The 57,671-nt window shown below is 61.6% G+C and carries 51 protein-coding genes, 2 pseudogenes and 1 riboswitch (1 of these 54 cut by a window edge); of the genes and pseudogenes, 19 read left to right on the top strand and 34 right to left on the bottom strand.

Features of this window, described 5'->3' with window-relative positions; translation table 11 throughout:
* From NZ740_01375 to NZ740_01335, 9 genes and pseudogenes are all read right to left on the bottom strand, one after another.
* Positions 1 to 443 carry the 5' portion of a hypothetical protein gene (locus NZ740_01375; protein ID MCS6770659.1) on the bottom strand. Its footprint begins 154 nt before the window's first position, so 443 of the gene's 597 nt are visible here — the first part of the coding sequence; it begins with the start codon at positions 441 to 443; the stop codon falls past the left edge of the window.
* 92 nt (positions 444 to 535) lie between these two features.
* Positions 536 to 1,195 (bottom strand): lytic transglycosylase domain-containing protein, encoded by a 660-nt coding sequence (locus NZ740_01370; GenBank protein MCS6770658.1) that lies wholly within the window; start codon positions 1,193 to 1,195, stop codon positions 536 to 538.
* A 166-nt stretch (positions 1,196 to 1,361) separates the two neighbouring features.
* On the bottom strand, positions 1,362 to 3,056 hold the full coding sequence (locus tag NZ740_01365; GenBank protein ID MCS6770657.1) for an alpha/beta hydrolase-fold protein: 1,695 nt from the start codon (positions 3,054 to 3,056) through the stop codon (positions 1,362 to 1,364).
* 133 nt (positions 3,057 to 3,189) lie between these two features.
* Positions 3,190 to 4,659 (bottom strand): glycogen synthase, encoded by a 1,470-nt coding sequence (locus NZ740_01360; GenBank protein ID MCS6770656.1) that lies wholly within the window; start codon positions 4,657 to 4,659, stop codon positions 3,190 to 3,192.
* A 31-nt stretch (positions 4,660 to 4,690) separates the two neighbouring features.
* A complete protein-coding gene (locus NZ740_01355) occupies positions 4,691 to 5,392 on the bottom strand; it encodes a hypothetical protein (protein ID MCS6770655.1) in 702 nt (233 codons plus the stop codon).
* Positions 5,393 to 5,814: 422 nt separating this feature from the next.
* Positions 5,815 to 7,989: pseudogene (glgB, locus tag NZ740_01350) on the bottom strand (1,4-alpha-glucan branching protein GlgB).
* 61 nt (positions 7,990 to 8,050) lie between these two features.
* Entirely contained in the window at positions 8,051 to 9,226 is a 1,176-nt protein-coding gene (locus NZ740_01345; protein MCS6770654.1) for a glycosyltransferase, read from the bottom strand.
* Positions 9,226 to 9,957 (bottom strand): acyltransferase, encoded by a 732-nt coding sequence (locus NZ740_01340; protein ID MCS6770653.1) that lies wholly within the window; start codon positions 9,955 to 9,957, stop codon positions 9,226 to 9,228. The genes NZ740_01345 and NZ740_01340 overlap by 1 nt, the downstream gene beginning before the upstream one ends.
* Positions 9,958 to 9,993: 36 nt before the next feature.
* The gene (locus tag NZ740_01335) at positions 9,994 to 11,058 is read right to left on the bottom strand and encodes an NAD-dependent epimerase/dehydratase family protein (GenBank protein ID MCS6770652.1); all 1,065 of its coding nucleotides are present in this window, start codon (positions 11,056 to 11,058) and stop codon (positions 9,994 to 9,996) included.
* A gap of 126 nt (positions 11,059 to 11,184) precedes the next feature.
* Here NZ740_01335 and NZ740_01330 point away from each other — a divergent pair, with 126 nt between their 5' ends.
* On the top strand, positions 11,185 to 12,738 hold the full coding sequence (locus NZ740_01330; GenBank protein ID MCS6770651.1) for a B12-binding domain-containing radical SAM protein: 1,554 nt from the start codon (positions 11,185 to 11,187) through the stop codon (positions 12,736 to 12,738).
* Between the two features lie 64 nt (positions 12,739 to 12,802).
* Positions 12,803 to 14,125, top strand: a complete 1,323-nt coding sequence (gene xylA, locus NZ740_01325; GenBank protein ID MCS6770650.1) for a xylose isomerase — start codon at positions 12,803 to 12,805, stop codon at positions 14,123 to 14,125.
* Between the two features lie 91 nt (positions 14,126 to 14,216).
* Here the strand turns inward: xylA and NZ740_01320 are convergent, their stop codons facing one another.
* On the bottom strand, positions 14,217 to 15,092 hold the full coding sequence (locus NZ740_01320) for an AraC family transcriptional regulator (protein ID MCS6770649.1): 876 nt from the start codon (positions 15,090 to 15,092) through the stop codon (positions 14,217 to 14,219).
* A gap of 121 nt (positions 15,093 to 15,213) precedes the next feature.
* On the opposite strand from NZ740_01320, the gene NZ740_01315 reads away from it, so the two are divergent.
* From NZ740_01315 to NZ740_01280, 8 genes are all read left to right on the top strand, one after another.
* Positions 15,214 to 16,977 (top strand): L-fucose isomerase, encoded by a 1,764-nt coding sequence (locus tag NZ740_01315; protein ID MCS6770648.1) that lies wholly within the window; start codon positions 15,214 to 15,216, stop codon positions 16,975 to 16,977.
* Positions 16,978 to 17,260: 283 nt separating this feature from the next.
* Positions 17,261 to 17,632 carry a hypothetical protein gene (locus NZ740_01310; GenBank protein ID MCS6770647.1) on the top strand — a complete coding sequence of 124 codons (372 nt, stop codon included), beginning with the start codon at positions 17,261 to 17,263 and terminating at the stop codon, positions 17,630 to 17,632.
* Between the two features lie 17 nt (positions 17,633 to 17,649).
* The gene (locus NZ740_01305) at positions 17,650 to 18,189 is read left to right on the top strand and encodes an STAS domain-containing protein (GenBank protein ID MCS6770646.1); all 540 of its coding nucleotides are present in this window, start codon (positions 17,650 to 17,652) and stop codon (positions 18,187 to 18,189) included.
* A gap of 89 nt (positions 18,190 to 18,278) precedes the next feature.
* Entirely contained in the window at positions 18,279 to 18,626 is a 348-nt protein-coding gene (locus tag NZ740_01300; GenBank protein MCS6770645.1) for an STAS domain-containing protein, read from the top strand.
* 21 nt (positions 18,627 to 18,647) lie between these two features.
* On the top strand, positions 18,648 to 19,109 hold the full coding sequence (locus tag NZ740_01295) for an ATP-binding protein (GenBank protein ID MCS6770644.1): 462 nt from the start codon (positions 18,648 to 18,650) through the stop codon (positions 19,107 to 19,109).
* Between the two features lie 58 nt (positions 19,110 to 19,167).
* Positions 19,168 to 19,803: a nucleotide exchange factor GrpE gene (locus NZ740_01290; protein MCS6770643.1), complete on the top strand. Its 636-nt coding sequence runs from the start codon at positions 19,168 to 19,170 to the stop codon at positions 19,801 to 19,803.
* Positions 19,790 to 20,968, top strand: a complete 1,179-nt coding sequence (dnaJ, locus tag NZ740_01285) for a molecular chaperone DnaJ (GenBank protein ID MCS6770642.1) — start codon at positions 19,790 to 19,792, stop codon at positions 20,966 to 20,968. Before NZ740_01290 ends, dnaJ begins: the two co-directional genes overlap by 14 nt.
* Positions 20,969 to 20,975: 7 nt before the next feature.
* Positions 20,976 to 21,734 carry a 16S rRNA (uracil(1498)-N(3))-methyltransferase gene (locus NZ740_01280; GenBank protein MCS6770641.1) on the top strand — a complete coding sequence of 253 codons (759 nt, stop codon included), beginning with the start codon at positions 20,976 to 20,978 and terminating at the stop codon, positions 21,732 to 21,734.
* On the opposite strand, the gene NZ740_01275 is transcribed toward NZ740_01280, so the two are convergent.
* Positions 21,679 to 22,221, bottom strand: coding sequence for a response regulator transcription factor (locus NZ740_01275; protein MCS6770640.1), 543 nt, complete (start codon positions 22,219 to 22,221; stop codon positions 21,679 to 21,681). The genes NZ740_01280 and NZ740_01275 overlap by 56 nt on opposite strands.
* 128 nt (positions 22,222 to 22,349) lie before the next feature.
* Here NZ740_01275 and NZ740_01270 point away from each other — a divergent pair, with 128 nt between their 5' ends.
* Entirely contained in the window at positions 22,350 to 22,778 is a 429-nt protein-coding gene (locus NZ740_01270) for a SufE family protein (protein MCS6770639.1), read from the top strand.
* Between the two features lie 7 nt (positions 22,779 to 22,785).
* On the opposite strand, the gene NZ740_01265 is transcribed toward NZ740_01270, so the two are convergent.
* Positions 22,786 to 23,760: a glycosyl hydrolase gene (locus NZ740_01265; protein ID MCS6770638.1), complete on the bottom strand. Its 975-nt coding sequence runs from the start codon at positions 23,758 to 23,760 to the stop codon at positions 22,786 to 22,788.
* A gap of 178 nt (positions 23,761 to 23,938) precedes the next feature.
* Between NZ740_01265 and NZ740_01260 the strand changes: the two genes are divergently transcribed.
* Positions 23,939 to 24,532, top strand: coding sequence for a type II secretion system GspH family protein (locus NZ740_01260; protein ID MCS6770637.1), 594 nt, complete (start codon positions 23,939 to 23,941; stop codon positions 24,530 to 24,532).
* On the opposite strand, the gene NZ740_01255 is transcribed toward NZ740_01260, so the two are convergent.
* Positions 24,517 to 25,620 (bottom strand): helix-turn-helix domain-containing protein, encoded by a 1,104-nt coding sequence (locus NZ740_01255; GenBank protein MCS6770636.1) that lies wholly within the window; start codon positions 25,618 to 25,620, stop codon positions 24,517 to 24,519. The genes NZ740_01260 and NZ740_01255 overlap by 16 nt on opposite strands.
* Positions 25,621 to 25,784: 164 nt before the next feature.
* Between NZ740_01255 and rpsO the strand changes: the two genes are divergently transcribed.
* Entirely contained in the window at positions 25,785 to 26,042 is a 258-nt protein-coding gene (gene rpsO, locus NZ740_01250) for a 30S ribosomal protein S15 (GenBank protein ID MCS6770635.1), read from the top strand.
* A gap of 132 nt (positions 26,043 to 26,174) precedes the next feature.
* Positions 26,175 to 28,280: a polyribonucleotide nucleotidyltransferase gene (locus NZ740_01245; protein MCS6770634.1), complete on the top strand. Its 2,106-nt coding sequence runs from the start codon at positions 26,175 to 26,177 to the stop codon at positions 28,278 to 28,280.
* Between the two features lie 79 nt (positions 28,281 to 28,359).
* Here the strand turns inward: NZ740_01245 and rimO are convergent, their stop codons facing one another.
* The 4 genes from rimO to NZ740_01225 form a co-directional block, all read right to left on the bottom strand.
* Positions 28,360 to 29,802: a 30S ribosomal protein S12 methylthiotransferase RimO gene (gene rimO, locus NZ740_01240; GenBank protein MCS6770633.1), complete on the bottom strand. Its 1,443-nt coding sequence runs from the start codon at positions 29,800 to 29,802 to the stop codon at positions 28,360 to 28,362.
* Positions 29,803 to 29,850: 48 nt separating this feature from the next.
* Complete coding sequence (locus tag NZ740_01235; protein ID MCS6770632.1) at positions 29,851 to 30,540, bottom strand: HAD family phosphatase; 690 nt, start codon at positions 30,538 to 30,540, stop codon at positions 29,851 to 29,853.
* 15 nt (positions 30,541 to 30,555) lie between these two features.
* The gene (locus NZ740_01230; GenBank protein ID MCS6770631.1) at positions 30,556 to 32,691 is read right to left on the bottom strand and encodes a tetratricopeptide repeat protein; all 2,136 of its coding nucleotides are present in this window, start codon (positions 32,689 to 32,691) and stop codon (positions 30,556 to 30,558) included.
* Between the two features lie 75 nt (positions 32,692 to 32,766).
* Complete coding sequence (locus NZ740_01225) at positions 32,767 to 33,159, bottom strand: secondary thiamine-phosphate synthase enzyme YjbQ (GenBank protein MCS6770630.1); 393 nt, start codon at positions 33,157 to 33,159, stop codon at positions 32,767 to 32,769.
* A gap of 56 nt (positions 33,160 to 33,215) precedes the next feature.
* Between NZ740_01225 and NZ740_01220 the strand changes: the two genes are divergently transcribed.
* A complete protein-coding gene (locus NZ740_01220) occupies positions 33,216 to 34,463 on the top strand; it encodes a hemolysin family protein (GenBank protein MCS6770629.1) in 1,248 nt (415 codons plus the stop codon).
* Positions 34,460 to 35,425, top strand: a complete 966-nt coding sequence (locus NZ740_01215) for a CNNM domain-containing protein (GenBank protein MCS6770628.1) — start codon at positions 34,460 to 34,462, stop codon at positions 35,423 to 35,425. Before NZ740_01220 ends, NZ740_01215 begins: the two co-directional genes overlap by 4 nt.
* 13 nt (positions 35,426 to 35,438) lie before the next feature.
* Here NZ740_01215 and tilS read toward each other — a convergent pair whose 3' ends face one another.
* Positions 35,439 to 36,854, bottom strand: a complete 1,416-nt coding sequence (gene tilS / locus NZ740_01210; GenBank protein MCS6770627.1) for a tRNA lysidine(34) synthetase TilS — start codon at positions 36,852 to 36,854, stop codon at positions 35,439 to 35,441.
* A 139-nt stretch (positions 36,855 to 36,993) separates the two neighbouring features.
* Here tilS and msrA point away from each other — a divergent pair, with 139 nt between their 5' ends.
* Both msrA and NZ740_01200 read left to right on the top strand, forming a co-directional pair.
* Positions 36,994 to 37,545 carry a peptide-methionine (S)-S-oxide reductase MsrA gene (gene msrA / locus NZ740_01205; protein ID MCS6770626.1) on the top strand — a complete coding sequence of 184 codons (552 nt, stop codon included), beginning with the start codon at positions 36,994 to 36,996 and terminating at the stop codon, positions 37,543 to 37,545.
* Between the two features lie 81 nt (positions 37,546 to 37,626).
* Complete coding sequence (locus NZ740_01200) at positions 37,627 to 38,949, top strand: Mur ligase domain-containing protein (protein ID MCS6770625.1); 1,323 nt, start codon at positions 37,627 to 37,629, stop codon at positions 38,947 to 38,949.
* A gap of 70 nt (positions 38,950 to 39,019) precedes the next feature.
* Here NZ740_01200 and NZ740_01195 read toward each other — a convergent pair whose 3' ends face one another.
* The 16 genes from NZ740_01195 to NZ740_01120 form a co-directional block, all read right to left on the bottom strand.
* A complete protein-coding gene (locus NZ740_01195) occupies positions 39,020 to 39,289 on the bottom strand; it encodes a cysteine-rich CWC family protein (protein MCS6770624.1) in 270 nt (89 codons plus the stop codon).
* Positions 39,286 to 39,822 carry a hypothetical protein gene (locus NZ740_01190; protein MCS6770623.1) on the bottom strand — a complete coding sequence of 179 codons (537 nt, stop codon included), beginning with the start codon at positions 39,820 to 39,822 and terminating at the stop codon, positions 39,286 to 39,288. Before NZ740_01190 ends, NZ740_01195 begins: the two co-directional genes overlap by 4 nt.
* 22 nt (positions 39,823 to 39,844) lie before the next feature.
* On the bottom strand, positions 39,845 to 40,570 hold the full coding sequence (locus tag NZ740_01185) for a prepilin-type N-terminal cleavage/methylation domain-containing protein (GenBank protein ID MCS6770622.1): 726 nt from the start codon (positions 40,568 to 40,570) through the stop codon (positions 39,845 to 39,847).
* Complete coding sequence (locus NZ740_01180) at positions 40,560 to 42,281, bottom strand: hypothetical protein (GenBank protein ID MCS6770621.1); 1,722 nt, start codon at positions 42,279 to 42,281, stop codon at positions 40,560 to 40,562. Before NZ740_01180 ends, NZ740_01185 begins: the two co-directional genes overlap by 11 nt.
* A gap of 52 nt (positions 42,282 to 42,333) precedes the next feature.
* On the bottom strand, positions 42,334 to 42,957 hold the full coding sequence (locus NZ740_01175; protein MCS6770620.1) for a hypothetical protein: 624 nt from the start codon (positions 42,955 to 42,957) through the stop codon (positions 42,334 to 42,336).
* A gap of 154 nt (positions 42,958 to 43,111) precedes the next feature.
* A riboswitch (cobalamin riboswitch) is annotated at positions 43,112 to 43,292 on the bottom strand.
* Between the two features lie 37 nt (positions 43,293 to 43,329).
* Positions 43,330 to 44,016, bottom strand: a complete 687-nt coding sequence (locus tag NZ740_01170) for a hypothetical protein (GenBank protein ID MCS6770619.1) — start codon at positions 44,014 to 44,016, stop codon at positions 43,330 to 43,332.
* A 23-nt stretch (positions 44,017 to 44,039) separates the two neighbouring features.
* Positions 44,040 to 44,954 carry a hypothetical protein gene (locus NZ740_01165; protein ID MCS6770618.1) on the bottom strand — a complete coding sequence of 305 codons (915 nt, stop codon included), beginning with the start codon at positions 44,952 to 44,954 and terminating at the stop codon, positions 44,040 to 44,042.
* Between the two features lie 28 nt (positions 44,955 to 44,982).
* Entirely contained in the window at positions 44,983 to 46,392 is a 1,410-nt protein-coding gene (locus NZ740_01160; GenBank protein ID MCS6770617.1) for a tetratricopeptide repeat protein, read from the bottom strand.
* The gene (locus tag NZ740_01155) at positions 46,389 to 47,063 is read right to left on the bottom strand and encodes an energy transducer TonB (protein MCS6770616.1); all 675 of its coding nucleotides are present in this window, start codon (positions 47,061 to 47,063) and stop codon (positions 46,389 to 46,391) included. The genes NZ740_01160 and NZ740_01155 overlap by 4 nt, the downstream gene beginning before the upstream one ends.
* Positions 47,060 to 47,476: a biopolymer transporter ExbD gene (locus tag NZ740_01150; protein MCS6770615.1), complete on the bottom strand. Its 417-nt coding sequence runs from the start codon at positions 47,474 to 47,476 to the stop codon at positions 47,060 to 47,062. The genes NZ740_01155 and NZ740_01150 overlap by 4 nt, the downstream gene beginning before the upstream one ends.
* Positions 47,473 to 48,105 carry a MotA/TolQ/ExbB proton channel family protein gene (locus tag NZ740_01145; GenBank protein MCS6770614.1) on the bottom strand — a complete coding sequence of 211 codons (633 nt, stop codon included), beginning with the start codon at positions 48,103 to 48,105 and terminating at the stop codon, positions 47,473 to 47,475. The genes NZ740_01150 and NZ740_01145 overlap by 4 nt, the downstream gene beginning before the upstream one ends.
* A complete protein-coding gene (locus NZ740_01140) occupies positions 48,102 to 49,586 on the bottom strand; it encodes a MotA/TolQ/ExbB proton channel family protein (GenBank protein MCS6770613.1) in 1,485 nt (494 codons plus the stop codon). The genes NZ740_01145 and NZ740_01140 overlap by 4 nt, the downstream gene beginning before the upstream one ends.
* Positions 49,583 to 50,374: a DUF3450 domain-containing protein gene (locus tag NZ740_01135; protein ID MCS6770612.1), complete on the bottom strand. Its 792-nt coding sequence runs from the start codon at positions 50,372 to 50,374 to the stop codon at positions 49,583 to 49,585. Before NZ740_01135 ends, NZ740_01140 begins: the two co-directional genes overlap by 4 nt.
* Complete coding sequence (locus NZ740_01130; GenBank protein MCS6770611.1) at positions 50,371 to 53,583, bottom strand: TonB-dependent receptor; 3,213 nt, start codon at positions 53,581 to 53,583, stop codon at positions 50,371 to 50,373. The genes NZ740_01135 and NZ740_01130 overlap by 4 nt, the downstream gene beginning before the upstream one ends.
* A gap of 48 nt (positions 53,584 to 53,631) precedes the next feature.
* Entirely contained in the window at positions 53,632 to 54,723 is a 1,092-nt protein-coding gene (locus tag NZ740_01125; protein ID MCS6770610.1) for a hypothetical protein, read from the bottom strand.
* Positions 54,724 to 54,789: 66 nt separating this feature from the next.
* Complete coding sequence (locus NZ740_01120) at positions 54,790 to 56,679, bottom strand: hypothetical protein (GenBank protein ID MCS6770609.1); 1,890 nt, start codon at positions 56,677 to 56,679, stop codon at positions 54,790 to 54,792.
* Positions 56,680 to 57,594: 915 nt separating this feature from the next.
* Here NZ740_01120 and NZ740_01115 point away from each other — a divergent pair.
* Positions 57,595 to 57,671, top strand: a pseudogene (locus tag NZ740_01115) (hypothetical protein).

The following is a 57,671-nucleotide window of genomic DNA, read 5'->3' as shown; positions in this document are numbered from 1 at the left end:
GCTTTCACCATCTCCACGCTTTGTTGAACTGCGGCGGCGACGTCCGCACCGCGGTCCACGATGTTGAAAATGGCAAACATCACAAAGGTCGATATGACCATGGAGTACAACGTTGACAACAGACCGCCGATCATGGGCATGAGGCCGAGGACAAATGAGCCAACGAACATGACCACCAAGTAGGCGATCACGAATATCAGCGAGGGGACAAAGAACGAAAACCCCTGGAACAGTCTTCCGACATCCGGCGGAGGATCCCGCCGGTCAATCAAACCCAGGGCGATGAGGCTCAGTCCCGCGATCATGGGTCCGGCAAGGATTCCGACGGTAAGAACCGAAAGCACGGTGGCCAAGAGAGTTGAGAGGATCAGGACCAGGAAATGATCGCGGTACAATTCGAAACCGCGTCGTAAAACACTCGAAATATCGATCTGCGAATGCATCGCCGAAAATTACCCTCCTCAATTTCGCTATGATTAGCACTGGACGCTTCAAGCAGCAAGCGTCTGGGCAGCCCTCCGGATTGAAGACCCTCTCACGCGCCGCCGCCGCGCCGCACCGCCTCCATCGCCAGGCGAACCTGCCGGCTCGAAATATTATGGTCCTCCAGCAATGCCTCGTGTAGGGCGACGCCGCGCTGGACGTAGTCGCGGGTTGAGGCGGGGAGCCGCCGGATGTCGAATCCAGCGGCGCGAACCCGCTCCGGTCCCGCATTATAGCAGGCCAGCAGCAGGGCCCGTTCGTCGGCCTTCCAGCGGGACCGATGGCGGGCAAGGAATGCTTGCAGGTCGCTCAGGTAGGCCGCGCCGACCCGCCGGTTGAGTTCGGGGTCAAAAGCGCTAGAAAAAGGGATGCGGCGGCCGAAATGCCGAGCCGTCACCTCCGCCCAGGTTCGGGACATAATCTGCATCAAACCCCGTTCGCCCCGAGAGCCGATTTTACTGGGATCGCCGGATGATTCTAGTTGGATGATCGATTCGACCAAAAGGTCAGCGACCAACCTCGGATCCGGCACTCCCGCATCCGGCCGCCTCTGATGAAACATGGGTTCGCCTGTCTGGGCGGCATCCGCCGGTGCAGGCAAATCCAACCGTTCCGCGATTTCGTAACGGTTCATTGGCGCTTCCGCCCGCGCCAATTCGATCCCGAGCGCCAAACCCACAGCGCTCACCAGCCCAATCAGACCCTTTTTCATCGAGGTTCCTCCCTTCCACCCTGGTGACCTCATGCCGGCCACCCTGTTGGCCGGGGTTCAGTCCAGACGGGCCAAACTAAACACTAAATCGTTTAAGTCAAGTAAGGGGTTTTTGAAAATTTGTTTAGCTGGTAAGCATAGGTTTCGAGGTCGACTACCGCGGAGATCAGGGCGGACCGACAAAAAGGCGGAGGAAACGGGTACCTGCTGTGGGAGAATACGGTAGATCTATCAAGTTCCACGGAACGTGGACCGTCATAGACGTCGACTGCCCGATCCAAGGACCGGTTGGAGAGCCTGCGGTTTCGAGGACGTAGCGGATGCCGCCTAACGCATGGTGTACCAAACCGGTGGGCAAGACACCCGCCCACTCCAGCTTCGGCGGATACATCTGAAGAGCGAGGAAGTTAGGCTCGTCCCATGGGGATAGCAGGAATCGTAATGCGTTGGGCAGTCGGTTCGACCAAGCCGCCTCATTGTGACCCTGTCCACACCCGATGACGGTCAACAGGTCCTTGTACTCGGCGTAGCCGTCAAGGAGAAGGGATCCGCGGACCGGCCAGAAATGGTCCCACATGGAGGGGCCTTCCAAGGTTCCTGCGTCGATGTACACGCGAGCGCCCAAGGTTTCGTTCGAGGCGATCCAGCCACGGAAATTCGGCGCCGCCCACCAGGAAGGGGAAAAAATCCCGGCTTTTCCGAACGAGTTGGTCCGGAAAACGAGATAACTGCTGATGAGCCCGCCCATCGACGAGCCGGCTGTGAGTGTATTGGGCAAGTTTGTCAGCGTTCGGAACGCGGTATCGACCGCGGGTCGAACGTTGTGCACCAGGTAATTCGCGTATAGGTCTCCGATGCCGGACGGCCCCGCCCCGTTGTCGCCGGGCGGGGTGTACTCGGCAAGCCGGCCGGTGGTGTTGTCGACCGCAACCACGATCGCCTCCCGGACGCGACCTTGGCTGACTTCGCGGTTCATCGTGTGCTCAACGCCCCAGCTTCCAAAAGATCCACCCGGATCGAACAGATTCTGCCCATCGTGCATATAAAGCGCCGGGTAACGCTTCCAGACGTTGTTGGAGTAACCGCGCGGCAGGTAGATTCGAACCAGGCGGCCAGGCACCGCAGGCGCCCACGAGGACGGAATGAACTGAGTGACGATGGTCGGGGCGGATGGCGCTGCGGGCGGCCAGTAGTTGTAGATGTGGCCATCCTGCAAGAAGAACACGTCCAAAGGGGTGTAATAGTCCCCTGCCCCAAAGCCGGGGTATGGCGCGTTGTCCCAGTACTGGGTGCCGTTGAGGAATCCGTAACAGACGAATTGAACCGGAAGGCCCGCGCGAGCAAAGCCGGTCGCCACATGGAGATACTCTCCCGGGAACCGGCCGGGCCCGACCCTCTCCATCGGCTGGGAGGAGAAGTTGGTCCCATCCACTGAAAAGAGGACGAATACATTTGTCCATCCGCTGTGATAAAGCAGCGTTTTTCCGGGATACGGAGCCGGCGGAGGGGCTGCGGTGAATTGCGTGGTATTCGGCACTCCAGGCCATAGGACGTTAGTGTTGAGGCAGTGCTGGGAAGCAGAATCGACCCGGCTGATGAACTGGACTTCGACAGTGGAACCCGCCCGGACGGCTACGCGCCCGCTCCAAACATTGCCGAACGACCAGGCCAGGCGGATTGCGCCCGTGGGCTGCCAGCCCCCCAGCTCTGGCTGGTTCCCCACGACATACAGGCTGCGCCCCGGACCAGTGTTGGTGGTTACGGCGAATGAGAGGACCTCACGCCACGCGGCATCGCACCAGGCCGTTTGAACGCAGATGCCGGCGGTTGCCAGCGCCGCAAACGCAAGTTTCCATAACATGGAAACGGCTGACGCCGTTTTTACAGAGCATGGAACGCCATGGCGCACCGGGATCAATTTACACCATGTCCATACGGGGGTTTCGAGGACTGTCCCGATGGCAAGAGTCAGGCCGCCGAATGGTCGGAGCGCGTTATTTTTCCCGGATATATTCGTAGATGTTCAAGTAATGCTGAGCTGGATGGTTCCACGAATGGTCTTGGCGCATGCCGTTGACCATCAGCTCTCGCCAGTATTGCGGGTAGTGGTACCACATGCCGATCGCACGGCGCAGGGCGGATTCCAGCCCTTCGTTGTTGAGGTCATTGAAGACGTAGCCGTTCCGCTCGTGGTAGGGTTTATGCGCGTAATTCGCGTCAAAGACCGTGTCTGCAAGCCCGCCCGTGTTTCGGACAACCGGCACCGTTCCGTATTTCAGGCCGATCATCTGGGTCAGGCCGCAGGGCTCGAAGGCGCTTGGCACGAGGATCATGTCCGCGCCGGCGAAAATCAGGTGGGAGAGATACTCGTCAAAACTCAGCTCGAGGTGGCAGTCGGGGTTGTCATTGAGGTGCCGCTTGAGGTTCCAGAAATCGTGGCTGATGCCGGGATCGGGACTGGTGCCCAGCAGGACGAACTGGCAGCCGTTGGCCAGCGCGTAGAAGATGGCATGTCGGATTAGTCCGACCCCCTTCTGGTGGTCGAGCCGGCTGACGACGGCGATGATGGGCTTGAAATCGTGCCGCAGCCAGAAGCGGTTACGAAGCGCCTCCTTGTTCTTGTATTTGTCGTCGAGGTTGTTGAGCGAGTAACGGTGCGGAATGAACCGGTCGACTTCGGGGTTCCACTCGTTGTAATCGATCCCGTTGAGCACCCCGCCGCACTTGTTGCGATAGTACTGGAGCACGCCCTGCAGCCCGTGCCCCAGTCCTGTCCACATGATTTCGTGCATGTAGGTGGGGGAGACGGTGGTGACAAAGTTCGAAAACACGATGCCGCCCTTCATGATGTTCACCGCGTTGTGGTGCCGCGGGTCCTGAAGTCGGTCCATGGTCATGTAATGGGCGGGGTTCATGCCGATCTGGCGGAGAATGTGCTCGCCGGTAATGCCCTGGTGGTGGATGTTGTGGATGGTGTAGCACACCCGCGGATGGGTCATGCCGAAGTGCTTGTACGTCTCGAAGAGCATGACTGGCACCAGCCCGGTCTGCCAGTCGTGCACATGAATGATGTCGGGGTGCTTGTTGGTCTTGAGCATGAACTCAAGCGCGGCCTTGCTAAAGAAGGCGAATCGCTCGTCGTCGTCGTTGTGACCGTAAATGATTCCCCGATTGAAGAAATTCTTGAAGAAATGCGGCTCGATGAAGAAGCACTTTACGCCGTCCACAAACCCAAAGAAGACGTCACAGTGGACCCAGAAATGATGGAAGGGGACCCACAGGTCGCTATAGCATTTGTGGAAGCCCCAGATCCGATCATACTTCATCACGTCGTATTTCGGCAGAATCACCTCGACATGATGTCCTCGGATCGAGAGTTCGCGGCTAAGCCCCTGAACGACGTCCGCCAGGCCGCCCACCTTCGCAACGGTCGCAAATTCTGAAGCGATTTGGATGATAAACATGGGTCCTCCGAATCTGAAACGCTAAAGCCAATCAAAGACGGATAATTTCTTCAAGCACTTCCGGATACCGTTGCAAAAGAGGGTAGAGTTCAGTCATCACGTGTTCGTAGGCTTCCGGCCAAGGCCGATGCGAATTCCAGCATTCGACATCCGCTAGCAGAGAGGCTGCAAGGCACACGCCGAAGGCCTTCCGGTGAAGCGGCCGCCCGCTCGTGAGCACATCGTGAACCCGTGTCACGATGGGGATTCCGGAGATATTTCCCTCGGCGTCTGCTGGACCGTGGCGGAGGATTGCCTGGAGATGGCGCCAGTGACGGTTGCGCATGGCATATACGGGTTCCGGCAGCCGGGTATACCTGTCGAGCAGCGTCATCTCTTCTCGGATGGCCTCGCCATCTGGCAATTCCGCCAGAATCTTGGCAATCACCGAGCCATAGTTCTGCTCCCAAAGTTCATGCTCTTCCCGCTCGGTCAGCTCGCGTCCCTCCAGGAGCCGGGCGGCTTCCTTTTCAGCGAAGATAATGTGGTCGGTGAGGTAAGACCCGAGATAGGCCACCGTGATCGCTTTTTCGACCAGATGCCGCTCCCGTCGTACGATGGTGTGGATGCGCTGGCGAAGAACCCGGCCGAATCCGCGATTGCCGGGGTTTCCGGTCATTCGGTAGAGACGGGCGAAGGATCGGGCGCGCAGTTGATGCACCAGAGGGGGGGGCAACAACGGCGTCGTGATCATGCAGGGCACCTTGGCAACCTTTAGGTCCCAGATGGTTCCGGAGGGTGGACGGACGGAGGTGGTTTGCTCGGATAGGGATCTCCGGAAGGTCGCGATGCGGGAGGCGAAGGATTCTGGGATTCCGTCGCACTCGCTGACGCGGGATCGGCGCTCTTCTGCTCACCCGGGAGGACGGCAGGCGACGTTTCAAGGCGTAGCGAAGCCGCCGCACTCGGGATCTGAGCTCCTGGCGAGGAGGCAACCACCGGTCCCGTGGCCGCTGCCGGTGCAGCGGGCTTTGGGGTTTCACCCGCGGATTTGGCGGCCTGCGACGCGGGATCTGCCGCTTTCGCGGCCGTCGGCGTGGCCTCGACAGAAACCGGCGCCGGCTTGACAGCCGCTGTGGTCGCCGGGGCTGCCGCAGCGCGGGCGGGTCGAACGCGCCGGAAATACATTGCAGCCAAGGGCGGCAGCGTGAACAGCAAGGAGTAATTTTGGTTGTGCCATTTTCGAGGCTCGGCAACAAACCGCGTCGCCCGCGCCACATCGCTGCCGCCAAATTCCGCGAGGTCGCTGTTCAAAATGACTTCGTACTCGCCGGGCTCCGCAACGCCGAGCCGGTAGCCGTGACGGACCACGGGGGTGAAGTTGAACACGCAGACGACAAACTCCCCGGGCTGCGACCCCTTTCGCTGGAAGGAGAGGATGCTGTTGTCGTGGTCGTGGAGGTCGATCCACTCAAACCCTTCCCAACTGAAGTCGATCTCATGCAGCGCCGGATGGGCCTTGTAGACGCGGTTCAGGAACGCGACGAAGTCCTGTAGTTTCTTGTGAGAATCGTACTGCAACAGATGCCAGTCGAGGCTGGCGGCATAATTCCACTCATTCCACTGGCCAATTTCCGCGCCCATAAAGAGCAATTTCTTGCCCGGATGCGCATACATGTAGGCATACAGCAACCGGAGATTCGCAAATTTCTGCCAAAGGTCCCCCGGCATCTTGCTGAGCATCGCGCCTTTCCCGTGCACGACTTCATCATGGGAGAACGGCAGGATGAAGTTCTCGTTGAAAGCGTAGATCATCGAGAACGTCAGATTGTTGTGGTGCCACCGACGGTAGATGGGATCCTTCTGCATGTATTGCAGCGTGTCGTGCATCCAGCCCATGTTCCATTTCAATCCGAACCCGAGACCCCCGTCATAAACCGGACGCGACACTTTCGGCCACGCGGTGGACTCTTCCGCGAACGTCAAAATACCGGGAAATTCCTTGTGAACGATTTCGTTGAATTTCTTGAGAAAATCGACCGCCTCGAGATTTTCGCGGCCGCCGTATTGGTTGGGGATCCACTCGCCCGGGCCGCGGGAGTAATCGAGGTACAGCATGCTCGCGACAGCGTCCACGCGCAATCCATCAATATGGTAGACGTCGAGCAGGAAGATCGCATTCGAAAGCAAGAATGAGCGCACCTCATTCCGTCCGTAGTTGAAGATCAGCGTGCCCCAATCTCGGTGCTCGCCCTTGCGCGGGTCGGCGTGTTCATAGAGATGCGTTCCATCAAAATAGGCGAGGCCGTGCCCGTCCTTCGGAAAATGCGCGGGGACCCAGTCCAGAATCACGCCGATACCTTCCTGATGGCATCGGTCCACGAAATATTTGAAATCGTCCGGCGTCCCGTAACGGGAGGTGATCGAGTAGTAACCAATGGTTTGGTAACCCCAAGAGCCGTCAAACGGGTGCTCGGAGAGCGGCAAAATCTCGATGTGTGTGAACCCGAGCTTCTTGACATACGGTATGAGCGTATCGGCAAGCTCGCGATACGTGAGCCAACGGTTTCCCTGCTCAGGGACGCGGCGCCAGGAACCGAGATGCACCTCATAGACGCTGAGGGGCTTCTTGTACCAGTCGGTTGTCTTGCGCTTCTCCATCCACTCGGCGTCATTCCATTTGTATTTGTGGTTATCCCACACCACCGACGCCGTCCGCGGCCTCAGCTCGGAACAAAACGCGTACGGATCCGCCTTCTGCGCGAGAAAATCGTTGCGGCCCTTGACCTCAAACTTGTAGAGGTCGCCGGGCCGCAAGCCGGGGATGAAGAGCTCCCACACTCCGGATGATCCGCGGTTTTGCATCGGGTGATGCCGACCGTCCCACCGGTTGAAATTGCCGATTACGCTCACGCGGATCGCGTTCGGCGCCCATACCGCGAAGTGAACGCCCTCGACGCCGTTGAGCGTCATTGGGTGGGCGCCCATCTTTTCGTAGGTGCGGTAATGCGTGCCCTCGCCGAATAGGTACTGATCGAAATCCGTGATGACGAGCGGGAAACTGTATGGGTCGTAAACCTCCCAGACATGCCCGTCAAAACCGGTCATGCGCAGCCGATATTGACCCTTCTCGATGCCGCTGGTGACCAGCTCGAACAGGCCGTCCTTGTGCGTCCTCTCCATCCGCTGCGGCGTTCCGCCTCGAATCAGATCGACGTGCGCGGCGAAGGGCTGAAAGGTCCGAACCACTTGCCGATCCTGAAAGGGATGAACGCCGAGGACATCGAATGGCGCTCCGTGCATGCCGTAAACGATGGCTTTTACCGCCCCATCCGGAAGGGTTGACTTCATAGAAATTCCCTCTCGCAAGCGCTATGCGCCGTCATTTGATAAACCATCCCCGGCCCCCCTGTCACGGCGAATGTTCCTCCGCCGCGCCGCGGCCCCGGCTTTCCCGCCCCTCGAGCAGCTCGAGATAGACCGCCTCCATCCGCCGAATGGTCCGCAACCCGTCGAATTCCCGGATCCGTTCTCGCGCTGCCTCGCCGAGTCGCGCGCGCAACGCAGGATCCTCGAGAAGCCGAATAATGTGTCGCGCCATCATCGCCGAATCGCCGGGCGCGAACAGCAGAGCCGTCTTCTCATGCTCCAGGATTTCGCCCTGCCCGTCGGCGGTCGAGGCGACGGCGGGCACGCCGGCCAGCATTGCCTCATACAACGTGTTCGGCGTGCCCTCGCGGTGGCTCGGAAACACCTGCACGTCGAAACACTGGATCACCTGGCGGACATCCCGTCGAAACCCCAAAAACCGCACGGCCCGCTCAAGGCCCCGCTCTGCCACGCGGCGCCGGACCTCCGCCTCGAACGCTCCATCGCCGACGATCCAGCACTTCACGGCCGGATGGCTCGCCAGCACGGTTTCCAGCGCCTGCAGGGCATCCAAATGCCCTTTGTGCGATTCAATCCGCCCAACGATCCCCAGCAGCGGATCCGATGGCGAAGTCCCGAACTCCGCGCGCAGCGCGGCTCGCCATTCCGGCGTGGTCGGCGGGAGGTCATCCATCAAAATCCCGTTGTAGAGCGTCTCGACGATCTCCGCCTTCAAGTACCGCTTCTCGATGCAAAAGCGGCGGGTGCTCTCCGACACCGCAAAGGCATAATCTGTCCACGGCGCCAACAGCCACTCCACGGGGCGCTGGTACACCGGCACGCGCCCGTAGTTGCACCGCTCATGCACGATCACCGGCAGCCCGAGCAGGCGTCCCGCGATCCGGCCCCACGTGCACGCGCCGTAGCCGTGGCAATGCAGGAGGTCCACGCGCTCCTCCCGGATCAGGCGCAGGAGGGCCGTCAGATTTCGCGGGTCCAGTCGCCCGTGGCCCAGGACCCTTGGGTGAATTCCCGCAGCGACCATCTGCTCCGCCGCCCGATCCCATCCCTTCCGGCTGCACAGAAGGACGCGAAACCGCGTCGAATCGAAATTCGGAATCCACCATTGGAACGCGCGCGCGACGCCGTGCAACGTCGCTTCGCGTCCGCCGAAATGCTCGCACAAATGCAGAATCGTGTACCGCCCGCGCTCGTCCATCAGCTCCGAATCCGGCGCACCTCGGCGGGCACGCCTGTTGCAATCGCATGGTCTGGGATATCTTTCGTCACAACGGCGCCCGCGCCGATGATGGCTCCCGCGCCGATTCGCGTGCCGTCCAGCACTTTCACGCCCGCCCCAAGCCAGGCGCCCTCGCCGATCGTCACACCGATCGCCGTGCGGGGCTGGTCCAGCGGCGCCATGTCCGTGCGGTCGTACGCATGCCCCCCGCCGATCACGTAGGTGTAGGCCGCGAACATCGTTCGCGGTCCCACCTCCACGCGCGCCCCGGAAAAGATCTCACAATTGAATCCGAGGTTCACATAATCTCCCAGAACAATATCGCCATTCTTGCAGCTCAGAATCGTGTTGCGCCCAATGAACACCCCTGAGCCGATGCGGATCCCCTCGTTCGACGTACCTTTCGCGTCCAGCACGCAGTGGTCGTCGATCACCACGTTATCGCCAATCCGGATCTTGTGCGGGTGCCGAAGGACCACCCCCGCGCCAAAAACCACACCCCGTCCGCACTCGCCGAGCAGCAGCGGATACAGCTTGCTCCGCAGGAACAACCCCAGCGCGCCCGGCACGTAACACAGCGAGGTGACCAGCTCATACCGCAGCAAAGCGCCGAGGCCCGGCTGCCCGACCACGAGGTCCCTGTACTTTGCCAACGCGGATTTCCTCTCCGCAAAAAGCTCTTTTTGAATCTCGACCGATTCGCGTTGCATAACCTACTGCATCCGAACCGCCACCCCTCGCAGCGTTCAGAGCCACCCTTTCGCCACATACGCTCGAGCCGTTTCCACAATCCCTCGCTCATTATCGTAGCGCGGCGTGAAACCGAGTCGATTCCGCATCTTCGACACATTGAACGCGCGGTCCTTGGTGTAAAACGCCACGCGCCGCCGGTGCAATGGTGGCTCCTTCCCGAGGACCCGACACACCGCTTCGCAAGCCGCCGCCGCGGCAAAAACCGGCGCGGCCGGGATCCGAAACGGCACAAAGGGACGCCCAAGCGTCCGCGCAATCAGCCGACCCATCTCCTCCAAGCTGATCGGCTCAAGATTCCCAATAATGAACACCTCGCCCTCCGCCGCGGGATGAACCGCCGCGATGAGCATTGCCTCGCACAAATCCTCCACGTGGATCAAGTGGTACAGGCATTTCCCAAAGCCCAGCAGCGGGAAGATGCCCCGCTTCGCCATTTTGAAGAGCTTCAACAGACGTGTATCGTCCGGCCCCATGATCGCCGCGGGTCGAATCACCGTGAACGGCACACCAAATCGCGGCGCATTCTCGCGCAGCCACAGTTCCGCCTCCGCTTTCGTCTTCTGGTACACATCGCCCGGCGCGAACCGATAGGACTCGTCCGCCGGCGGATCGTCGATGTGGCCGTGCACCCCCACGGTGGAAACATGGACGAACCGTTTGAAGCCCGGATTCCGCGACACCGCCTCGACCAACAGCTTCGTGCTCGTCACATGGACAAGTCCATACATCTCGTCCGGGATGCCCGCCGTTCGGTACGCGGCCGCGATGTGGAACACATACTCGGCGCCGTCCGCAGCTTCGCGCACCGTCTGCGGGTCGAATACCTGGCCCCGGATCCATTCCACCGGCAGCTCGCGCAGCGACTCCGGCGGATCCCGCCGGGTGATCGCCCGCACACGCGCGCCGCGCTCGACAAGTTTCCTCGTCAGCACGGAGCCGGTGAAGCCCGTCGCGCCTGTCACGAGCACCTGCACCCCGCCCCACGAATCCGCGCGCCCGCCGGCATCCGCGCCGCCATTCATCGCCCGCTTTTCCATGCCGGTGAAATTACAGAGCATGGAAACCGTTGCGAACAGTTTTTCCAAACAATGGAATTTTTCGGCGCCGTAACTGCTACGAGAACGAAGTCGCTATAAGCGCGTGCGGTGCTGGCGAGGCGTGGGTCGCGGTGTATAGTGGCGGCCATGGCGGACATCGTCCTGAGCACGTTCAATGCGCGGTACAGCCACACGGCTTTCGGCCTGCGCTACCTGATGGCGAACCTCGGCGACCTGCGCCCGCGGGCGCGCATGCTCGAGTTCGACATCAAGACGCCCGTGCACCGCGCCGCAAACACAATCCTCGCCGAACGGCCCCGGATCGTCGGGCTCGGCGTCTACATCTGGAACGCGCTCGAGTCGCTCGAGTTGGTGCGCATCCTCCGCGCCGAGGACCCCGGGCTTCGGATCGTGCTCGGGGGACCCGAGGTGAGCCACGAGATCGAAAAACAGGAACTGTGCGCGCTCGCCGACCATATCGTGACCGACGAGGGGGACCTGGTCTTCCCCGCCCTCTGCCGGGACCTGCTGGCCGGCTGCCCGCCAGCCGAGCGCGTCATCCGCGGAGGGTTCGTCGACGTTCGCAAGCTTGTGCTTCCCTACTCGCTCTACACGGACGAAGACATCCGCCACCGCGTGGTCTACGTGGAAGCCTCGCGGGGCTGCCCGTTCACCTGCGAATTTTGCCTTTCCTCGCTGGACGTGCCCGTTCGACGGTTTCCGCTGGAGACCCTGCTGCCCGCATTCGAAGACTTGCTGGCGCGCGGTGTGCGGCATTTCAAGTTTGTCGACCGCACCTTCAACCTCAGCATCAAATACAGCCTTGAGCTTTTGGCGTTTTTTCTCGACCGCTACGAGCCGGGGCTTTATTTGCACTTCGAAATGATTCCGGACCGGCTGCCGGAGGACCTGCGCGACATCCTGACCTGTTTCCCGCCTGGATCACTGCAATTCGAGGTCGGCATCCAAACGTTCAACGAGGAAGTCGCGGCGCGAATCCGCCGCCGGCAGAATTACGCCAAGACGGAGGAGAATCTGCGCTGGCTCCGCGCGCACACCGGCGCCCATTTGCATGCCGATCTGATCGCCGGCCTTCCGGGCGAATCGTGGGACAGTTTCGCGCGCGGGTTCGACCGCCTGCTTGCCCTAGAACCGCACGAAATTCAGGTCAACATCCTGAAGCGATTGCGCGGCACGCCAATCGTGCGCCACGATGAGGAATTTGCGATGCTCTATAACCCCGCGCCGCCTTATGATCTGTTGTCAAACCGCGATTTGACGGCAGAGCAGGTCGCTTCGCTGCGGCGGTTCGGCCGCTTCTGGGACCTCTTTGTGAACCGCGGCAATTTCGTCGAAACGGCTCCCAAAATCTGGCGCGGCCAGCCTTCGGCCTTCGAGGCCTTTCATGACTTTTCAGAATGGCTCCACACGCGATGGGGCCGCGACCACTCGATCCCCTTGGACGAGGCCGCGGAGGCGCTGTTTGACTGGCTCGTTCGGCACGGAGAGGAGCCCGCATCGCTGGCACAGGCCATCTGGAGGGACCTCTGCCGTGCCGCGCCGAGGAACCGACCCCGCTTCCTCGCCCCCTATCTTGGCGACGCCCCGCGGCCAGCCGCGCGCGGGACCGTGCTGAACCGAGGTCTCATCCGGCAGGCCCGCCACACTGCGGCCCCTGCGCCGGCGCCCGTCGACCAGTAGCAATTCCGGCTGTAGCCAGCCGGGCCGCCGAATGCTACAACAGCGCAGCTGAAGGAGATTGCGCATGAACGAATATTTCCCGGACGTTCCTCCGATCCGCTACGAAGGCCCAGAATCGAAAAATCCACTCGCCTTCAAAGTGTATGACCCCGCCGCCAAGGTGGGGGGGCGCACCATGGCGGACCATCTGAAATTCGCCGTCTGCTACTGGCACACCTTCAAGGGCACAGGCAGCGATCCGTTCGGCGGCCCGGTTTACGACCGTCCATGGAACGTCGGATCGGACCCGATGGAAGTCGCGCGGCGCACGCTGGACGCCTGCTTTGAGTTCATTTCGAAGCTCGGCGTCAAATACTGGTGTTTCCACGACCGCGACATCGCGCCCGAGGGCGACACGATTGCGGAGACCAACAAACGGCTGGAGGAAATCGTCGCGCGGGCCAAGTCGCTTCAAAAGGCAACCGGCATCAAGCTGCTGTGGGGCACCGCAAACCTCTTCAGCCATCCGCGGTACAGTCACGGCGCGGCCACAAATCCAGACCCTCGCGTCTTCGCGCATGCGGCCGCGCAGATTCGCCGTGCGCTCGACGCGACCGTCGAACTTGGCGGCACGGGCTATGTCTTCTGGGGCGGCCGGGAAGGCTACGTCTCGCTGATCAACACCGATATGAAACGCGAGCGCGAGCAACTCGCCCGCATGATGCACATGGCAGTCGACTACGCCAAATCAATCGGCTTCAAGGGCATGTTCTTCATCGAGCCGAAACCCAAGGAGCCCTCGACGCACCAATATGATTTTGACGCGGCGACCGCGCTCGGCTTCCTCAAGGAATTCGAGCTCGAGCCCTACTTCCAGCTCAACATCGAGGCGAACCATGCCACGCTGGCGACGCATTCCTTCGAGCATGAGCTGCGCGTCGCGTCCGATGCGGGCAAGCTCGGCAGCCTCGACATCAACCGGGGCGACCAGACCGTCGGCTGGGATACCGACCAATTCCCGACCAATTTGTATGACGCGGTCGCCGTGATGCGCGTCCTCCTAAAACAGGGCGGCCTCAAGTACGGCGGCCTGAATTTCGACGCCAAGGTTCGCCGCGGCTCCTTCGACACGGTGGACCTGTTCCACGCCCACATCGGCGGCATGGACACATTCGCGAAGGGACTGCTGATCGCACACCGCATGAAAGAGGACGGCGTCTTTGAGAAATTCATCGAGGAGCGTTACGCCGGCTGGAAGACCGCCATGGGCAAAAAGATCCTGGCCGGCAAGGCGACGCTGCCGGAGCTGGAAGAATGGGCGGCCAAAGTGGGGGAGCCGCCCCGCACGAGCGGACGCCAGGAAATGCTTGAGAACATCTTCAACGAGTACCTGTTCGGTTTACGCTGACACGCCGTTTCGGCGCGTGCGGCTAATCACCGACGGAGAGGAAACCTAATCGCTGATGATCCCGCCCCGCCCGCGAGGCGAAGGGAGGATTCTACGATCCGCGTCGAACCGCTGCGGGCGGCGTACCAAACCATGAGCGAAAGGCTCGCGTGAAATTGGCGGGATCCTCGAAACCCAGAATCTCCGCAATTTCCTTGACCAGCAGGTCCGTGGTCTGCAGCAGCGTCATCGCGCGGTTCATCCGGATGTGCTGAAGGTAATGGGACGGGCGCTCACCGCCGAACCGCTGGAAGAGCCGACACATATAGGCCGGGTCCACATGACAGGCGGCTGCCGCCTCGCGGAGCGACCGGATCGCCCCGCCCTTTTCCTCTAGAAAACGGCGGCACCGCATATAGCTGAAAAACGCCCGCTCGCGGCCCCCTGACCCATTCACCAGCAAATCCGGCAATTTCATCAGCGCATATCGGAGCGCCTCGGCGCAGCAGGCGTCGCGATCGCGCCGGTTCGAGAGCGCGAAGTCAATCAGGTCGTCGAGGATCTGGCGGATCCGTTCCGGGCGCCCGACTGCGGCAGCCGTTCCGGGCGGCAGCCGAGCCGCGCGTAGCGCCGCCGCAGCGCCGCGCCCGCCGAGCACAATGAAATACTTCCCCATCGGATGGAGAGGATCGCATTCAATGCGGTGCGCGATGCCGGGCCCGTAGGCAAAAACCGAGCCAGGACCGAGCCGATGGGTCGTCCCGTGGATGACAAGCCGGCCGGAGCCTTCCGCCACGAATTCCAGCACGGGATGCGGAAATCCAGGGCGCTCGATCGCGTAATCCGGCGCACACCGCTCATATCCCCCGCCAACGACGCGCAGCCCGTTCCGGCTGCGAGCGGCCGGCCGAAAATGAAATCGCCTCGCTTCGGACACCTGTGAACTGAAGTAACGGCTGAGCCGGTCCGGCGGGTTGCGGGAATTCATCGCCGCACGATTGTCGCCAAAGAGCTGAAAAAGTCAAAATTTGACAGGCAAAGGACAACTCGGACGCTCGTCGGCTCGCCGGCGAGGCGCTAATGTAAGAAAAATTTTAGGAGGATATCGCATGAACTATCCGCGCATCGGTATTCGGCCCACCATCGACGGCCGCCGCGGCGGCGTCCGCGAATCGCTTGAAGACCAGACGATGAAGCTGGCGCAGGCGGCTGCCAACCTGATCTCGGAACGGCTCCGCTATCCCAACGGATCTCCCGTGGAGTGCGTCATCGCCGACACCTGCATCGGCGGCGCCGCAGAAGCTGCCGCCTGCGCGGCGAAGTTCCGCCGCGAAAACGTCGGGGTCTCGCTGACCGTCACGCCATGCTGGTGCTACGGATCCGAGACGATGGACATGGATCCGCTGACGCCCAAGGCCGTGTGGGGCTTCAATGGGACGGAGCGGCCCGGCGCCGTTTACCTTGCCGCCGTTTTGGCGGGCCACGCCCAGAAGGGCCTGCCGGCCTTCGGGATTTACGGGCGCGACGTCAAGGACGCGGGCGATTACACCGTCCCCGATGACGTCGCTGAAAAAATTCTGCGCTTCGCGAAGGCCGGCCTCGCCGTTGCGATGATGCGCGGGCGCGCCTACGTCGCGATGGGCGGCGTTTCGATGGGCATCGCCGGGTCGATCGTCGACCAGTCCTTCTTTGAGCGGTATCTCGGCATGCGAGTGGAGACGGTCGACATGACCGAATTCATCCGACGTCTCGAGCGCGGGATTTACGACCCGGACGAGTTCGAGAAAGCCAAGGCGTGGGTCAAGCAATACTGCAAGGAGGGCAAGGACTACAACGCGAAGGAAAAGCGCCGCTCGCGCGAACAGCTCGACCGCGAGTGGGAAATTTCGATCAAGATGGCGATGATCGCCCGGGACCTGATGGTCGGCAACCCGAAGCTCGCCGAAATGGGGTATGGCGAAGAGGCGCTGGGCCACGACGGCCTCGCCGGCGGTTTCCAAGGCCAGCGCCAGTGGACCGATCACATGCCCAATGGCGACTTCCTCGAGGCGATCCTGAACAGCTCGTTCGACTGGAACGGAATCCGGGCGCCCTACATCGTGGCCACGGAGAATGACGCCCTGAACGGCGTCTCCATGCTCTTCGGGTATCTGCTCACCAACACCGCGCAAATTTTCGCGGACGTCCGCACCTACTGGAGCCCGGCAGCCGTCAAGCGGGTGGCCGGCTACCAGCTCAAAGGTGACGCGGAGGGCGGAATTCTGCATCTGATCAATTCCGGACCGGCCGCACTCGATGGTACCGGACAGCAGAGCCGCAATGGCAAACCCGCAATGAAGCCGTTCTGGGAAATCACGGAGGCCGAGGTGAAGAAATGCCTCGCCGCGACGACCTGGCACCCCTCGATTACCGAATACTTCCCCGGCGGCGGCTGGTCCACGCGATTCCTCACACGCGGCGGAATGCCGGTGACGATGTGCCGGCTGAACCTTGTCGCCGGGCTTGGACCCGCCCTGCAAATCGCGGAGGGCGTGACGATCGACCTGCCCGCCAAGGTGCACGATGCGCTCGACCAGCGGACGAATCCCACGTGGCCCACGACGTGGTTTGTCCCTCGCATCACGGGCAAAGGGGCATTCGCCGACGTCTACACGGTCATGAACAACTGGGGTGCAAATCATGGCGCAATCAGCTATGGCCACATCGGCGCCGACTTGATCACGCTGGCGTCGATGCTGCGGATCCCCGTGTACATGCACAATGTGGACGAGCAGGCGCTGTTCCGGCCCGCGGCGTGGAACCTGTTCGGCACGGCCGACCGCGAGTCCGCCGACTTCCGCGCTTGCGCCAATTTTGGTCCGCTATACGCCTGAGCTGACCCGGTCGCTCGACGGATCCTCGAGACCCGCCCACGGCGCAACCGCCTCATTAGGGTCGCGCCGGAGGCGGGTTTCTGTCTGGGCGATCTCGAGAGTCCTCCGCCGAAACGATCGCGTTCGCGCCGTCACGTTGACACCCCCGCATTCGCGGTGTTAGCGTTGAAGCGATTCAACCGAGATGATGAGGAGATGGATCAGCGGTGCAGCCGCAGGGATTTTCTTGTGGCTATGTGCCGCGCCCGAAACGTCGTGGTCCCAAGCCAGACAAAGCATCCGGGTGCTGAGCATCCAGCCAACAACCGGCGTGGCGCGCGCGGCGACCGGGTTCCATCCCGCCGCCGGCGAACGCCTGACTCGCTTTTTGGAGGACGGGGTCGAAGTTCCGGCCGCTGTCCTGGAAGTGACCTGGGAGCAGTCCCCCGGGCTGGCTCCCGCCGGAGCGGCTCTCCAACTGGAGTATCGGCTGTCGGGCGACCCGCGGGTGCGCACGATTCGCCGAACGCTACCTGCGCGGGAGCGAGGTCCACGCACGGAGCGCTTCGAAATGCCGCTCACCCCTGCCGGCGGCATGCGGGTGACCGCGTGGCGGCTGCGCGTGGTGGCGGGCGAGCGAGTGCTTGAGGAAATCACGTCGGCGGGGTGGAGATAACGCGGATGGCTGATCACGTGGCTTCACAAGACAAAGTTTGGGTGGCCATCCATGACCGCGTCGCGCTGATCCGCGTCGAGGGCCGGGGCTCCTTCAAATCCAGCACCGCGCTCAAGGAATTCGGCCGGTCGGCGATAGGCGCCGGCTGCACCCGAGCGGTTCTCGACATGGGCGCCTGCGTGGGCATGGACAGCACCTTCATGGGCACGCTGGCCGGACTCGCCACGCGCCTTCGCCAGCACGAAAACGGCGGGATGGTTCTCTACAACCTCAGCCCGCGCGTTCGCGCTCTCGTCTCCACGCTCGGCTTGGACCGGCTCGTCGAAGCCTATGAAGCCGGCGCCACTCCCGACTCCCTCTATGACCTTGCGCAGTTGAGCGACCGAATGCGCGAATTGCAGTCGGCCCCGGAGTCGAGAGACGCCATTACCCGTACGATGATCGAGGCGCATGAACACCTGGTTTCGCTGACGCCGGAAAATCTTCCGCGCTTCAAGGATGTACTGAGCTATCTTCGCGAGGACCTGAACCGAGCGCAGGAGCCGCCGTCGCTTTAAAGGTCCGAGGCTCGTAACTCCGAAGCTCTTGTGGAGGCCATCGTTCTGCCTTGCGTTGGGGGGAGGCGCATGGCTAAATCCCCTCACGTATGCGCGAATGCCACATCAAGCATGAGGAGCGCGGAGATGTTGACATTCTCCACCTCGATGGCGCCCTCGATGCCTACTCGTTTCCACGCCTTGAAAGCGCCCTCAACGGTCTGCGAGACCGGCAGCGGCACCGGATTGTCCTCGACTGCCGGCATCTGGATTACATCAACAGCGCTGCCCTCGGCGCGCTAATCGGTTTCGCCCGCAGGGCTCGCGAAAACGGCGGCGATCTCAAACTGGCCGCGTTGACCCCAAAAATTCAGAGCATCGTCGAGCTGCTCGGCTTCGACAAAATTTTGCAAGTCTTCCCAGATGCCGAACTCGCCATTCACAAGTTCAAGCCCTGAATGCCCACCTCGGAGCGCCGCATGAGTCCCGAGAAAGACCTCAAGATTGAGGGGTTTGTGACCCTTCACCTGCCCTGCCGATACAGCTATTTGCGCATGATTCGCCAGTCGGTGCTCGATATTTGCGCGCGGGCGGGCCTTTCGGAGGTCAAGACTGCCCAGCTCGAAATGGCCGTGGATGAGGCGTGTGCGAATGTCATTGAACACAGCTACGGCGGCGAGGCGAACGCGACCGCCAATCCCAATCACCCCGGCATCCGCATCAATCTCATCCAGTGCAAGGATCGGGTGATTGTGGAGATTTACGACCGCGGAAAGGGGTTTGACTTCGACAACCAGCCTAGCATCGACCCTGAAACATACGTCCTAGAAGGCCGCCAGCGCGGCCTGGGCATGTACATCATCCGCAAGTTTGTCGATGACGCGATCTACGAGCGCGGCACGCCTGCGGGTAACTGCCTCCGGTTGACGAAGTTTTTTTGACCATTATCTTCGTTGAAACGGTCGGGCGACCCAACCGTCGCCCCGTAAATCGTTCCTCATGATGCAAGCACCAGAATCTTCCCCGAGATCTTCGCCGGGCGAAACCGAGGCGCCTCCCGCGGAGACGCCTCTGCCGTCGGCGGATGCGCAGGCATTACCGGCCGAAAATCCCTCTGCGGAGACCGCTTCCGCGGAAGCCCTGCTCGAGCGCGCCCAGGAGGAACTGGAGACGCTGAAAGACCGCCATCTGCGGCTCCAAGCCGATTTTGAGAACTTTCGCCGGCGCACCCAGCGGGAGCGGGCGGAAGCCCAGGTCCGCGCGCTGGAGGAGCTGATGCGCAATCTGCTCCCCGTTCTTGATCATTTCGAGATCGGACTGCGCAGCGCCGCGGACCATGGCGCGGATGATGCAATCCGATCCGGATTCGAGCTGGTGCAGAATGAACTGCTGCGTGTCCTTGAGCGCGCCGGTCTGACCGCGGTTGACGCTCAGCCGGGCAGCGTGTTTGACCCCCACCAGCATGAGGCGGTCTCGCATGCGCCGTCCGATCAATACGGGCCCGACACGATTCTCCAACAAACGAGGCGCGGCTATCGGCTGGGCCCCGCCCTGCTGAGGCCGGCGCAGGTGATCGTCTCTAGTGGACCCGGGCCGGCCGCACCGGCGCCGGAAACCTCCCATGCCGACGAATAAACGGGATTATTACGAGGTTCTCGGCGTCAGCCGCGGGGCCACGACGGAGGAGATCAAGAAGGCCTACCGCAAACTCGCGCTCCAATACCATCCGGATAAAAACCCCGGCAACAAGGAGGCCGAGGAAAAATTCAAGGAGATCTCCGAGGCCTACGAAGTCCTGAGCGACCCTGCTAAGCGCGAACGGTATGATCAGTTCGGCCATGGCGCCTTCGGCCCCTCCGGCGGTGGGGGCGGCTTCCAGGGCGGCGGCTTCGGGGGCATCGACCTGGAAGAGGCGCTCCGCACCTTCATGAGCGCCTTTGGCGGAGGTGGCGGAAGCATCTTCGACGACTTTTTCGGCGGCGCCTCACGCGGCCGGGACCCGGCGCGCGGCATCGATTTGCGCGTCGATCTGGAAATCGACTTTGAAGAGTCGGTGTTCGGCTCCACGCGTGAAATCTCGTTGACAATGATGGATGAATGCGAGGTTTGCCGCGGCACTGGCGCCGAGCCCGGCACCAAGCAGGAAGTCTGCCGGCGTTGCGGCGGGACCGGCATGGTCGTGATGAGCAGCGGCTTTTTCCAGGTGCGTCAATCCTGCCCGGACTGCAACGGCGCCGGCATGCGCATCTCCAGGCCGTGCCGGACCTGCGGCGGGGAGGGGCGGGTAAAAGCTCGGCGAACCATTCAGCTCAAGATCCCGCCCGGCGTCGAAACAGGCTCGCGGCTGCGGTTGGCCGGCAAGGGCGAGGGCGGATCCCGCGGCGCGCCTCCCGGCGACTTGTATGTCGTCATCCACGTGCGACCGCACCCCTTCTTCCAGCGTCGCGGCGACGACATTTACTGCGAGGTTCCGATCCCCTTCACCATAGCGGCGCTCGGCGGGGAAATCGAAGTGCCGACAATCCACGGCTATGCCAAACTGAAAATCCCGCCCGGTACGGAGAGCGGCACGATCATGCGCCTACGCGGCAAGGGCGTTGGCGCGCCGAACGGCTATAGCGCTGGCGATCAGCACGTTCGCCTGAACATCGTTGTGCCGGAGCACGTCAGCCGTTCTGCGCGCGACCTGCTCCAGCGGCTCGATCGTGAAATCCGACCGGAAGACTACAGGGAACTTCGCGAGCTCCGCCGGGTTGCCGACGAATTCTACGCGCGGAAAGCGGCCGTCGAACGCAGTTGAGGCCGCCATGCGCTGCTATGTGCCACCCGGGGATTGGCGGGCGGATCACCTTCAGCTTCCTCCCGACGAGGTGCATCATCTCCACACCGTAATGCGGGCCCGTCGCGGCGAAGAGGTCATGGCGTTCGACGGAGCGGGGCGTTCGGCACTCTGCCGCATCGAGGAGCTTGAGCGGCGGAGCGGACGACTCGAGGTCATCCAGCAGTTCCAACACCCCAAACCGGCGCCCGAGGTCATCCTGCTTCAAGGCATGCCTCGAGAGCAAAAGATGGACTTTCTAATCCAGAAGGCAACGGAGCTTGGAGCGCTCCGGCTGATACCTGTGCAAACCGACCACGCCGTGGTTCGCGTTCGGGAGGATATGGAGGCCGCCAAGTTGGCGCGCTGGCAGCGGATAGCACTAAACGCGGCGAAGCAATGCGGCGCCCACTGGATCCCCGCCATTGATCCCGTCCGGCCGCTCGCGGAAGCGCTGGCAACTCTGCCGTTCGTTGAGCTCCTTTTGCTTTGTTCCCTGGAGCCCGATGCCCAGCCCATCCGCACCGTGTTGGCGTCCGCACGGCGATCGCCTCCGGCGCGAATCGCCGTCCTCATCGGCCCGGAAGGCGATTTCAGCGCGCGCGAACGCGCGGCCGCACGGAACGCGGGCGCTCGGCCTGTAAGGCTCACGACATCGGTGTTGCGCAGCGAAACGGCCGCGCTGTTCGCGCTCAGCGTGCTGAATTATGAGTTCGGCGCGGTTTTGACCGGCGCCGGACCTGCCTAAGGGGCGGCCCGCAAATCGGCACGCCGGTCAACGCCGGTGAGAGCTGCGTTCCACCGGCCGTGCCTTTTCGTTCGCGCAGCAGAGCCCGCATCATGGGGCTGACGTAAAAGCGGCGCTCTAGCACTGCGCGGGCCGCAGCGGCCAGTTCAGCGGGCGCGTTACTTTTCATAATAAACCCGTTCGCCCCCGCTCGAAGCACAGGCTCGGCAAACAGAGACTCGCGATGAAGGCTCGCTACGAGAATTCCGAGGCGCGGAAACGCGCGCCGAACCTCGGCAATGAAGGCAAGCCCGTCCTCCCTCGGGAACACAAGGTCCATGATGAGCAGATCCACAGGCTTGCGTCGAAGGGCGCGCATCGCCTGCTTCAGCGACGAGGTTTCTCCGGTAACCAAAAGGGCCGGGTCTGTTTCAATAAGGCGGCGGATGGCCTTGCGGACTAACGGATGGTCATCGGCGAGCAGTACGCGGTACGGTCCTTCTCTCATGATTTTTAAGTAGGCGCGGCACGTCAATTCGGCAATCGGGCAAATCCCGAATTCCGTATCGGGGATTTCCCGATCGTCGGCGACTCGCGAGGATTGACAGGCGGCCCGAGCGCGCGGACCGTACTGCTATGAGCCTGTTAGTGGAACGCAAACGCGAACTCCTCGAGGAATTGTCCGCCTTTTCCGACCCGTTGTCGAGGCTGGAATACTTGATGGATCTTGCGCGGTCGATGGATGCGCTGCCGCCGGACCAGTGTACGGAGGACAACCGCGTACAGGGCTGCATGTCGAATCTTTGGCTCGTTGCCGAAGCGCGAGAAGGACGCTGCTGGTTCAGGTGCCGAGCCGACTCCTTGGTGGTCCAATCGATTGCAGGGTTGCTCTGCCGATTTTACAGCGGCGCCACGCCGGACGACATCCTGGCCCATGACCCGTCGTTTTTGCGCGCTGCGGGCATTGCCGAGCATCTCTCCGCCAACCGACGAAATGCGCTGACCAAGGTTTGGGACCGAATTCGACTTTGCGCGGAATCCTCGGCGGCAGTCCGCAGGGCCTGACCGGCATTTAGGGCGTTGCGCTGAGCGCCCGGCGTTCCAGGCCGCGCCGAAACGCAGCGAGAGCGGCTGGGCTGGAATCCACCCGCCATTCTCGCTCCTTGTTCACGTGGAACCAGAACAGCCATTCGATCCGCTCGTAGCCGCGCTCGAGCGTCTCGAACATATCCGCGATCCACGCGGCCTTGTTGGGAAGTCGGTGGCCTGACGCATCGTATTCGCCGCACCCGAATTCCGCCACCATCAGGCGCGTACGCCCGGACAGCGCGACACATCGCTCGTAGGTGAGGCGAAAAATGTCTTCGAACGACAGCAATGGTTGGGGACCGTCGAAATAGGGAAAAAAGTTGTACCCATCCATGCCGATCCAATCGACGTAGTTTTCGCCGGGCCAGTAGCGTTCGATCGCGTTGCGGCCATCCGACTCCGGCAGGCCGTTGACAACGTTGGGGCTCCACACAATTTGTGCGTTGGCAGCACCCGCCTCTCGAAGCAACGAAACCACCCGGATCCACGCTTCAATGTAAAGGGCGGCGTCAAACCCATTCCTCGGAGCGCCCCACGAGTACCAACCGCCGTTGAATTCGTGAAAAAAACGGAGGAAGAAGACGCCGCCCCACTCGGCAGCCTGCGCGCCAAAGGCGCGCAAAAAGTCATCGTGCTCACCGCGGGCAACGGCCGCCAGCGAGATGCTGGAGGCGGTGGGTTCCTCGTGCGGCAGACAGGCCTCCCAGACCAGGTGAGGAATGGCGCCGTAACTGCGAACGAGGTCGGCGGCCGCGCGCGGAAACGCCCGTTCTGGCGATCCAACTCGCCACTTCGGATACCACATCACCGACTCGATCGGACGCCCCCACAGAGACTCGAGCTGGAGGACATCGCGCAGGCCGTTGCGCTCGAGAATGAGATCGCCCTTGATATTATCGAGATCGGCATATGCTCCCCAACGCCGACGGGGTCGCAACTCTGCTCGAATCGAACTCATGGCGCAGATAAGCAACAACGCACCTTTAGCCGAAGAGATGCTTCGAAACCACGGTTTAGGTTGCGGAAAGTCCGCTCATTTTTGCTCGGTGCGGGTGACAATTTTGAGCGACAGATTCGCAACTTCGCTCCTATTCGAAATGCAGCCGCTCTGTATGGTGTAGGTGTAAATTTCAATTATGCGCAGACGGCAACTAGCTCAGGGATTTACTCTGATCGAACTCCTCGCGGTGGTCGCGATCATCGCGCTGCTCGCATCGCTTGTGAGTGTGGGTCTTTCGCGCGCGATTGAGCGCGGACGGCGGACAGCGTGCCTCTCCAACACGAGGCAATGGGCCTTCGCCATCCAGATGGCCACCGAGAAAGCCATTTTTCTGCCCCAGCGCTCCCATCCGGAGCGGTGGGGTGAGGCCGCGACCAACCTTTTGCCTTTTGTAGGGAATACGTTGAAGATTCTCGACTGCCCGTCGAACAAGAATCCAATCCGGGATTGGAAAACGGAAATTCCTGGCCGGACAAACGTCTACACCGAGTACGAGTTCAACGGCTTTCTGTGCAGCCTGTCCGGACTGCAGCGGCCCATTAGCGGCATCACGGATCCCTCCTCCTGTGCGTTTGCATACGATTTTCCGCACTGGGATTTGAAGTATTCTCACCGCGAGGGGATGAACGTCGCCTACATGGACGGGCACGCCGCATGGCTCCCAGCCAGTGAATTCGGCCTCGGCAGCGGTCAAACGCCGTTCTATCGACGCGGTCACTCGTTTGAATGACCCGCCGCCCGGTCGCGTGGCGGTCCCGCCTCCAATCCCAATCTGGCGAACTTTCGCCGGTAATCGAGGGGGGCCATACCCGTATGCCGCAGAAACGCCTTGGCGAAGGCGCTCTGGGACTCGTAGCCGCATTTTTCCGCGATGAGGTAGATTGGTTCGTCCGAATGCGCGAGCAGACGGCCCGCGCACTGCATGACGCATTGATTCCGGTAGTGCATGGGCGGCTGACCGTAGCGAGCGCGGAATTCGCGGATGAAGTGGTAGAGCGACATGCCCACTTTCCGGGCGATTTCCGGCATGGGGAGGGACCACGAAGCCGGATCCGCCAGCAGCTCGCGAGCCCGTTCCATTCGAGCGTCACGTTCCTTCAACGGGATCACCAGGCCCTCGCCGGTCGCGCGACCCTCCTGCTTGAGGCTGCGCGAAATCATCGCGATCAACCATAGCCAGAAATTCAGAATCAGCACGGGCGCCAGATCGGGTTCTTCCGCAAGTGAACGCCGCAGCGACTCTGCCGATCGAATCACCTGGCGCCTGAGGCGGTCCCGGAGAGGAAGCCAGAATTCGCGACGGGCAAAAAAATATTCGTAAAATGGAGCAAACTGGAGCGCCAGTGACTGGTCCTGCTGGAAGAAGGATTCCCGATGGCCGATCTCAAGTTCGAACTGCAGTAGAAGGATATCCCAGCTTTCGCCGGTCTCACAGTCCCACCTTGCTCCATGGCGTCCCGTCGCGGGCACGACATACACGTCGCCCGCCCGGCATGCGATTGCTTTTTCCGTTCCCGGTTCTCCGACCAGCAGGTGCCCCTCCCCCCGCAGCGTCAGCACAAGCTCGGCGAAATCGTGCCGGTGGAAGGGAAACGAGTGATGTCCGACCTGGCGATTCAGGCCGAAATAGACCAGCCGCAGATTGACGCCGGCGATGGCCATCTGGGACGAACCAAACCAGCGCCCGTCCAATTTTTCGATGCCAGTCTCCGGAGGAACCGGTTCCTGGCCGGCGTAAAGAACCTCGGAGCGGACCCGGGGCCGGCCGGACCTTGGAACGATTTGACGGGCAGAACCAACGCGCGGAGAAGAACTCATGACCAAAATTTGTTTCAATCCCGAAAAAATGGCAACCGTCGGCCTTCTCCGGAGATCATGATGTTTCCCGCTTGCCAACCGGCGGAGCGCTCCGTATAAGCAGGGCCGGAATCAAGAAAGGAACAAAAACAGAAAGACAAGCCTGCTTCGGGCTTGGATGGGTTATGCAAAATAAAGCGGAAATCAAGCAGGCGTTCCGTCGCCATGAAAACGACACCGGCTCTGTCGAGGTCCAGGTTGCGCTGTTGACGCAGCGAATTAAGCAGTTGACGGAACATCTGCAAAAGCACGTCAAAGATCACAGCTCCCGGCGAGGTTTGATTGGCCTGGTTGGCCAGCGCCGCCGGCTGCTGGATTATCTAAACCGCCACGACCATCAACGCTATCAGGCTTTGATTGGTCGCCTCGGCCTGCGCCGCTAGCGCCCCCCGGCTTGCCCGGGCATCGCTGTCTTTCGGAACAACGCTCAAGAGGGCCTCGAGGCCTCTCACGCGGACGCTGTCTATGCGTTTCGCCGTTCGAGGCTCGGCTCCTTGGAGCAAGAGGAAACATCCATGAGCGCAAAGCAAATCGCCGTCGAACTGGGCGGCAAAACAATCACCTTTGAAGCGGGGCTCCTCGCGCAACAGGCCAACGGCGCCGTCACCGCGCGCATCGGCGATACCATCGTATTTTCCGCCGTCACCGCTACCAAAACCCCGCGCGAAGGGGTCGACTTCTTCCCGTTGCAGGTCGAGTATCGTGAAAAATATTATGCGGCTGGCAAATTTCCAGGCGGCTATTTCAAGCGCGAATCCAAACCGAGCGAGCGGGAGATCATCACCGCGCGCGTCACCGACCGGCCCCTGCGCCCCTTCTTTCCCGACGGCTACCGAAACGACGTCCAGATCAACAACATGCTGCTGAGTGCTGACGGGGAGAACGAATCGGACATTCTCAGCATCCTCGCGGCCAGCGCGGCGCTCGTCATCTCGGACATTCCCTTCTTCGGACCGATCGGCGCCGTTCGAGTCGGACGCATCAACGGGCGCTTCGTCTATAACCCGACGCATTCGGAAATGCAGCACAGCGACCTCAACCTCGTCTATGCGGGGTCGCGCGACCTACCCGTCATGATCGAGGGGAATGCGAACGAAATTTCTGAGGCGGACATGGTTGCCGCGATGCGATTCGCCCACGAGGCGATGATCCCCCTGTGCGATGCCCAGCTCAAGCTTCGCGAGCTGCTCGGACTGCCCCCGAAGCACGTCGAGGACGCCCCGCCGAATGTCGAGCTGCTCCAGCTCGCGCGCGAGATCGCCGCGGCGGACCTGCGTGAAGCGCTGCGCATCGTGGGCAAGCAAGAGCGCGCCGAGCGGATTAATGCGATCAAGGCGCACCTCGCCGAGGAACTCGTCAGGCGACGCCCCCAAACAACCAAGGAGGAGATTTTCCAGATCACCGACGCGCTAGAAATCGACGTGACGCGGCGGCTGGTGCTCGAGGATAAGGTGCGAATTGGGGGCCGCGCCTTTGATGAAATCCGGCCGCTCTACGCGCAGGTGGGCGTGCTGCCCCGCGTGCACGGCTCCGCGCTGTTCAGCCGAGGGGAAACACAGGCCCTCGCGACCGTCACGCTCGGCACGAGCGAGGACGCGCAGGAGTTGGACGCGATTGCAGGCGGACCGGATGAAAAGAATTTCATACTGCACTACAACTTTCCGCCTTATTCGGTCGGCGAAGTGGGCAAAATCGGAGCCACCGGGCGCCGCGAAATCGGGCACGGGAACCTCGCGGAGCGATCCCTTTACCCGGTCGTGCCCAAGGACTTCCCGTATTCGATCCGCGTCGTGTCTGAAATCATGGGGTCGAACGGCTCCAGCTCGATGGCGACCGTCTGCGTTGGCACCCTCGCGCTGATGGACGCGGGGATTCCGATCCGTAAGCCCGTAGCCGGCATTTCGATCGGCCTCTTCACCGGCGAGGACGGCCGGGCAGAATTGGTCACGGATATCATCGGCGCGGAAGACCACTGCGGCGACATGGACTTCAAGGTCTCGGGCACGCGCGACGGCATCACGGGGTTTCAGGTGGATCTGAAAATCCGCGGGCTTCCATGGCCCTGCGTGCAGAAGGCTTTTGAAATGGCGCGCGTGGCACGGCTCAAAATTCTCGACTACATGCAGACGGTCATCGCAAATCCGCGGCCGGATCTCTCGCCGCACGCCCCGCGTATCAAGGTCATCAAAATCAACCCCGAGAAGATCGGCGCGCTGATCGGACCAGGCGGGAAGAACATCCGCCGGATTACCGACACGACTGGCACGCAAATCGACATCGAGGACGATGGCACGGTCAAAATTTTCGCGACCAGCAAGAGCGCGATGGACGCCGCGGAGCGAGAGGTGAACCTCATCGCCGCGGAAGCCGAAGTGGGCAAGATTTACCAGGGTACCGTAACTGGCATCAAAGAATTCGGCGCATTTGTCGAAATTCTTCCCGGCATTGAAGGCTTAGTCCACATCAGCGAAATGGCGGATCGCCGTATCCGGAATGTCGAGGAAATCTGCAAAGTCGGCGACCTAATGTGGGTCAAGTGCATAGAGGTCCAGGAAAATGGCAAGGTCCGGCTGAGTCGCAAGCAGGCACTGGCCGAACTCGACAAGCGCGAAAACGCCTGATTCTTTTCGGCGGCCTGCGCCCTAGCCCCTGCGCCCGCACATCCCCACATAGGTATGCGGCGACTGGGTCCCCCACCGATTAGATCGGTTCCCCCACCACCAGGTCGTAATCGAGCGAATCTTCCACTGGCGCTCGGAAGACCGATCCCGGGGCAGCCTTTTTCCACGAACGTCCTCGCAGGAAGCATACGCCATCGACCTCAGGCGCCTCCAAACGGGTGCGGCCCACGGCGATCGCACCGCGGGGATGTGCGGACCCCGGCGGTACCGGCCCGTCCACCATGACCTCGACCACGGAACCGACGCGCGCGCGGAGGCGTCGGCGCGACACCTCCCGCTGAACGGCCATCAGCGCGTCGCGCCGTTCTTTTTTTACGGCGAGAGGCACATTGTCCGGCCGCTTCGCCGCGGGTGTCTTGGGTTCGCTGGAATATAGGAATACGCCCGCATGGGCAAAACGACCTTCGCGAACGAATTCCAGCAGTTCCTTGAAATCGTCGTCCGTCTCCCCCGGATAGCCGACGATGAAGGTCGTGCGGATCGCGGCACCCGGCATTTTCTCAACAATTCGATCCAATAGCCGCACCGTTTCATCGCGCCCGACCCCTCGGTTCATTTCTAATAGGATTCGGTCGGAAATATGTTGGAGAGGCAGGTCGATATAGGGGCATACCCGGGGATCGCCCGCCATGACGTCCAGGACCTCATCCGTCAGGTAGCGCGGGAAGGCGTACATGAGCCGGAACCACGCATCGGTTGGCAGCGCGAGCAAGGCTCGAAGAAGTTCAGGCAGTTTCAAAGCGCCATAGAGGTCACGACCGTAGGAGGTCGTGTCCTGCGCAATCAGACTGATTTCTCTTGCACCCGAATCGAGAAGCTGGCGCGCCTCGTTCACGATGTCCTCGATCGGACGGCTGACTTGCGTGCCGCGCATGAACGGAATCGCGCAAAACCGGCATCCATTGGAGCATCCCTCCGAAATTTTCAAATGGGCAAGATGCGGCGACCCAATTCGCAATCGAGGAGCCGTCAAAAAATTGTTGTAGCTCTGCGTGAACGGCCGGGCGGGTCCGGCGAGGCTGCTGAATCGTTTGTCGAGAACTTCAACCGCGCCAACCGCGGGCGTGGAACCAGGGCTGCCGGCGGCCCATTCGCGCAGCAACTCCGGTAGGCGGGGATAATCCTGGAAGCCGATCGCTGCATCCGCAGCATCAAGGAACGCCGCCAATTCCGGCGCGCCATGCGCCCGCTCCACAAGGCAGCCAAGCGCGACCACCCTCTTCAGCCGGCCGCGGCGCTTGAGGCGTTGAAGCTCGCGCAGCACGGCCGCGGATTCCTCCCGCGCGTCGTGGATGAAGCCGCAGGTATTCACGAGACAGACATCGGCCTCGGCCGGATCTGATGCGAGCAGATATCCGCTCTCGGCGAGTCGCCCGAGAATACGCTCTGAATCTACTGTGTTTTTTGCGCAACCGAGGTTGACCAAGCTCACCACGGGCCGCGCTGATACTTCGGTCTGCATTCCCAATTCTCCCCGCTCAACAAGGTACGCGGCAGCTTCACTCCGTACTCATTGGCCTCGCACTGATTCTGCCGCCAAGCCCGCGTGGATCAGCTCGCGGAGGTCCTCTGGCCGCAGGCCGCGGTAGTCTTCCACCACTTTGATGATTCCTGGCCGCGGCTCGAGAATTCGGCCTGGCCCGGCCACGCCGATTGCCAACATGCCCGCCCGAGCGGCCGCTTCGAAACCAGTCGCCGAATCCTCGAATACGAGGCAACGCCGTGGCGGAACTCCCATTCGTGCCGCCGCGAGCACAAACATTTCCGGGTCCGGCTTGCCCCGCTGCACATCGTCCCGCGACAACACAACATGAAAGAACGGGCGCAGCGAGAGCCCGTCGATGACGAAATCCACATTGATGCGGTCAGCGTTCGAGGCCGCAGCGCAAGGTATACCGCTGTCGCGCAGACTCCTCAGCAGATCGATCAAGCCAGGCATCGGCGCCATCGCCGGGGCATAAATTTCTCGGTAGATCGCCTCTTTTTCCGCGGCGCGGCGGGCGATCTCATCCGGGTCAATTTGCTCGCCGAAGAGGGTTCGGAGGATCTGGTCGTTGGTGCGGGCATAGAGGCGCTCCCGGTAGTATTCCCGGCTGATCGGCGTATTGTTGAGCTCTCCCCAGCGGAGCCAAGCCTCCTCGTGATAGGCATGGTTGTCGACGAGAGTTCCATCGATATCGAAGATAACGCCTAAATCCATGCGCAAGCCTCTCAATCAGTGGGTAGCCAGCCAGTGTCGAACCACCGCTGCGGCGGGGTGGTTCGGTTCCAGCTCCAGGAAACGTGAATAGGCCTCTCGCGCCTGCGGGATGGTTTCCGGCCGCTCGCTATAAATCTGGCCCAGCAGGTAATGGGCAACGGCATATCGCGGGTTGCGACGCACCAGATCGGTGGCCAGAGCGGCGGCGGAGGGCAGATCGCGGCCCTGGAAGTACAGCAGCGCGAGGTTGTAGCGGGCCTGTACATGTTCCGGCTTGATCACCAGCGTCTGAAGATACGCGTCCTTGGCCAATTCCGAATCGCCCAACTGCGTATAGACCAGCCCAAGGTTGTAGTAGGCGCTGTAGAACTGTGGATTGTTTTCAATCGCGCGCGTGAAGGCCGTGACGGCCTGATCCCAGCGCCGTTGCCGCATACATTCGACCCCATAGTTGAACGAGGCGACGGCGACATTTGGATCTCGATTGGCCGCGGGTCGAATATTGAGGCGCCGGGCAGGCGGAGTCGGCTCGCGTCCGAAATACGGATCGCCAGACATTTGAGTGGCGCGGACCGGTTGCGCTACAGCCGCGGGCGACGGAGATGCGGGCATGGGCGGCGGACGCGCCGGCACGGGGGTGGGAGCGGGCGGCTCCACGCGCGGCGGCAAGGGGACTTCCGGTGCGGAAGCCCGAACCGCCTTAGAAAGGTCGCGGATTCGCTCGCCCGCGCGAGGAATCCGCGGATCGGTCGGGAAAAATTTCTCGAAATCCCTATACGCCTCGATCGCGCGCTCCGCGAATTTCAATTGACGGTCCAGGAGTTGGGCCATCTCCCACAAGGCGTCCGGATTCCGCGGATCAAGCCGGACGGCCTGCTGATAACCGACGAGGGCCGCATCATATTCGCCCGCAGCGGAGGCGGCTCGCGCCAGGCCAAGGTGCGCGGCCACGTTTTGCGGTGCCAGAACGGTCGCCTGCTTGAACGATCGTACCGCCTCGGCGGGCTGCCGGTTGGCAAGCAGGAATTCGGCCAGCGCGAGATGCGCGCGGGGATCGTCGAACGCGATCCGGGCCGCGGCGCGCAGCATCCGCTCCTGGGCCGCAGGCCGCTGTTCGAGAGCGGCTACTTCAGCTCCCTGCAAAAGCATTTCGAGCGCCCCTGACACGTCGCCGCGTTCTGCCCTCTCGGCCGATTGGCGGATGAGCTCGTCATCGCGCTGGTCTAAGGTCCGCGACGGCGCGGGGGCGGCGGGCGGCGCGGTCGGCTGGGGGGTGGGCGTTGCAGGCTGCGGCGGTTGGGCAGCGGGGCCGGCTGCCGCAAGGGCCTTCGCGCCCCCGCCTCCACCCAGGGCGTCCGCCTCACGGACGGGCGTTCCGGCCGCAGGGGCCTGAGCGAGCGAGCGAGATTCCAGGGTCTGAAGAAATGACCGCGCATAGTCCGCCGCAGGCCCGGACGGCTTCTGGGCCAGAAAACGTTTGAAATAGGTTGTCGCCCGCTGCGCATCCCCAAGCCGCGTGTAGTAAATGAGGCCGACATTGAAGAGGGCCGGCGCATAACGGGCATCTTTTTCGAGCGCGATCAGGTGCGATTCGATGCTCTTTTCCGGCCCGAGCGTCTGAAGGTCGAGCACCGCGATCGCGGTCAAGATTCGCGCGGAATTGGGGGCGCGATTCAGCGCAGCGTGGAGCGTTCGCCGCGCTAGCGGCCACTGCCGAGATTGCATGTATAGCAGGGCGAGCATCTCCAGTGGTCGCGGATCCGTCTCATCTAGTTTGGCAGCCTGTTCAAACATCTGGGCCGCCTGGACGAATTCGCCGGCCTGCCTGTGCAACAAGCCGAGGTTATAGACGGGTGCGGCATACGTGGGGTTGAGGCGGCGGCTGTCTTCAAACGCCTCTTGCGCAGCCTTGAACTGTCCTAGTTTCCAGGCGGCGATGCCGAGATAGTTATAGGCAAACGCATTCTCCTCGCTGCCCGGACGCCTCGCGATGGATTTTTCGAGAAGAGCGCGGGCCCGCACCGGATTGTTACGGCGCAACTCATAGAGCCCACGGTCAAACTCGGCCTGGCCCGGCGGTTTTTGGCAGCTTGCCACCGCGAGAACCACACCGAGCGCAAGGACGCCCCAAAATGTTGCCGACTGATGCATGTATGGAACGGCGACCCCAGCCGCCGGCAAGAACCCATGCCGCGGATGCTAGCGGGGCCGATCAGCGAGCGCAACTTATCCCGCCACGACCCACACCTCGCGCGTCCGCGGGCCGTCGAATTCGCAGAAAAAGATGCCCTGCCACGTACCGAGCTGCAAGCGGCCACCCACTACTGGCACGCGGACTGACGACCCCACGAGGATCGACTTCACGTGGGCTGCCGAGTTGCCCTCCGCATGGCGATAGGCGGGGTCGCGCCATGGCACCAAGCGGTCCAGAGCATGGCCCACATCTCGCATAACATCGGGATCCGCGTGCTCGTTGATCGTAATTCCGGCCGTGGTGTGCGGGACAAAGACGGTCACGACGCCATCTCGAACCCCCAGCCCGGCCGCTGCGTCTTGCACCGCGGCTGTGATTTCCCTAAAATCCGTTCGTGCGTTGGTTTGCAGAGACAACCGTTTCATGCGCCGCATGCTAGGCCGCTCCGCCAGCCTGCGCAAGAGCCGCAGCGCCTACAAGGATGAATGCGTTTGAACTGCTCGTGTTTTGCGGATTGCTCGTCTGCTCCGCGTTTTTTTCCAGCAGCGAGACGATGTTCTTTTCGCTTAACCCCTTACAAATACGAAGGTTGTCCCAGCGAAACCCCGAGCTGGGCCGCAAGGTTCACGACCTGCTCGCCAACCCAACGCGGTTGCTGTCGACCATCCTCATCGGCAACACCATCGTGAATGTCGCGATTGCCGCAGTCGGCTACAACATTGCGAAAAGGCTTGTGCCGGGATTTGGAGAGGCGGTGGCCATCCCGGTCGTCACTGTCCTTCTCATCATCTTTGGGGAGGCCGGCCCCAAACGATTCGGGCTCAAATTTGCCGAGCGGTTTGCTCCACTGTATGCCCCTGTCTTGGAGGGACTCGCTATTGCCTTCAGTCCCCTACGCAGCATTCTCGAGGCACTAACCAAGCGGTTTGAGGCGTTGTTCCGACCACGCGGCCGGGGCCTGAGCGAGGACGAATTCAAAACAGTCCTCGAGATTGGCAACGAAGAGGGCATCCTCAATGCGGACGAGCTCGCGATGATCAAATCGATTATCCAGCTCGAGGACATGAAGGTCAGCGACGTGATGACCCCCCGGGTGGACATCATCGGACTGGACCTCGACGGCGATTCGTCCGAGTTCGTGGCGAAGGCACGCGCGGCACGGCGAAATTTTCTGCCTCTATACCGAGGGCAGCTTGAAAATATCGAGGGATTTCTAAACGTCCGGCGATTTTTGCTGGATCCAGACCACAATGTGGAACGGGCGCGCGAACCGCCTTTTTTTGTTCCGGAAACCATGCCGCTCAATCGCCTGCTCCTGCAGTTCCAAAATGAGCACCGTCGGATCGCGATCGTGGTCGATGAATACGGAGGGGTCGCCGGTCTGGTGACCCGCGGCGACATCCTGGAAGAGATCACCGGCGAGATCTACCAAGAACTGAACCGACCGCGCCCGCTGTTCCAGCCCGCGGGACCCAACCGCTGGCTGATGGATGCGAATTTCAGCCTCGAGGAACTCAACCGCAAGCTCGGCCTCCGCCTCGAGGCGGAGGGTGTGGATCGGCTTGCCGGCTGGATCACGCACCATCTCGGACACCTTCCGGAAAAGGACGATGTCGTCGTGGCTCAGGGCGTTCGAGTGACCGTGCTGCAGACGGTGCGGCTCCGCGTGACACTTGCGCAGCTTGAAAAATTGCCGGACGCCACGGATTCCGGGGAGGCGTCCGGATGAGCGCGCTGGAACTCATTTTGATTGTCGCGGGGGCTGCGGGCTCGTGGTTTTTCTCCGGGATGGAAACCGGCCTGATTTCCATGAATCGCCTTCGGCTTCGTCATCTCGTCCGCCGCAAGGTCCGCGGAGCGGATATCCTTCAAAACTTCCTCGAGCATCCGGACCACCTTTTGGGAACGATGCTCGTGGGCAACAACATCGCGAACACGATGCTGTCGGTCGTTGCGGCCAGCGTAGGGGACCGCGCGATGGGCGCGGCGGGCGCATGGTTGGCAAGCGTCATGGTGACGCTTTCCCTGCTGATTTTCTGCGAATATTTCCCGAAAGCGTGGTTCCAAAGTCATCCGACTCGCCGCTGCCTGCCCTTTGCATCCGTCCTCGACGCGGTCGCGCGCGTTCTGAGGCCGCTGAGCTGGTTGCTTATGCGCGTGGTACGCGCCCTCGTGCCGCTTCCGAGCCGCCGCGAGGAAAACAGCCCGCCGGTCATCACGCGCGAGGAATTGATTCACCTCACTCATGAAACACAAAAAGCCGGCGTTCTGACCGCGGAAGAGGTCCGCATGATCACCGGCGTCATGGAGCTCAAATCCATTACAGCCGAACAACTCATGGTGCCGAGGGACCAGATTGTTTACATTCATCACGACACCTCGGCAGAGGACATCAAACTCTTTGCGCGCGCGCGAGCGTTCAATCAATTCCCGGTCTATGACCGGAACGCTCGCAAATTCATCGGCATCGTTTATGTCATGGACGTTCTCTGCGACCCTTCACCGGCGGGGAAAACGGCGAAGGATTACATGCGCCCCCCGCAACTGGTGGATAAGGACGTGCCCGCCGATCACGTGCTCCCGCGCATGCGGGTCACCAGACAGCCCGTCGTCCTCGTTACCGATGGAGAGCGCGGCGTGATCGGAATGCTGACGCTGGAACGAGTGGTCGCCGAGTTCGCGGGCGCCTGATGCGGGCGCTGGTCTATTCATCCTCGTCCGATTCTCCGCGGTCCGCTTTCAGATGGACGCAGATTGCCCCTTCCTCCGGAACGGCCCATCGTTGCGCGACCCGATAACCAGGTACCCACACTACTTCGCTGCCGCACACGACCAGCGGCATTAATTTTCGATCCGTCGACGGCACGCGATGGTTTACAAAAAGGTCTTGCAATTTCACGGATCCAGCCAATCCAACCGGCGCGATACGCGCGCCGGGCCAAGGCGCAGCGACAGAGAGCTGCTCGTCGGCCGCGGGCAAACGGATCGACGCTTCCGCGGGAAACGCGCCCGCGCGGCCGCGAGGTGGCCGAAGAATCCCATGCCCCAGTTCCGCCCTAACCCTGAAGCCCCCCCAACGTACCGAGCCGGGTATGGGCAGGGAGGCCGGCGCAGGAGCCGGCTTGGGCGCGTTCGGGTAACCCATTTCCAGAAGGCCCTGACGGACCCGCGCGACGAGCCCGTCCGCCAGATCCGCCGCTCTTGCCTCGCGCTGCACAAGGTCGTCCAGTCGCTCGATCATGCGAGCGTCGATCCGCGAAGGATCGACCCCGCCCGCCCTCAGCCACCGGGCGAAAACATGCCGCCGCAACGCGGGCGGCAACGAGGCCAACGCTCTCACCGACAGCCCGTCTGCCTCTCGAGCCCGTGAGAACGCGCGTCGGATCTGCGGCTCAAGAAGTTCGGCATCCGCGCGAACCGCCTCCGCGGTCCGGACGAGAATTTCGCGAATCCTCGGCTGGTAGTGGCGTTCCAACAGGGGGATCAGCTCAATCCGCATCCGATTGCGCGGAATCGACAGATCCCTGTTCGTCATATCCTCGCGCCATGGGATTCGGTGCGCGCGAAGGAACGCCTCGACTTCGGCGCGCGTAACGTCAATTAACGGTCGCACCAAGCGAACGCCCCCGATTCGCGATTCCGCAGCCAGTCCACCGAGACCCGCCGTTCCGCTGCCCCGAAGCAGCCGCAGGAGAAAAGTTTCCGCGGCATCGTCCGCCGTATGGGCCACCGCGACTGCATCCGCGCCGAAGGCTTCCGCAACCCGGGCAAAGAAACGCAGCCGCGCCGCGCGGCCCGCCATTTCAAGGCTTTCGCCCTCCACGCGCGCTCGGGCAGGGACATCCTCGCGATCGGTCATACACGCCACACCCAGTCGCCAGGCGCTAAGCCGCACGAATTCCTCGTCGATATCCGCCTCCGAGCCGCGAATCCCATGATTCAAGTGTGCGGCCATTAGCTCGATTTTCGCTCGATGGCCCAAGGCATGGAGCGCATGGAGTAACGCGATCGAATCGGCTCCGCCGGAAACTCCGACCACCACGCGATCGCGCCCCCGGAGAAGACGTCGCCGAACGATAGTATTCCACACCTTCTCGAGCATGCCCGGACATGATAGCAAAATCGGCAGCGCGAGACGGGACAACGCGGGTCACCGCTAAGTTTGAGGCGGTCTCGCCGAAAATAAATGGGTGAATCGAATGATACAAAGTGTTTGGGCCGTGGCCGCGGCTGGTCTTTTCGTTAGCCACGCGGCCGAGATGTCGCCCAAGGAGGCCAAGGTGTCAAAGCCGTCACGTACAGAGGTCGCCACGTTTGCAGGCGGATGTTTTTGGTGTATCGAGGCTGTTTTCGAACAGGTGCCTGGCGTGTTGCGGGCCGAATCGGGATATATCGGCGGCCATGTTGAAAACCCGACCTACGAAGAGGTCTGCACCGGCGAAACTGGTCATGCGGAGGCCGTTCAAATCGAGTTTGATCCTTCGATCGTGACCTATGAAGACCTCCTCGATTGGTTCTGGCGAGCCCATGACCCCACGCAACTGAACCGCCAAGGTCCGGATGTCGGGACGCAATATCGGTCTGCGATCTTCTATCACAATGAGGCCCAGCGCGAGGCCGCGCTCGAATCAATCGCCCGCCTGAACGCCTCCGGCAAATTCTCCCGGCCCATTGTCACGCAGGTCGTGCCCGCCACCGTGTTCTACCGGGCCGAAGAGTATCATCAGGACTATTACGTCAACCATCGGCGCGCCGGATACTGCCAGTTCGTGATCCGACCCAAGTTGGAAAAACTCGGGCTAAAGCCCTGATCTCGATTCGTCCGCCACTACGCCTCTTGTAAGATGTTTGTTCGCCACCCCTCCCCGAATGAGGGCCGGGGTCGTACAGCCATGATTATAAAGCCGCATATTCACATCGCCGGAGTCGGCGGCGTGGGCATGAGCGCGCTGGCAGAAGCCCTGCTCGCGCTCGGCTACGACGTTTCCGGCTCGGATCGGACGATGGATCAGGGCGGCGACTCCGAAGCCGTGGCCATCCTCAAACGTGCCGGCCTCCGGCTAGCCCCTCAGGACGGTTCGGCGCTCACACCGAACACGTATGCCTTAGCGGTCAGCACGGCGATCGAGTCCGACAATCCAGAACTCCTCGCCGCCCGCCGCCTCGGCATCGAAGTCGTCCACCGCGCTGCCATGCTCGCGCGTCTTGCGAGCGGCAAGGATGTGGTGGCGATCACCGGCACGGCGGGCAAGACGACCGTCACCGCCCTCGTCGGATGGCTGCTGGAGCAAGCCGGATTCGATCCTACGGTTGTCAACGGCGGCATCGTTTTGAACTGGAGAGGGCCCGCACGACTCGGGAACGTTCGAATCGGCCGGTCCAACTGGTGGGTCATCGAAGCCGATGAGAGTGACCGATCGTTGCTGAATTTTCATCCGGCCCATGCGCTGATCACAAACGCATCCAAGGACCATTTCGAATTGGCCGAAGTGCAGGCGCTCTTCCAACGGTTCGCCGCTCAGGTTCGCGGGACGGTCGTCGCCGGCCCGGGCGTCGCGCACTTCCTCGGGCGGCCAGCGATTGAGCCGGTGTACGAGATCGCGCGGAGAGACTCGTGCTGGCTCATCCGCTATCGGGGCTGCCACTTTGAAACGGCGATGCCGGGGCGACACAATGCGGAAAATGCAGCGCTGGCCATCGCGCTCTGCGATGCGCTGGGCGCCCCGTTGGAGCGACTCCACGCCGCGCTGCCCTCTTTTCGGGGTGTGCATCGGCGACTCGAGGTCGTGGGTTTGTTCCGCGGCGCACGCGTTATCGACGATTACGCCCACAACCCGGCCAAGATGGCGGCCTCCTGGCGCGCGGCGGCTGAGGGTGCTAATCGCGTCATCGGCTGGTGGCGCCCCCACGGCTTTGCGCCGCTCGCTTTGATGATGAGCGAGTTGGTTGAAGCGCTGGCAAAAGCCCTCCGCCCAACGGATCGTTTTTTCGTCCTGCCCGTCTTCTACGCGGGCGGAACGGTCCGGCGCACCGTAACCTCCGAGGACTTTGTCGCGGCGCTCCGTGCAAGAGGCGTGGACGCAGAGCTGGTCGAGACGTATTCCGAACTGCGCAAGCGAATCGACGCGGAAACCCGGCCGGGAGATGTCCTTTTGGGCATGGGCGCGCGCGACCCTGAATTGCCTCGTTTCGCGCGATCCCTGGTCTCGGTGTAAATTGTGTCCGACTGTGGCGCCGGCCGGGCCACCTGGCCAACGCGCAGTTTATCCGTTCCTTCCGGGCACTTTAGGCGGAGCCCGGCACACCGCTTGCAGAACCGCCACAAGCGGGCGAAAACCTGTGCAGTGACTGGCCTTCAAGATTCGTGTGTGAGGCCAGGCATGCACGGCAGATGCAGGCGCGGCCGTACGCGCGGGCGGGAACCCGCGCCAAGAGAGCGGGTGGGATGTATTCCTCCGCGCACCAGCATGAGGTCACGGGAAAGCCGTTTGCCATCGCACAGTGGTTCGGACCCCCGCAGAGAGGGCAACGGGCCGGGTCGACGTCGGAGCTCATGTCGCGCAGGCTTCACGCAGGCGCGGGACCCGCCACTCCGCCAAGGCGAGTCCGCCGAAGAGAGCCGCCGAAAAGATAGCATCGCCGAGGACGGTATTGCCGAAGAACGGAATCGCGGCAACGTAACACTGGGCGAGGCCGGCGATTGTCTTCGGATACAGGGTGCCGGATACCCATACCGCGAAGTTGGTGATGGCGAAGAACAGGACCGATGAAGCGAGGGTCGCCGCTGCGATCATTGCCGGTGAACGCCGTGGGCGGAGCCAGATCCCGATGCACACGATCAGGGCGAAAGCGCCATAGATCACCGGCATAAGCGCGTGGAACCCCAGCGCAAGATCCGACAACAACATGGCCGCGAGGGGCACGGCAAAGGCCGTGCGCCGGTCGGCGAATTGGGCTCCACCAAACAGCGCCATCGCGGCGATCGGTGTAAAATTCGGCGGATGCGGAAGAATCCGAAACGCGGCAGCGGCCGCAATCATGCCGACCAGCGCGGCAAACCGAGCAGTATTGAACGGGGATTCTCTCACCTTAATGTCTCCTTGTTCCGATTTATTCCAAATCATATAGCCGGTTGTCGGGCGACAAAAAACCGCATTGCGGCGCCGGCGAGCCCGGCGCCGCCGTGGTCGTATACCGGTTCGATCGGGATTCCACATGGCCATCCGCGAACGCCACGTTGGTTCGTCCGCGATGCCGAAAGCCCTGAGTGCCCCCCAACGCCAGTGACGCGTCGGGATCAAGGGGCCCCGGAAACGGCGATCGCATGAATTTGTTGGCGCCGTTTTCATACTCGCCGTCGCCAAACATCGCGCATTCCGATGGATTCCGAATGTCGCCAATCCGAGCTGACGTCAAGGACGCCGCGAGGAGAACTCCCCCTCGCCGCAGGATGCGGCCGCCAAGGTAGCTCGAATTGTAGTTGTAGCCGGTGAATTTGTCTCCGTCCCACATAGCCGCGCCGCGGAATGACGGGCATTGCTGAACCTGATACTCCGTCCCCAGATGCCACAGAACCCATTCCCAGGTGCGCGTGGCGCCGGTCAAAACGTCCCGTTCATAGCTGGCGGGCAGCAGTCCTCCGTCAAGTTCGGCGCGGAGCAATGCGCCGAAGGCCATCTGCCGCAATTGGCTCCGGCAGCGCATATCTCGTCCCGCTTCGATCGCATTCGAGAGCGCGGTCGCCATAACCAGCGCCAAAAGGCCTATTGTAGCCGAAACGACCAGCAGCTCCACGAGCGTAAAGGCAGCTTGAGCGATGGAGCGCTCAGTCCTCATGCCGAACGCGCAGGCGGAAAAATCGTGCATTATCGGACAGGGGCTGCTCCGCATCAACCGCCCTCAACCCGTTCGACGGCGCGCCGATTTCCACCGCCTGTGAAATGCCGTTCGTTTGCCAGACCGCATCCGGCGACACCGCGCTCTCGACTTCCACGCGGACGTCCGATGCGTCCTCAGCCTTCCAGTAGCGAACGCGAATATGGCTCGCGGCCACACCCAGCTGGATGAGTGGGGGCAGCTCCGCCACCATCGGATTTTGGCCCGTCGCGTATTCAAGCAAATTGGGCGTACCATCGACATCAGGATCCGACCCGTCGGCTTTCTCGGAGGGGGCGGCCAGCCACGGGAAGGCCTCCAGCGTCCATCGGGCGTGCGGCAGCAGCGGCGAGACATCGGCAATGGCATCAATCTCCGGATTGAGCGAGCCGGCGCGCTCGATCCGCACATAACGGATCCATTTGAGACCGGTGGTTTCATCGGGCTGGAGGGGCAGCGTCGAAATATCGAAACCTGTTCCTCCCGCCCCGCCGCGATAACGTTGCGCAATTGCCGCGACCGAGAATCCCGCCCAATTCGATGGAGCAAGCGAAGGGTCGATGGGAAGGGTCGGATCCGTTGCGCCGCCCCACCATTGGTTCCACGGGCCAAGGCTGGTGTCATAGTGATTCGTATCGAAGACGCGGCCCAACGTTGGGGCAAAATCGTCCGCAAACGGCCCGTTGGTAAATGCATGCCATGTGATGGCATCCTGGCTGACATAGACTCGACCCTTTTCAACGAAGCAGGAGTGGCCGAGAACCGTTGCGGCCGGATCGCCGTTGGTCCAAGCGGCGCCGCCGGCGATCGACTGAAAGCTATTGCCGAACACGATGAAATCGAGGCCGTAAGGATTGTCGGGGTGGTCCAAGACGCGGTGGTCAAAAGCCAACTCGATATATCCGCCCGATCCGAGGCTCACGACTTCGTGCGCGCGGAACGCGGCCGCAACCGGAACGACCGGCGCATTTGTGGATTGGAATGTCGTGTCCACTGTCGGGCGGCCCAGCGCGGCGGCTGCATTCGTGAATGGTTCGCCGCTGAGCCAATCGATCGGCGGCGAGCCACTCCCGTACCAATAGCTGATGACTTCGCTTGCGAATGGGTAATGAGGAGCCGGCGCAATAGCACGGTTTGGAGGAATCGGAAGGCTCGAGGTGGAAAACGAGAATACATCCCAACTGCCCGGCTCCAACAAGCGATGCACGACGCCTGACGAAAACAGAAGACAGTTCGACGGCACAACGGCCATGCCGCCATCGCACGTCCAGTGCGTCCAGGTTCCCGTTTGAAAAACCATACTGGTGAAATCTCGTCCATACGGCGTCATCAACGTCGTTTCGGATTGGGAATGCGGGAGAGTCACGCCATGAGCGGAAGGGCGGCGATAGACCATGTGAGCGACGCGAAGCCCGGCGGAGGTGTTCGTCCATTCGATGGAAAGCCCCGGATCGTTGTTCGTGATGGCCCGCAACAGATCGTACGTAGTGGCGAACCCGTCCCAGCGGAACCCCCACGCGAGTGCGTGGGGGTTCCGCCCATGATTCCAGTCCACAACCAATGCCGATCGGTTCGTACCCGATCCGGTCCAGCGCTCAATGCGTGCGAAATCGAAAGCGGCCGCCGATCCGTTTGACAGGACCACGATCGCCAAAGCAAACGCAATCCGCATGAGCCTGGCCGGATCGCTCCAAAACATCAGCAAGAGGAGTTTCAGGAACGGCTCAATGAGAGGCGCCTGAACGTCGGGACATTCGCCGAGCGGCGAGAAGGGCTGCGGCTCCGGCCGCTGCCAAAACAAAAGATCCCGGTTCCGGCACCACCGGGGGCGGATCGCCCGGCCATCCGCCCGACGTGTTCCAGACAAATCCAAACACGAGGTTGTTGCTCACCGGCGTGCTGGAAATTCCAGAGCTACCGACAGTCCAGGCGGGATCATTCGCGTCGCCCTGCCACATCACGAACGTCGGACTCCATCCGCTTCCACGGTGCTGATAATGTTCTCCGGGGTCGGTGAAATCGCTGTCGAGATTTGAATCGAACCCGAAGCCATCCACAAACAGTCCCCAAATGCCGAAGTCCGTAAAAAAGGCCGATAGGCGTGGATCGGCGTTGGTCACGGCGATCAGCAGATCGGCCAGATAACCGGCCCCGGGCGGAGTGTCCCAATAGAACGCCCACGACAGGTAATCGATTGGTGAACCGTCGTTCCAATCGATGACAATGGCGGACCGGTTTGGTCCTGAACCCAGAGTGAAATCCACGGCGCCCCAGTCCACCAACAGTGCCTGCGCGCGTCCGGCGCACAGCCAGACAGCAACCGCGAGGCCTGCAACCCAGTTTTTCATGATCTCTCCTTTCGCCCCAAACGCGAGGGCATTGTGCGGGTTCGCCCTGTGCCTCCGCGAAGCGGCACAAAAGCGAATGCCCGCGTTTCGGCAGGACACGACGCGGGCATGAGAGATCACTCACGCGAGCGAACCAGCTCTCAAACCGCGAAGAGCCTGCTCCCCACGGGTCCGCTCGTCTTCTGGCTTCCGGCTTCAGTCCTTCTTCCGGCCTTCTCCCCGTTGTATTGCGGGAATGGATCCCCGGAAGTTGTATCCGGTTACAGCGGCGCGACCGCGTCCGATTTTCACGGACTTCCGTTTGCGGCCCCGGGACCGATACAAATCGGTGAGGACTGATTAGCGATTCTTCTCACTAATTGTCAACGAAGATCAAGTGCCGGGAGCGTCGTTTCGATCCGAAGCGCCGGCTGGTTCTCCGCTTGGCGAGCCGCTGTCGGCTTCGGACGGTTGGGTCCTGCTCCACTCCTCGCGTTCTGCAGGATTCAGGGGCGGCGACATGAGGCGCAGGGAGGGATCCGTCGCGAGCATGCCGCGGACCGTTTTTTGGACCACTTTCGTGCGTTGAATGTCGCGCTTGCGAATGATCAGATGAACCGAACCTGCGCCAGGTTGGGTCAGGAACCATTCGCCGCCGTAGTTGACGCGACCACGACCGTTCTCCCAGCGGTGCGCCATGAGATTGTAGAGACCGCCGAGCTTCTCCCGATTTTTTTCCGTGGACCCGAAGGTCAGCGTCGCGCCCGGTTCAAACTGGACATGCAGTCGGTCATTTTCGACGCCGACGATTACGCCGGGCGTGCCGGATGGGATATACACTTTTCGGATGAGTTCGGATTCCTGCACCACCAACTTGCGGTCGGCGTCTGCCTCCGCGCGTTTCCGTTCAACGCGCCGCTCAAGAATGATGTCGCCGGAGGTGTAGACCTGCAGATTTTTCAGCGTTTCCGGCGAGAGCTGATAGGCCTCGCGCAACTGGTGGTCCAGCGGGACGTGAGCGCATCCCGCCGCCGCGACGAGGGCGGCGATCCCCGCCAGCGCGCGCCAACGTGCTGCCATGGGGACAACGGCCATGGGCGTCATCACCAAATCACAGAGAGGTAGAGGTGCACGCCGTGGACTTCATCGATGAACAGGGCGTCGCTGTTGTCCGGAAAGACCACGATGCCGGAATCAGTCGAATCGAACGAATACAGATAGTGCCGGAAGTATTCGGTATGGACGCCGACCGTGTCACGAATTCGCAGCGAGAGGCCGACCGTGAAGTCCCAGCCGTAGGCCAGCGAATAGTCATCCTTGTAGGTCTGTTCGATCTTTCCGTCGATCGCTTTGTCCGAACCGGAGCGCGCCAGCCCTTCCGCCTCGCCGAGGAACACTCGCGTGCTGCCATAAACGTTCATGAACTTGCGGTAGAACGGTTGGATGGACCCCCAGTAGCCGGCCTGAGCAAGGAACCATTCCACAGATCCTGTGCGATCGAGCCGCTTACTGCCTTCGACGATCCCAAATCGCTCATCGAGCGTGATGTAGCGGGCGCCGAGCAACCAGCCCCAGCGGGCACGCTCCGACTGGCCGCTCTGCTCCTCCCAGATCAGGTCGAAATCGCGGCGCTCGGTTTGAATGTCGTGCCGCAACTTTCCTTTGCGGAGCTTATAGTCGTAGTCCGAGGAGACAATGGTGCCGCTGATACGTGTGGATTTGCGCGCGACGCCGAGGGAGAGGCCCCAGCCGTTCCCGTTCACGTCGCCATCGCGCCACTCGCTTGAGCTGTCGACCTGCCGGTCCATTCGCGTCTGGAGCGCGCTGTGCTGGAAGAGATACACACGCGTACCGACGCCGAGGAAGAGTTCGAAGGGGTCTTCCCGCTTGACGAGCCCCTCCTCCAGCAATTCTTCATCGCTGAGTTCATATTCCGTCCGTTGGGCTTGAGCGGCTGGCGTGCCGAGCGCCAGGCACATCGCCAACGGGATCCACCATCTGGCTTGTGATGCATTCATCGGGTCATCTCCTTTTCCTGGTCCTGAGTTATCCTGCGGGGGCGGCTTGCGTTCGCGCCAGCCGCTCCACCTGTTCCAAATACCGCGCCACATCCTCCCGCGGGCGAAGCTCCTGTGAGCGCTTCAACAGCGGCACGGCCTCCTGAAACCGGCCATTCCGCACCAGCGCCTGCGCATGGCGCAACTTCGCCTCGGCCTCGAACCGATCGAGCGCCGCAGCGCGTTCGAAATAAAGCACCGCCTGCTCGAGGCGGCCCTCCTTGGCCGCCAGTTGGCCCAGCCGAATTAGGGCATCTCCATCGAGCGGGTCAACGCGGATAATTTCTTCGAGGATGCGCCGATAGTTCTCTCCGCCCTCGCCCGAGGCCAACCGCGCCTCGACACGAAGCAGACGGATGCGGCCGTTCTCGCCAAGCGCGTCGCCAAACCGCTCTCGCGCGAATGCGATCAGGTCGGAGGCTGCGTCAGCCGCCCCGCGCGCGGCCAGTACCTCTACGTTCCGCACCGTGCGCTCGGCCGCGGCCGGACCTTCCTTTTCAGCCGAACGCCGGTAGGCCCCCGCGGCAAGGTCCCAGGCCCCTTCGTTGACGTAGATGTCGCCCAGCGTTTGCAACGCGGTCGCCGGGGCACGGCCGTCCAAATCGAGGAACTCGTAAATTTCCGCGGCCTTCAGCGGCTGCTTCAATCCGAGCAGTGCACCCGCTTTCAAAAGATAAAAATCCGCCGACTCGGGATTTTTGGCGATCAACTCATCCGCGAGCGCAGCGACCTCGCCAAACCGGTTCTGGCGGAACATCGCGCGGGCGAGGCCAAGCTTCCAGTCCGGCACGTCCGGTTGCAACAGCATGGCCTGGCGAAAAGCGGTTTCGGCCGCCATGAATTTATCCTCGGCAGCCAGCGCGACGCCGAGCAACCCATACGTAAGGCCGTCCGTCGCGCCGAGTTCAATCGCGCGCGCAAGCGCCTCGCGGCCGGCAGCGTGCCGACCCGCGCGGATTTCCACGATGCCCAGATTTTTCCACGCGCGCTGGAAGGCGGGAAATTTTTGAATCGCCCGTTGGTACGCGGTGGCGGCCTTGTCGAGTTTGTCCTGCTGGAAATAGATATTACCGAGCGTGAAGTCAAACGCCGCGCTGCTGGCGGGCGTAATGGTCTTGAGGATGGCGACGCGCGCCTTGTCGAGCCCGCGCGGCTGGCCCATCAGTTCCATGATCTGCTGCATCAGCGCACGCTCGGCCTCGGTCAGTTGCGGCTCGATGTCCGTGCGCACACCATACGTGCCCAGAAACGCGCGCTGAAATTCAGGGGAGCGCCAGAGGCGGAGTTCCTCGGCCGTTTGAGCGGTCACCCGACCGGGCAGCGCGCCGAGCCAGCCGGCCAGGGCGAATGCCGCCAGGCGTGCGGTCGTGCTCCATCGAATGTTCGATGTCGGACTCATGATACGGCAAATGTGATCGGAACCCTCATTTTGAACTGGACGGGCTGGCCGCGCCGCCGCCCGGGCTCAAACCGCCAGCGACGTACGGCTTGCAACGCGGATGCGTCCAAAGCGGGGTTGGACGAGGCTTGAACGGAGGGATTGACGACCCGCCCGTTTTTGTCCACGACAAACACGACATAAACGGTGCCTTCGATCCGCTTGCGCCGGAGTTCGGCCGGATACTCCGGGGGCGGTTGAAACACGGGCCGAGGCATTTGGTCGAGATCCGCGGACGAAAAGATCGCGTCGGCATCAACCTGCGCTGAAGCGGGGTCGATTTGCGTCAGACGCGCCACCATGTCGCCAAACCCATCGCCCGAACCGGGATTGAGCGCCAGCTCAAGTTGGGAAAGATCCAGCGGCGGGGCCTCTTCCGCGATCTCCGGCGGCGGTTCCTCCTCCTCTTTCTGCTCGGGCGGCTCCTCCGGCGGAGGGGGAGGCGGCGGCAAATCGGCAGTCCCGACGGACCGGATTTCCATTTCCTCCCGCCCGATCCGATTCACCTGCTCCAGCACGGGCAAGAGCAGGAACATCAGCGCGGCGAACAGCGCGCTCAATACCGCGACAAATGTGCCGCGTGCCGCTGACACTAGAGGCCGTCGGGCCGACCCAAACCGGCGGCTGCTCATCGGGCGCCTCCCGGCCTTGTCGCGAGGTTCACGCGAGTCGCCCCCGCGAGTTTGGCTTCATCAATGACCCGAACCAGCAATCCCGACGGCACCGACTGGTCCGTCTGTATGATCACCGGCATGTCCTCTTTCTCAAGCAGCCGTTTGACCAGCGGGCGGACGCCGCCGATGCCCACATCGCGGCCGCCGTAGACAATCTGGCCCTCCGCCGTGATCGCGATCAGAATACTGTTTTTTTCGAGCTTTACAGATGCGGCCGCCTGCGGTTTGTCCACCTCCACTCCGGTTTCTTCGACAAATGTCGTCGTCACAATAAAAAACAACAGGAGGATGAAAATGCAGTCGATCAACGGGGAAATGTCGATCGAGGCCTCCGCGGATTCTTCGGCCGCTATGTTCCGGAACCGGCTCATGCCGCCCTCCGTACGGCGTCGGACCGAGCCCGCCATTCGAGCAGGCAACTATCCTCCAGCGCGGCGATCATCTTGTTGAATTTCTCGTGTTGGCGCGTCAGCACGAACTGGAAGACCATTCCGCCGAGACCGATGACCAGACCCGTTTCCGTCGTGATCAGCGCCTCCGAAATTCCGCTGGCGATCACCGACATGGTCTTTTCGCCGCCGCCCCCTTCCGCAAGCCCCTTGAAGGTGGTGAGCATGCCGGTGACGGTCCCCAAAAGGCCGAGCAGAGGCGCCGCCGCAACGGCCACGTTCATCACCTTCAGATCGCTGGCAAACGATGCGAATTCCGCGCGGTGCAATTCGGCGAAAAAGGCCTGAACGCTTTCCTCGTTCCGCCGCGACATCGCCTCGCGAATAAGTCGGCTGAGTGGCCCCGTCGCTCGGGCGGGGTCATGCTTCCACTTTGCCCATGCCACACGGGGATCCGCCAAGGCGCCCTTCTCCAGCAAACGCACCAAGGTATGGAAACCGATCCCGAACAAAACCAGTGCATCCGCAGCGAGAGCAAACATTCCCCATCCGCCCGACTTCCAAATCGGGATGGCTTCCCTGACCAGCGAGCTGATTAGGGATTCGCTCATGCCGGGGCGCCCTCCGGCTGGATCTCGCCGGAATTTTCCAGCCCGCTGGAAACGGATGCCGCTTCGTTCGGCAAGGCAGATCGCGCGGACATTGCATCCAGAAATGCGATGGCAATCTGTTCGAGCCGTTCCACAATCGAGCGGGCCTTGCGGGACAGAAAAGCGTGGAGCAGCAGGGATGGAATCGCGACGATCAGCCCGAATTCCGTCGTGATCAGCGCCTCGGAAATGCCAGCCGACAGCATCTTCACGTCGCCGGATCCAAACACGGTGATGAGCTTGAACGTGGCGATGATGCCCGTCACAGTGCCGAGAAGCCCCATGAGCGGCGCGGTGGCCGCGCCCACGGCGATGAAGGGCAGCCCGCTGTTCAACCGAAACCGCGCCTCGAGGACCTCGGCGAACATGGCCTCTTCCATGATGTCCTTGGAATGGCCGCGCCGCGACCATCCGGCTTTCAGCATGCGGGCCGCAGGACCGCGCATACCGTTGATCTGGGCCTGCGCCGCGTCATCTTGGCCCTCGCGAATAGCGACGAAAAGCGCATCCAAATTGCGTGGATCCGGCAGCCGCGTGAAGGAGAGGCGGAGCCATTTGAATACGGAAAATCCGAATATTAGCGCCGCCATGGTCAAGATCGGCCACATGACCACGCCGCCCTTTTGGATGTGTTCCCACAGGGTCTCCTTCGTCGCCTCGATTTTGCGCGCGTTGCCGAGGCTTCCGTCGAAGGCCATCTCGCCCTCGCCGGCTCGCAAAAGCTGGCGGGTCATTTCGGCCAGCGCGGGATCCTGAAACGGCGCAACGGACGGCTCGAGGGAGCCGAGTCGCTGTTCGACGATTCCGCACAGATCGCTCTCCGCGGCCGCGAACAGCGCAACAGGTCCGATGAGCGCAAAGGTGCCGCGGTGGAGACGGCCGTCCTCGGCCGCCGCCTGCCCCTCGAACCGAACGCCGCCAATCAGGGATTCCAACCGTTTAAGGCTCTTTGATATTGCTCCGGCGGCGGCAGCGAGGCGCTCGGGAGCCGGGGCGTCCTCTCGCTCGAGAATCTCGCGCGCGTCGCGCAGCTCTCGCTCGTAGAGCTGCAGCTCGGAGATATGAAGGCGCGACTCGAGGTTGCGCAGATATTCGCTGAACAGAGAGACCAAGTACTGCTGTTCCTGCTCCCGCGCCTTGATGTCGTTGCGCAGTTTGCTCAACTCGAGGCTTCGGCTGTCGGCCTTGCGCCGGGTTTCCTCCATGCGGCGCCGTTCCTCAACCAGCGTCGCTTCGAGGGCCGACACACGCTCGGCGAGCGGAATCTTTTCCTGCGCGATGCGCGCGCGCTCAGCATCGAGCTGATCGAGTGCTTTTTGCAGTTCGCGGTGTACCGGATCTTCTTGCGCGACGGCCGAGACCGTTGCCAGCCACGCAAGGCATGCCAGACAGAAGGCAAACCGGCGGAGGATGGAGAAAATCAATCGGGATGTGGCCTTCACGGCGACTCCTCCATCCGGTTGGCGATCCGCGACGGCAACGGCACATAAGCGGCGGGTTTTTCATTCCGGTAGATGGCGAACGCGGAGGCGAAGTCGGCCGCGCGGTCATCCCAGGGTTGCCATATCCATCCCTGTGGCCCCGGATAGCCGACCCCCCCGATGCCGCCCTTTTCGTTACTGTAGAACGCCTGCGCCAGGCCGAGGTACATCGCGGTGACCTCGGCGCGCGCGCCGTCTTCCAATTCTCGGACTTCACCCGCCACGGTGATCTCGCGCGCCGCCTTGTTAAGTTCGTTGAGGATGCCGATCACATTCTGGAATCGTTCACTGATCCCGAGCTTGGTCTGGTCGGGATTCTCAGGAATCCGTCGGCTGAGGGGCTCGATGCGGGATGCGACTGGCGGCGGCAGGGCGGGCAAAATCGCGCGGACTCGCGCCTCATAGCCGGCGAGCGCGGGCGCGAGGCTGCCCGTGGCCTCCTTGAGGGCCTCCAGCCGAGTGTTCAACTCGTTCCACTGATCTTCGGTCTTCGCCAGTTCCGCCTCTGCGGCCTCGGTGCGCGAGCGTATCGAAGCGATTTCACGCTCCAGCAAATCGATCCGGTCTTCCAATATTGTTCGCTGCACGCGCCATTCCTCCCGCTCCTTGGACAATAAAAGGCGCGTCTGGATCCAGCGCTCCATCGCCTGGGCCCGGTCTAGTTCGCCCGTCTGGGCGCGGCTCACCCCGGGAGCGGCCGCCAGCCCGAGAGCGAAGAGAGCGATGATGCAACAAATCGGTCGGTTCACCATTCACCTCCGAGCGAAACGGAATATGCCACACCCTCGCGATAGGAACGGCGCGGGATGTCCGTGCCGTCGGGCAGCCGATAGGTCTCCTTGATCACGGGGTCCGTGGTGTTTTTCGCGCGCAGCGTCAGCTTGAATTGCTTTTGGCGGCCGAATTTGTACTCGAACGCGAGGTCCACGGTCTCGCGGGCCAGGGAATAAATGTCTGGAGTTGCGCCGTCCTCGCCGACCGCGGCGCCCGTTTTTAGCATATCGCCGCGCTTGTTGAAGAAATAGGAGAATGACGCGCGCGGCGTAATCTCGTACGTCGCGTTCAGATTGAGCAGGTAATCGGGCTGACCCTCCATGTCGCGCTCATCGATATAAATGGAATGGCGCGCGAGGTTGTAGCGAACCTGATCCGGAATTTCGACGGACGCGTCGATCTTCGTGTAGTTGGCGCCGAGAATCAGCCGGCCGGGGAGATAGGGCGGCGCCGGGACAGGCCGGCGTACTTCCAGTTCAAGTCCGCGCACAGTGCCGTGCGGGTAATTCACCGCGAGAACGTAATCCTGGCTAAGATAGGAAAAGGATTCTTTGTCGATCGGATCGTCAATTTGCTTTTCAAACACGCTGGCGGAGACCACGGTTTCTTCCGCGGGGTACCACTCCCAACGGATGTCGTGGTTTTCGACCGTGGACACCCTGAGGTCCTTGTTGCCGACATAGGCGATCCCATCCACGTAGTCGAAGGTGATTACCGGGGCCAATTCCCAAAAGGTCGGCCGCGCGATGGTTTGGGCGTAATTGTATCGCAACTTCATGTCGGGGCGCGGCTCGTACACGAGGCCCGCCGCTCGCAGGAGGTGGGATTCATCGATGTCGACTCGGGCTTCTTCCCGGGAAACGCCGCCAATGGTGTAGTAGTACGTCTCGGTGCCGTCCGGCAGTATTTGGGGGCGACGAATCGCGACCTGAAAGGCGCGCGGAGGATCGCGTTGGTCCATATCCGAGGTGGGATCCACCGAGATCAGCGTATTTTCTGCGCGAAGCCCGATGAGGCCGATGAGCTTGTGGTTCATCGGCAGTTCCAGCATCGCGTAACCGGCGGGGAAATCTTGGTCTCCGTCGTAACTGACGTCGTAAAGTTTCGGCGAGATGTACCAGTACATGGAATCCTTGTATTTGCTGCCGACACCGATGTTGGTCGGGTTGAGAAAAACATCGGTCCATAAACTGGTGGGCGATGACGAGACAAACGAGGATTTGAGACGATCCGCCGCCGCGTCCGCCATTTTGGCCAGGTAAATCTGGCCCGTGGAGGACGCTAGCCACGCATTTCGGGCATTGATGAACGCAATTTGTCCGGCGAAGCCCGGCGGGAACTGGGCGCGCACCGGACCGGTATAAATCGGATCCAATTGCGCCCCGAAGGTGTAGAAAAATGAGTTTTGCCGGTAGGTTCGCAGCGTTATGTCCCGAACCCAACCGAACTTCAGCGCTCCTGATTTTTCCACGTCGCCGCGCGTGCCATCTGGATTACGGGGATGGAACTGGCGGTCGAACGGAACCGCGACGTTGAGCCCGTACTGCGTATTGTCTTCTTGCGTATCGCGCCAGACGCGGGCCGTCTTGTCAAACGCCGCCCCGGAGGCTCCAGGGGGCAATTGCTGGTAACGGAATAAATTGCCCTGCCGGACGACAACATTCTCGAAGTAGCGAACATCCGGCTCGTACTGGCGGACGACATTATGGCCGCCGAACCACTGAAGGCGGAGGCCAAGCCCGGGGTTGATCATTTCGTCAAAATTGTGCTCGCCCCGAAATTGAAGGCTGTCGGTGCTGCGCTCGATGTAATGAATGGCCTGCTTCTGCTCCCATTCGAGCGTCGTATCGTCAAACCCTTCCGTGGTGAAACTTGCCTGGTCCGTTCCTGACCGGACGCGAAAGAATGTCACAGAAATTTCGCTGCGCTCCGGATTCTTGACGCCCGAGGTGATCAGCAAGCCGTATTTGACCTCCGAAACGCCCTCCTCACGGGTTGTATCGAACAGATTTGTAACCTGCGGATTCCCCAAAGACGGACGTACATAGGCGGTGTTGAAATTGGTGCGCAAGGAGTGCTTCTGACTGTAGGTGAACGCGATCAGCGCACCAAGACGCGAGTCGCCAATTAGGGGGTGCGCGTTTCCGATCGAGGCATTAATCGAAAAGTTTTCCGGAATTTGTCCGTATTTGATGCCCATTGCCGGAGCCATGCTGCGAGTGATGCGATCGTATCTCAAATAGAGTGCACTATGATCCACTCCGCCGCCGAGCAACTGCTCATGATTGGAGGGCAGCGCAGTGTCGAGCAGTCCATCGTCCTCCATCGTGGCCGCGCCGTCCGGCATGTCGCGTTCGCCGCGCTGACGCGCCCACACGTCGACGCCGCCGCCTTCGTAGGTGATGAAGCGTTCCGAACCGTGGTAGTTACGGTTGATTTCCCGGCTGAAACTCAATTTGAGAAACCGCTCGTCAGGAATGGACAGCAGTTTCAAATTGATTCCCCCGCCGCTGAAGTCTCCCGGCAAATCGGGCGTAAAGGTCTTCGACACCGAGATGCTGTCGATCGTGCCGGCGGGAAACACATCGAGTTGCACGGCTCGGCGTTTCGGGTCGGCGCTGGGGATTCGAAACCCATTGACCGAGGCGCCGACGTACCGGTCGCTGAGGCCGCGCACTGAAGCGTATTTGCCGTCGACGATCGTTGTACCGACGACCAGTCGAACTGCTGCCGCGGCGTCGCTGGCGCCGGCCCGGCTCATTAGCTCCCGGCTGACGGCATCCTGAAACGTGATCGCCTGAGCGCGCAGCGTGAGCAGACCGGCTTCCGTGGCGGTGTCCGTCTCCGGCTCGCTCTCACGGACCACGAGCTCTTCCATTTCGGTCAATTCGGAGGAGAGTCGGACATTCAGTTCGGCAACCGTGCCCGGTGGCACCACGACGCCACTGAGCACGGCGCGCTGGTAGCCCTCTCGCGTAACCGCCACGGAATAGCTGCCTGGCGGCAGATCGGGAAACAGGAAGAAGCCCTCTCGGTCCGAATTCACAGAGATGTCCTGTTCCAAAATGCGCAACGTCGCCCCTTGGACAGGGTCGCCAAAGTCGGCGTCAATCACCTGGCCGCGCAGGGCGCCGCGCTCGCCTTGAGCGTGGCCTACCGGGCGCCATGTCAAACAGATCACCATCGCCAACCCCAATATGCGCGCCGATGACCTCACGAATGGAAAGGGTCTTTACTCAATCACCCCCGCTTGTGCCAGATAAATGCGGGCGAGGGCAATACTCCGGGGACGAAGATTCTCCAGCGAGCGCGCGGCCTCCAGCGCCTCGGCAAAAACCGCCTCGGCCTCCGAAACATCCCCCGCCCGCGATAGGGCTCGGGCCACACGCCCGAGGATCACGGGGCGTTCAATGCCGTCCGACTGTTCCGCCAACCGCCGGCCATGCCCGGCGGCCGCTCGCGCGCCTGCAACGTCGCCTGCCGCGGCGCGCGCGTGCGCCAGATCTGCCCACTGAAGGGCGCGAACGTAGGCCGGAGCCGGCTCATTCGCGATGTCGGAGGCGACCTGCTCCAGCCATGCGCGCATGCGCTCGGGCCCGACAAATTCCCCAAACGTGTCGATCAGCTCCAGGCGCTCATCAATTCGCCGATAACCGGAAGTATCTGCCGTCTTTGCCCACAGGGCATCGGCCCATTCGTTCCTTTCGTCTCCCTTCAAGCGCGCGGCGACAAGGCGGGCAAGCCGGAGCCGAAATTCAGTGTCGGCGTCGGAGCGCTCATCCGGTAGCGAGTCTATGGCGGACAGAGAAGACCACGTCCCGTCTTGTACCGCACTTGCGATAGCGGCCGCCCGCCGAACTTCAGCGGCAGTTCGTCCCACTCCGGCATAACGGGTTTCGTATTCGCTGAGCAGCGGCACGTCGCCGAGGGCAGCAAGGGCCCAGAGAGCACGAAGCAGAATCCGATCGTGCTCGTCCTCTCTGAACAGCGGCGATTTGTAGAGGGCTTCCAGCGCAAGGCGCCGCGCTTCATTTGTCTGTTGGCGCACGGCAAGGTCAAAGGCGAGATCCGCCAGCGCACCCCATTTCCACCAGCCCGTGAGTTGCCGAGCCTTTTGCTCCAGCTCATCGGCGGGAAGGCCAAGGCCCGACCCCGCCGCTAAGACTCGCATCTGCCATGTGGCTTGGTCTTGGGCGTCGTTGGTGATCGCAGAGGCGGCTGCCCATGCTTCGGACCAATATCGAGCGGCGATGGGGTCTGCAGCGTCCGAAAACGGGGCGATCATTGCCCAAATAAACACAATATGTGCGGTCCGCATGTTCATGACCTGTCCAAATAAAACTGGCGGAGCCTCCCGACTCCGCCAGTTCTCTGTTAGATTTTGATGAGGTCAGGGTGTGAGAGCGGTTACAAGTCGGTAGTACCCCTCGGTCGGCAGCGGGGTCATGTCCGAATAGGTAACCTGAGATCCCGTGCCAACAATCGTCCCGATGGGCGTCCACGGTCCGAACGGCGTTGCCGCGCGTTCAACGGTGTAGGTCTCGCCAGCCGCGGTCGGGAAGGATACGAAGGCGATGGGCGCAAAGGGCGGAACCGTATGATTGATCCCGGAGACCAGAAGATTGTCTTCGAACGCCGAATAGTCGACATGATTTGTCCCCGCGTCGAGAACGCCCAAACGCGCCGTCAGCGTCCAGTATGCCCAGTTGCGGCTTCCAAACGCACCGATCATCTGTACCGGCGTGAAGAAGCCATCGCTGGGCGGCAGCCGACCCGCATGGAGGTAGTTTGTCTTGGGCCGCGGATCCACATATTCCACGGGATAATATGTGCGGCCCCCAATGTAGTTCGAGACGCCGGACCCCAAATTGGTGTGAGCGGAACGAATCAAGGCCATGATCGGCAAGTTCGTTGCATCGCCAAACGGATAGGGACCGGAATAGCCGAGATAGATGTTTGAGAGCGTCGTGTCGGTGAAGGCCGGATATGCATAGTGGGGTTCTCCCCGATAGGCCGCCTCCACATATGGCGTCATCTGATTGGTCGAGCCCCGGGCCGCCCCAACAAAGAAATTGCTGTTGAAATTCCACCAGAGGTTGTTCTTGAACTCCAGCATCTTCGCACCCGGCTCAACCGAATGCGTGTAAAACGCGCTGTTGTAGTAATTCGACAGTGTGAAGAGGGCTGAGCTCGGATTGGTCTCCGTCAAGCTGCCCTGAATCAGACCCGCGGCCCCGCCGAAATCGAGGAACATGCTGTTATAAATTCGCCCGGCGGAGGCGTCTCGCATATGGCAAAGACTATTTCGAAGATTCGCCGCATGACGGCCCAATCCGATAATCGTGGCGTTGTAAATCGTCGGACAGGAGTGCGGCATCGCCCGGTTGTCCACATTTGCGCCGTCGCATTCAAAGCCGCGGTCAGACACCTCAGGACTCGGTGGGCCGATCGTGATGGATCCCTGAATGGCCATGATAAATTGAAGCCGTCCGCGATAGCCCTCATCCCAGTCGAACTGGTCATCCGTGCAGTTCCAAGCCAGCAAATACTTTCCATCGACCGTGCCGCCAAACCATTCAAATCCGTCGTCCACGTTGTAGGCCACTTCAATCTGGCGGATCTTTGTGTTGCGCCCGACAGCGCCCATCGTCAATCCATTGACTTCATTATTTGCACCGAGAACGTAACCACCGTAGCGGATGGAGATGTACTCAAGCTCTCCACTGTTGTCGTTGTCATCATTCCCGCCGTATTCCGAAATACTGCCGTAAGGCTGCAGACCCTCGATCTGCACAAACCTCGTACCCGTCGGCCCGGGAACATCCTCGTATGCAACGTAGGTGCGCCCGAGAAGAATGAGGCCGCCCCACTGCCGAGCGCGGTTGTTATTCGCGACATTCCACGGGCTAGTGCCCAGCATAGTCAGCGGATTCGGGCCGAGATAGAAATCGTCATTCGTTGTCGTCATCACAATGGGCTGGGACGGAGTCCCCTTCGCTATGAGTTTCGACCCGCGAGAGATAATCAGGGTGCCCGGCGCCGGCGGGTTTGTGCCAATTTGGAGGGTACCATCCCGATAGCCGCGCACCACCGTGCCCGGCTGGATGGTAAGCGTTGCGCCGTTGGTCACAAATATGGCCGTGGTCAGGATATACTCATTGGTATTGACCCACGTGGTATCCGTTCCGATGTTCCCGCTCACCAGGATCTGTGCCGCGTCCGCCCGGAACCCGAGCGGAAGCCATGCCAATGCAGCCATAATGATGCAATGATGTTTCATACCAAACATGATTTCTCCTCGCTCCTCTACATCCGCTGGAATCCTGCAGACACGCGTCTGCAACCGGAGGAAACGCTCGTCTCGCCGTGTTACGGTTTGATGAGGAGATTGCAAGAAATCGAATTGAGATTCCGAGCCGAACGTCTCACACCACGAAGTCGACGCTGCCCGAATCCCCCGACTCGAAATAACGCGACCCGGTGCAGGGTCGGCGATTCTCAAACGATTTCCTAAAGTCTCGCCCACGGCGTTTCGACGCGCGAATATCTCCTACTGCGATCAATCGGAGTCATTCTCAACACCGACCCGCGGGTCTCCGCGATCTCCGCGAGCCTTGCTCGACCCGCCGGAAACGCGCGACAAACGGCAAAGGAAAAACCTCCTTTGGGGGCTTCTGATATCGGCCGACAGTCACGAGCGGACAGGATTCAGGCCGCTTCGCATGAAAATTCCATGCCGCAGGCCCGACGAACCGGCAACCCGAGCGAATCTAACGCGCGGATCAGAGATGCCAGTATTTCCAAAATTTCGAGGTCTCTAAGCGGGCGTGCTTGATCTGAACTTCAGGATCATTGCGAATGAAGGTCGATTCGCCGCGAAAGAATGTTTGATTCCCGCCGCTGGCGACCTCCCCAACTTCATGCCCCAGTAAATGTCCCGTGCGTGTCAACCGGTCAAATGCGCGCGTCCGGCATCGGAAGGCGATCTCTAACTCTCAACGCTGCAAAGCATCTTCCAGATGCGGTGAATTCTCAAATACTCGGGTTCGCCTAAGCGCGTTCGCCACGCTCCGCTTGATTGCTATCGGGTGGTTTGGGATAAGGCGTATCCATGGCGTCGATCAAGAAAAGCGATGTCGTAAAACTGATTCTCGGCGAGAAACTCGGCCGGATGCCGTCGAAATTTTGCGCGTCGGCCACGGCCTCCTCGAACATCGCTCTTGTCAAGTACTGGGGCAAACGAAACGAGGAACTCAACCTGCCGGTCACTTC

The sequence above is a fragment of the Kiritimatiellia bacterium genome (assembly GCA_025054615.1).
Classification (GTDB): Bacteria; Verrucomicrobiota; Kiritimatiellia; order CAIVKH01; family CAIVKH01; genus JANWZO01.
This window is presented reverse-complemented; position numbering and strand designations above follow the sequence as displayed.

Excerpts from the sequence above, each read along its gene's own strand:
- NZ740_01370 (MCS6770658.1), bottom strand. The coding sequence starts at position 1,195 with ATGAAAAAGGGTCTGATTGGGCTGGTGAGCGCTGTGGGTTTGGCGCTC.
- NZ740_01365 (MCS6770657.1), bottom strand. The coding sequence starts at position 3,056 with ATGTTATGGAAACTTGCGTTTGCGGCGCTGGCAACCGCCGGCATCTGC.
- NZ740_01360 (MCS6770656.1), bottom strand. The coding sequence starts at position 4,659 with ATGTTTATCATCCAAATCGCTTCAGAATTTGCGACCGTTGCGAAGGTG.
- NZ740_01355 (MCS6770655.1), bottom strand. The coding sequence starts at position 5,392 with ATGATCACGACGCCGTTGTTGCCCCCCCCTCTGGTGCATCAACTGCGC.
- NZ740_01345 (MCS6770654.1), bottom strand. The coding sequence starts at position 9,226 with ATGGACGAGCGCGGGCGGTACACGATTCTGCATTTGTGCGAGCATTTC.
- NZ740_01340 (MCS6770653.1), bottom strand. The coding sequence starts at position 9,957 with ATGCAACGCGAATCGGTCGAGATTCAAAAAGAGCTTTTTGCGGAGAGG.
- NZ740_01335 (MCS6770652.1), bottom strand. The coding sequence starts at position 11,058 with ATGCTCTGTAATTTCACCGGCATGGAAAAGCGGGCGATGAATGGCGGC.
- NZ740_01330 (MCS6770651.1), top strand. The coding sequence starts at position 11,185 with ATGGCGGACATCGTCCTGAGCACGTTCAATGCGCGGTACAGCCACACG.
- xylA (MCS6770650.1), top strand. The coding sequence starts at position 12,803 with ATGAACGAATATTTCCCGGACGTTCCTCCGATCCGCTACGAAGGCCCA.
- NZ740_01320 (MCS6770649.1), bottom strand. The coding sequence starts at position 15,092 with ATGAATTCCCGCAACCCGCCGGACCGGCTCAGCCGTTACTTCAGTTCA.
- NZ740_01315 (MCS6770648.1), top strand. The coding sequence starts at position 15,214 with ATGAACTATCCGCGCATCGGTATTCGGCCCACCATCGACGGCCGCCGC.
- NZ740_01300 (MCS6770645.1), top strand. The coding sequence starts at position 18,279 with ATGCGCGAATGCCACATCAAGCATGAGGAGCGCGGAGATGTTGACATT.
- NZ740_01295 (MCS6770644.1), top strand. The coding sequence starts at position 18,648 with ATGAGTCCCGAGAAAGACCTCAAGATTGAGGGGTTTGTGACCCTTCAC.
- NZ740_01290 (MCS6770643.1), top strand. The coding sequence starts at position 19,168 with ATGATGCAAGCACCAGAATCTTCCCCGAGATCTTCGCCGGGCGAAACC.
- dnaJ (MCS6770642.1), top strand. The coding sequence starts at position 19,790 with ATGCCGACGAATAAACGGGATTATTACGAGGTTCTCGGCGTCAGCCGC.
- NZ740_01280 (MCS6770641.1), top strand. The coding sequence starts at position 20,976 with ATGCGCTGCTATGTGCCACCCGGGGATTGGCGGGCGGATCACCTTCAG.
- NZ740_01275 (MCS6770640.1), bottom strand. The coding sequence starts at position 22,221 with ATGAGAGAAGGACCGTACCGCGTACTGCTCGCCGATGACCATCCGTTA.
- NZ740_01270 (MCS6770639.1), top strand. The coding sequence starts at position 22,350 with ATGAGCCTGTTAGTGGAACGCAAACGCGAACTCCTCGAGGAATTGTCC.
- NZ740_01265 (MCS6770638.1), bottom strand. The coding sequence starts at position 23,760 with ATGAGTTCGATTCGAGCAGAGTTGCGACCCCGTCGGCGTTGGGGAGCA.
- NZ740_01260 (MCS6770637.1), top strand. The coding sequence starts at position 23,939 with ATGCGCAGACGGCAACTAGCTCAGGGATTTACTCTGATCGAACTCCTC.
- NZ740_01255 (MCS6770636.1), bottom strand. The coding sequence starts at position 25,620 with ATGAGTTCTTCTCCGCGCGTTGGTTCTGCCCGTCAAATCGTTCCAAGG.
- rpsO (MCS6770635.1), top strand. The coding sequence starts at position 25,785 with ATGCAAAATAAAGCGGAAATCAAGCAGGCGTTCCGTCGCCATGAAAAC.
- NZ740_01245 (MCS6770634.1), top strand. The coding sequence starts at position 26,175 with ATGAGCGCAAAGCAAATCGCCGTCGAACTGGGCGGCAAAACAATCACC.
- rimO (MCS6770633.1), bottom strand. The coding sequence starts at position 29,802 with ATGCAGACCGAAGTATCAGCGCGGCCCGTGGTGAGCTTGGTCAACCTC.
- NZ740_01235 (MCS6770632.1), bottom strand. The coding sequence starts at position 30,540 with ATGGATTTAGGCGTTATCTTCGATATCGATGGAACTCTCGTCGACAAC.
- NZ740_01230 (MCS6770631.1), bottom strand. The coding sequence starts at position 32,691 with ATGCATCAGTCGGCAACATTTTGGGGCGTCCTTGCGCTCGGTGTGGTT.
- NZ740_01225 (MCS6770630.1), bottom strand. The coding sequence starts at position 33,159 with ATGAAACGGTTGTCTCTGCAAACCAACGCACGAACGGATTTTAGGGAA.
- NZ740_01220 (MCS6770629.1), top strand. The coding sequence starts at position 33,216 with ATGAATGCGTTTGAACTGCTCGTGTTTTGCGGATTGCTCGTCTGCTCC.
- NZ740_01215 (MCS6770628.1), top strand. The coding sequence starts at position 34,460 with ATGAGCGCGCTGGAACTCATTTTGATTGTCGCGGGGGCTGCGGGCTCG.
- msrA (MCS6770626.1), top strand. The coding sequence starts at position 36,994 with ATGTCGCCCAAGGAGGCCAAGGTGTCAAAGCCGTCACGTACAGAGGTC.
- NZ740_01200 (MCS6770625.1), top strand. The coding sequence starts at position 37,627 with ATGATTATAAAGCCGCATATTCACATCGCCGGAGTCGGCGGCGTGGGC.
- NZ740_01195 (MCS6770624.1), bottom strand. The coding sequence starts at position 39,289 with ATGAGCTCCGACGTCGACCCGGCCCGTTGCCCTCTCTGCGGGGGTCCG.
- NZ740_01185 (MCS6770622.1), bottom strand. The coding sequence starts at position 40,570 with ATGAGGACTGAGCGCTCCATCGCTCAAGCTGCCTTTACGCTCGTGGAG.
- NZ740_01180 (MCS6770621.1), bottom strand. The coding sequence starts at position 42,281 with ATGCGGATTGCGTTTGCTTTGGCGATCGTGGTCCTGTCAAACGGATCG.
- NZ740_01175 (MCS6770620.1), bottom strand. The coding sequence starts at position 42,957 with ATGAAAAACTGGGTTGCAGGCCTCGCGGTTGCTGTCTGGCTGTGCGCC.
- NZ740_01170 (MCS6770619.1), bottom strand. The coding sequence starts at position 44,016 with ATGGCAGCACGTTGGCGCGCGCTGGCGGGGATCGCCGCCCTCGTCGCG.
- NZ740_01165 (MCS6770618.1), bottom strand. The coding sequence starts at position 44,954 with ATGAATGCATCACAAGCCAGATGGTGGATCCCGTTGGCGATGTGCCTG.
- NZ740_01160 (MCS6770617.1), bottom strand. The coding sequence starts at position 46,392 with ATGAGTCCGACATCGAACATTCGATGGAGCACGACCGCACGCCTGGCG.
- NZ740_01155 (MCS6770616.1), bottom strand. The coding sequence starts at position 47,063 with ATGAGCAGCCGCCGGTTTGGGTCGGCCCGACGGCCTCTAGTGTCAGCG.
- NZ740_01150 (MCS6770615.1), bottom strand. The coding sequence starts at position 47,476 with ATGAGCCGGTTCCGGAACATAGCGGCCGAAGAATCCGCGGAGGCCTCG.
- NZ740_01145 (MCS6770614.1), bottom strand. The coding sequence starts at position 48,105 with ATGAGCGAATCCCTAATCAGCTCGCTGGTCAGGGAAGCCATCCCGATT.
- NZ740_01130 (MCS6770611.1), bottom strand. The coding sequence starts at position 53,583 with ATGGTGATCTGTTTGACATGGCGCCCGGTAGGCCACGCTCAAGGCGAG.
- NZ740_01125 (MCS6770610.1), bottom strand. The coding sequence starts at position 54,723 with ATGAACATGCGGACCGCACATATTGTGTTTATTTGGGCAATGATCGCC.
- NZ740_01120 (MCS6770609.1), bottom strand. The coding sequence starts at position 56,679 with ATGAAACATCATTGCATCATTATGGCTGCATTGGCATGGCTTCCGCTC.